The sequence below is a fragment of the Pontibacter litorisediminis genome, from assembly GCF_029360645.1.
In the GTDB taxonomy this organism is placed as follows: Bacteria; Bacteroidota; Bacteroidia; order Cytophagales; family Hymenobacteraceae; genus Pontibacter; species Pontibacter litorisediminis.
In genome coordinates, this window is record NZ_JARDUA010000003.1 from 1 (window position 1) to 57437 (window position 57437).

The following is a 57437-nucleotide window of genomic DNA, read 5'->3' on the forward strand; positions in this document are numbered from 1 at the left end:
ATGGCCCCGGTGAGCACCTCTTCCCATTCCGAACAGAGCAGTTAAGCCCGGGAGCGCCGATGGTACTGGGGTCACACCCGGGAGAGTAGGTGGCCGCCAACCCCAACAAGAGGGCCCCTCGCGCAAGTGAAGGGCCCTTCTTCTTTTTCCCACCACCACCACAAGCAAAGGCCATGGGAGGCCCAGCACCTACGAACGTAACTGTTGATTGCCTCTGAGCACGTTGGGAACGCGTTGAAAAAAGCAGGCAGGTTTTACAGAAGATATTTTCTACACCTGGTACCAGGAAAGAACAGATGATAACATACAAGAAAGGCGTCACGGTACATACCATGACGCCTTTTGCCTTTTAACCTTACCTATAAATGCTAGAGTAGATTACTGTTCTGAATTTATCTACACATTAGCTGTTGATAAATTTTGGATGGATCAGGTTCTCGATAGAAAAAACCTCCTCCCATTTCTCCTGCGTAATTCGCTTACGCTCTACAACGGTAATATCATGTATAGACTTGCCTGTGGCTAAGGCTTCTTTGGCAATAGAAGCAGACTCTTCATAACCCAGGATCGGGTTAAGGGCTGTTATAATGCCGACACTGTTCATCACCATGTTAGCACAAATCTCCTCATTAGCGGTTATACCTTTCACACACTTGTTGGTTAAAGTATAGCAGGCGTTCTCCATGTATGACAGAGAACTGAAAAGGCTGAAAGCAATGACAGGCTCCATGACGTTTAACTGCAGCTGGCCCGCCTCGGCCGCCATTGTCACAGTCATGTCCGTTCCAATCACATAATAAGCTGTTTGGTTTACCACCTCCGGAATGACAGGGTTCACCTTGCCTGGCATAATAGATGATCCTGGCTGCATGCGCGGCAGGTTGATTTCGTTTATCCCTGCTCTAGGGCCAGAAGACAATAGGCGAAGGTCGTTGCAGATTTTGGAGATCTTGATGGCTGAACGTTTCAAGACACCTGAAACCTGCACATAGGCACCAGTGTCGCATGTGGCTTCTATAAGATCTTCTGCCAGCACAACCGGTATGCCTGTCAAATCGCGGAGGTGCTCCGTTACCCGCTGGGGGTAGCCTTCAGGCGCGTTGATGGAAGTGCCGATGGCCGTGGCGCCCATGTTGATCTCAGAGATAAGCATCTTGGCCTCATTCAGGCGCTGAATATCTTCTTTGATAGTAGTGGAAAAGCCGTGGAATTCTGCTCCCAAAGTCATTGGTACAGCATCCTGCAGTTGCGTACGGCCCATTTTCAGCACATTCTTAAACTCCTCTCCCTTGTGGGCAAAAGCCTCCTGAAGCGCCTCTAAGCTCTCTATGAAACTTTCGATCTTGCGATACAGGGCCAAGCGGAAGGCAGTAGGATAGGCATCGTTTGTGGATTGGGAGAAATTTACGTGGTTGTTAGGGTGCACGTACTGGTATTCTCCTTTCTTATGCCCTAGGGCCTCCAGCGCCAGGTTTGCCACTACCTCGTTCACGTTCATATTTACAGAGGTGCCAGCGCCGCCTTGTATCATGTCGGTCACAAACTGGTCCATGTACTCACCCGCGATCAGTTTGTCGCAAGCTTTGCAGATGGCATCTGCTATTTCTGGCTTTAGTACACCACAATCGCGGTTGGCGAGTGCGGCTGCTTTTTTAACATAGCCAAAGGCTTGTATAAAGAGGGGCTCTCTGGAAACTGGGATGCCGGTAATATAGAAATTATCTAAAGCACGGGCTGTCTGGATACCGTAATAGGCGGAATCCGGGATTTCCATTTCACCAAGGAAGTCGTGCTCTGTTCTGAACTCGCTCATGTTAAGGGGATTATTATAGAATGCTTGTTAACTACTCGGTTCTTCTTTCTGGACCGGAGCCGGCAACTTAACGCCGAGCTCTTCGGCCGTTTCCATGACAATGGCCGTAGCGTACTGCTTGGTGCAGCGCAGCTCACCGCTGAAGCTGTAGTCGTTGATCACGCTTTGGGTGATAACCATCCGCGCAGCGTACTCGCCATACTTGGCAACAATCTGCTTCTGTACCTTTGTTAGCTCCTCTTTGCGTTGCTCTGTCTCGGGCGTCCGCAGAGGGCGTTGCCACCGGCTTTCCGGGTAGTCGTGGCTAATGTTGTGCTCTTTGGCGGCCTCCTTGGCATCACGCAGAGTATCTTTCAACAGTTTTTCGTTTCGGGAGCGTTTTAAGCCGCCATGTATGCCGCGCGTGTGGTTCAGCCATTCATGTATATCCGTGTCCGGATGGTTTGCCAGATCTACAAGGGCATCGTTAGAGATAACGAACGGGGCAGGCTTGTTAAACTGCTTTCCCATCTGCTCCCTAAAAGTGAACAGGTTCTTGAGGATGTACTGCTGGTAGAAGTTAAGCCTGTTGGCGTTCCGCAGCCTCAGGTGCGGGTTGTCAGGCTCGGAGTAGGTAAGGGTTTCCAGCAGGTGGTTTTCCTCCTGCAGCCAGTGCGAACGCCCCAGTTGCTCTACCTCCTGAAGCAGCTTTGCTTTGATCCGGTGCAGGTAGATCACATCTATCGCTGCATACTGTAACTGGGCCTCCGTTAGCGGCCGCTTGTTCCAGTTGCTGGATTGCTGCGACTTGTCTATTTCTATGTTGAACTCCTCCTTCAGCACCGTAGCCAACGAGGATCGTTCGTAGTTCAGGATTTTAGCGGCCACATCGGTATCCATTACTCCTTTGATACGGCACCCCAGTTTATCCAGCAAAAGAATATCGTTGTTGGAATGATGGATAATCTTGGTGATAGAGCCATTCTCCAGTAACTCAAACAATGGCTGCAGGTTAGTTACTGTAAAGGGATCGATGATATAGCAGACTCCGCTCTCGTCAGCGATCTGCACGAGGCAAAGGTTAAAACCGTAAGTAAAGCGATTCTGATCGAACTCCAGGTCCAGGGCCAGCTCTTTGTTCTGGCTCAGTAGGTTAACCACCTCTTGCAACTGCTCCTGCTGGTCGATCAGTTTTATCGTTACGCCATCGAAACTCAGCGTTGTATTTTCCATTCCTAAAGATAAAAAGGTTAGAGCAGATTCTGATTTCCAGCGCCTTCTTTTTATACGCCTTCCATCAGGGGGTAAAGGCATAAAAAAAGTCCCTACCGGCAAGGGAGGGACTTTTGAGTATAATGTATAAGAACCGTTACTGTACGGGAGGCTGCTCTTCCTCGATCTCGTCTGCAACACCATCGTTCACGGTAGTGTCTTCTACCATAATGGTAGTGTCTTCCTCCATACCGGTATCAGCATCCATGTTCATATCGGTTTCTACCTCGTCCGTCGTTTCCATTGTTTCAGACTCAGTAGTTGTATTATTATCGGAGCCGCAAGCCGTAAAAGCGAAAGCTGCAAAGGCGGCAAAGGCGAATTTCCAAATCTTTTTCATAATCGTTTAGTTATTGATTTTGTACTTATTTATACGAAACCGTTATAAAAGTAACCCTACTGGTGATATAAAGGGAGGTGTTTTAAAGTAAACGGCTTTAGAAGAACTGTAAACAATAATAAAATTAATGTGAGCAGCTCATTAGGTGAAGAAGGCAAAGGGGTGGAATTGTGATGTTTTATAGGTAAATTTTACTTTGGCAAATTCAGCTGTACCTGAATAGTTATATTCTCTGACGCGCCACCAGTAGATAGTAATAAGAAAGCCTGCTGCTCAGTGCAACAGGCTTTCTTATTACTATGCTGAATCCTTTACCTGGAGGAAGAAGCACGGGAGAGGGTCTCCTCTCGCTTCGCCTTAAACTCTGTGCCGTCCTTCCACTCCGGAAACTCCTCAGTATTCGCTACACGGTACCCAACGCGCAGGAACAGTTGCAGGTCTTCCACGGCGCCTTCCAGATTCCAGTCATCGCGCACCTCGTCCGAGAGCTTATGGTAGTCGTTGGCCGTATAGCGCTCCTTCCACTGCTTCACGTAATCGGCGGGCTGGTTACGGGCTTTAACGCCTGAGCCGGCATAGAGCGCGGGCACTCCCTGCTTGGCAAACTCAAAATGGTCGGAGCGGTAGAAGGAGCCTACCTCTGGCGTCGCCTCCGGCACAATGTGGCGGTTCTGCGACTTTGCTTCCTGCGCCAGCACATCATCCAGGGTGGAGTTGCCAAAACCAACCACCACCACGTCCTCTGTTGGGCCATAGGCGTTCAGAACATCCATGTTGATAACGGCCACTGTTTTTTCCAGCGGGTACAGCGGGTTACTGCTGGCGTAGTATTTGGAGCCGAGCAGGCCCTTCTCCTCAGCTGTTACCGCCAGGAAAAGTATAGAACGTTTGGGCTTGGTCTCCATTTGACTAAAGGCTTTTGCCAGCTCCAGCAGGCCGGCCGTGCCGGTGGCGTTATCCAGGGCGCCGTTATAGATCTGGTCTCCCTGCAGGCTCGTGTCCTTGCCCAGGTGGTCCCAATGTGCTGTGTAAATAACGTACTCATCCTTCAGTTCCGGGTCAGAGCCCTCTAGCTTGGCTATCACGTTCTTCGACTGCACCTCGCGGAGCTTATTCTTGATGTCAAAGCTAGCCGTGGCCTTGAGAGGAACGGGCTTAAAGTCTTTCTTCTTGGCAGCCTCCTTTAGCTCTTCGAAGCTGCGGCCAAGGGCGGTGAACAACTCACGGGCCTTTGGCTCCGTGATCCACGCCTCCACTTCTGCACGGTTCATGTTTTTGTCTGGGGTGATAATTTCTACCCCCTCACGACTGTGGCTGCCTGAGATAACTTCATAAGGATAGCCTGCCGGGCCAGTCTCATGTATGATGATGGCGGCGGCAGCCCCTTTCTCGGCGGCTATTTCATACTTATAGGTCCAGCGGCCATAATAGGTCATGGCCTTTCCGCCAAACATGGTGCTGTCCAGCTGCTGCGGGTTTTGCGGGTCCGGCACTGGCGGGTCGTTCACCAGCATCACTATGGTCTTGCCTTTCACATCAAGGCCTTTGTAATCATCCCAGCCATACTCGGGTGCTACCACGCCATAGCCAACAAACACCAAGTCCGAGTTATTTACCTCCACATTCTCCACATAGCGGCGGGTAAGGGCCACATAATCCTCCGGAAAGCTAAGGGAGATCTGCTTGCCGTTGGCAGTGATGGTGGCCTTGGGCGTTGGGGTATAGCCGAACATCGGCACCTCCTGTACATATGTGCCGTTCGGGTTACCCGGCTGCAGGCCAAGCTGCTTAAACTGGCGGGTAAGGTAGGCAACCGTGGAGTCTTCGCCTACAGAGCCAGGGGCGCGGCCTTCAAAGGCATCAGAGGCGAGGGTGGTGGTATGGGCCAGCAGGCTTTCTGCGGTAATGCTTTGCAGGGCGGGTTGCAGGTTCGTGCTGTCTGCGGCAGCGGCTTCCTGCTCAGCTTCGCTTACCTGCCGTGAGTTTTCGTTGCAGCCCATGGCCAGCAAACCGAGCAGGCCCAGCAGCGGAATATGTTTCTTCATAGGGCAAAGTATAGGTTAGTGTCCCCTCAAGATAACGAAAAATCTATACTTTGTACTTATTTATCAAGCCTAAGCTGCTAATTCCCAGCTCTCAGGCACGCCATGGTGCAGCACCCGGATCAGGGCCACTATGCTTGGTTGGCTCTGCTTTAGCTGGCACTCCCACACCACCAGGCGCTTCCAGCCAGCCTCGCGGTACATGTACCTGTACTTTGCATCGCGAGCCTTGTTGTTCTCAAACTTTTGATGCCAGAAGTCGGCATTGGTTTTGGGGTGGCTAGGTATGCAATAGGGGCAGCGGTGCCAGAAGCAGCCGTGCACAAATATGGCCAGGCGGCGGGAGGGGTAGCAGATATCCGGCTTTCCGGGAGCCTTGGGCCAGTGCACCCGGTAGCCGCGCAAACCCGCCTGCCAAAGCGCCCTACGCAGCCTCAGCTCCGGCTGCGTGTTCTTGGCCTTGTTGCCCCGCATGTAGCGGCTTACCTTCTCCTGTGCAGTGAGAGGCGCCTGGGGCTTGTTATACTTTCTTTTCCTGGGCAATGCTGTACCTGTACTTTTTGCACAGGCATAACATTAATTACCAGGGCATAGTTTAACCCACGCTGCAATTGTGCTTGAGCACAGGCAGGCGGTCTTCATAACTTGGAGAGGCGTACGCGAAGTAGAAAGTCTGTTTCAGATGCGGTAGTAAATGCGGGTCATCGAGCTGTCATAAGGATCGTAGCCGGGGCGCTTCTTGCTGAAGCGCTCCTCCAGGATCTTTGTGTGCTGCATGTGGCTCAGCAGGTAACAGTTCCATCCAGGCTTCTGCTGCCCATCTTTGCCCGTGTTCCAAGCAAGGAGGCACGACTCGTTCTGCTTGTTTTGCCCAAGCAGGTGCGGTTCGACGGTATGGCGCCCGTTCTCATACTCGAAGCTTACCAAGAGCCTGGCTCCGATTGCCTTCGATAGTTCTTCCAGCAAATAGCTATACATGGTTTCCTATAGTTTAGGATGAAAATGTCTGCATTGCTGCTTGCCAACAGCCTCACTCTTTTAGCTCAGGTAGCATACACTACTTTACCACTATAAAGATGACATCATTCCTGCTCTTATAATAGGAAATAACAGAAGACAAAGTAACTATAATAAATCATGGTTTTTGTTGGCCTGTGTATGTGTAAGTATGCAGAGCATGTGCAGTCAGCTAGCCAGAAAGGTATAACGGAGTGGTATTTTAATCTGTAGACAGCCACCAAATGCACCTGAAAGAGGATAATTCTTTTCTTTGCCGGGGCAGCTGGCCCTGTTGCCGCACAATGCCTCGGGCGATAGTATAAACTCCGTTTGTGGCGGCGCCTGGCGAATAATCTATAGGATTAAGAGTTTAGAAGGCATAAAAAGTAACCGTAACGGGGAATACTCGGTATGATAAAGGAAGTTTTGTTCTTGATAATAAGGCATATTTGTTAATGCGAATACGTGTTATTTGATTTTTCAATAATACCTCTAACTTTGCCTTTATCACATGCAGTAGTTTATACTATGGATAAATATACCTACATCGCCAATGCACACGGCGATTACATTGATGAGCTGTACAAGGCTTATCAGCAGGACCCGGAATCGGTAGATGCCGGATGGCGCAAGTTCTTCGAAGGCTTTGAGTTTGCCACCGCCTACGGCGAGAATGGCCATGAAGCCGCCGAAGGTACCATCGTCGCCCCTGCCAAAGGTGCCGCCGTTGCCGGCGAATCGGAGAAAGAGGTTGCCGTGCGCAACCTGATCCACGCTTACCGCACACGCGGCCACCTGCGCTCCAAAACCAACCCGGTGCGTGCCCGCAAAGACCGCAAGGCAAGGTTGGACCTGGCTGACTTCGGTTTAACAGAGGCTGACCTGGACACTGTGTTCCAGGTCGGGGAGATTATCGGCATCGGGCCGGCCACACTCCGCGATATCGAAGCAGCGCTGAAGAAGATCTACGAAGGCTCGATCGGCTTTGAGTACATGTACATCCGCGACCCGGAGGTGCTGGAGTGGTTTAAGCAGAAGGTAGAGCGCGACTCCCTGAATTTTAACCCAGGCATCGAGTATAAAAAGCGCATCCTGTCTAAACTGAACGAGGCGGTGGTGTTCGAGAACTTCCTGCACACGAAGTTCTTGGGCCAGAAGCGCTTTTCCCTGGAGGGCGGTGAAACCACGATCCCTGCCCTGGATGCCGCGATAGACAAGGCATCGGAGCTCGGCGTGGAGGAAGTAGTGATAGGCATGGCGCACCGCGGCCGCCTGAACGTGCTGGCCAACATCATGGGCAAAACCTATGAGCAGATCTTCTCTGAGTTTGAGGGTACTGCCGTGCCAGACCTGACCATGGGCGACGGAGACGTGAAGTACCACATGGGCTACTCGTCTGAGGTTACCACGCCATCCGGTAAGAAAGTAAACCTGAAGCTGGCTCCCAACCCATCGCACCTGGAGGCGGTGAACCCGGTAGTGGAAGGCTTTGTGCGCGCTAAAATTGACTGCATGTACGGCAAAGATGCCGATAAGGTACTGCCTATACTGATCCATGGGGACGCTGCCGTTGCAGGCCAAGGCATCGTGTACGAGGTGACGCAGATGGCAAACCTGGAAGGCTACAATACTGGCGGCACCATCCATTTCGTGATCAACAACCAGGTTGGTTTCACCACCGATTTTGAAGACGCCCGCTCGTCGATCTACTCTACCGATGTAGCCAAGATAATAGATGCGCCGGTGCTGCACGTAAACGGTGACGACCCGGAGTCGGTGGTGTTTGCCATGCGCATGGCCATGGAGTACCGCCAGCGCTACAACAACGACATCTTTGTAGACATGGTGTGCTACCGCCGCCATGGCCACAACGAGTCTGACGAGCCGAAATTCACGCAGCCACAACTGTACAACCTGATCTCGAAGCACGCCAACCCACGCGAAGTATACAACAAACAGTTGATCTCGCGCGGCGAGGTGGATGCAGAGCTGGCCAAGAATATGGACAAGGAGTTCCGCAGCCTGCTGCAGGACCGCCTGGACATGGTAAAGCAGAAGCCGCTGCCTTATAACTACCAGCAGATGGAGAAGGAGTGGCAGTCGCTGCGCCGCTCTAAGCCTGAGGACTTCAATCAGTCTCCTGAAACTGGCGTTTCTGCAGAAGCTGTGGAGGCGGTAGGTAAAGCTTTGACTACTTTGCCGCAGGGCTTCAAGCCGCTGAAGCAGATCGAGAAGCTGCTTAAGGAGCGTAAGGAAATGTTCTTTGAGACCAAGCAGCTGAACTGGGCAGCCGGTGAGTTGCTGGCTTACGGGTCTGTGCTGCTGGATGGAAAGGTGGTGCGTTTCTCTGGCCAGGATGTGCAGCGCGGAACGTTCTCGCACCGCCATGCGGTGCTGCACGATGCCGTGACAAGCGCCCCGTACAACAACCTGAACCACATGACAGACAACCAGGGCTCTTTCGAGATCTACAACTCCCTGCTGTCTGAGTATGGCGTGCTGGGCTTTGAGTTCGGCTATGCCATGGCGAACCCGAATGCATTGGTGATCTGGGAGGCGCAGTTCGGCGACTTTGCCAACGGTGCCCAGGTTATGATCGACCAGTTCATCTCTGCTACAGAATCGAAGTGGCAGCGCATGAACGGCCTGGTGATGCTGTTGCCGCACGGCTACGAAGGCCAGGGGCCAGAGCACTCCAACGCACGCCCTGAACGCTTCCTGCAGCTGGCAGCCGAGAACAACATGTTCGTGACTTACATCACCACACCTGCCAACCTGTTCCACTTTATGCGCCGCCAGTTGGCCTTGCCGTTCCGCAAGCCTGCCGTAAACATGTCGCCCAAGTCGTTGCTGCGCCATCCGGCCGTGGTTTCCCCGGTAGAGGACTTCACAAGCGGCAGCTTCAGAGAAGTGATCGGCGATACCTACGCACCGGCTAAGTCAGTGAAGAAAGTGCTGCTGTGCTGGGGCAAAGTATACTTCGACCTGCTGGAAGAGCAGCAGAAGAACAACCGCAAGGACGTGGCCATTATCCGCATGGAGCAGTTGGCGCCGTTCCCGAAGGTGCAGCTGGAGGCAGAGCTTGGCAAGTATAAAAACGCTAAAGTATACTGGGTACAGGAAGAGCCTGAGAACATGGGTGCCTGGACCTACATCCTGCGTATCATGCGCAATGGCGTGGAAGACGTAGTAGCCCGCAAGGCAAGTGCGTCGCCGGCAACCGGCTACCTGAAGGTGCATGCCAAAGAGCAGCAGGAGCTAATCGAAAGAGCGTTTGCTGTATAGAATTAAGAATTAGGAATTTGAAATTAAGAATGTGAAAGCAGAGAATGTGTTACTTACTAAGAGTTATGCCTTTGCTATTCGCATCGTTAATTTATATAAATTCCTATATCAGGAGAAGAAGGATGTTGTTATGTCAAGGCAGGTTCTTCGAAGTGGTACATCTATAGGGGCAAATGCTGAGGAAGCGATAGGTGCCCAGAGCAAGAGGGATTTTATATCAAAGGTGTCTATTGTGTATAAGGAAGCCAGAGAAACAAACTATTGGCTAAGGCTATTAAGAGACACTGGCTTTATGAACCAAGAGCAGGCGACTTCGTTGCTTATAGATTGTGAAGAACTGTTGAAGATTACTGGCTCAATACTGAAAACAACAAAACAGAATACCGGTACTTAATTCTGCATAAATAATTCTTAATTATTAATTCGTAATTCCTAATTGAATAAAATATGAGCTTAGAAGTTAAAGTGCCTGCCGTAGGTGAGTCGATCACTGAGGTAACCATAGCCCAATGGCTAAAGAAAGATGGCGACCGAGTGGAGATGGATGAGGTGATTGCGGAGCTGGAATCTGACAAAGCCACATTCGAACTGCCAGCCGAAGCCGCAGGCATTTTACGCATTGTAGCACAGGAGGGCGACACCATAGACGTGGGTGCTGTCATCTGCCGAATCGATCAGGACGGTGCTGCTGCATCTGCCCCTTCGGCCCCTGCTGCTGAGCAGGCGGCTGCCCCTGCCGCCCAGGAACCTGCCCCGGCTGCTACTACTGGCGGCGCCGGCGAGGCCGTGGAGATGAGAGTGCCAACCGTAGGCGAGTCTATCTCGGAGGTAACCATTGCCAGCTGGCTGAAAAACGAAGGCGACCGGGTGGAGATGGACGAGGTGATTGCGGAGCTGGAATCTGACAAGGCGACGTTTGAGCTGCCGGCTGAGGCTGCAGGAACGCTGCAGATCATCGCGCAGCAGGGCGACACCGTAGAGATTGGCGGGCTGCTTTGCAAGATCGTGCCAGGCGCCGGCGCCGCGAAAGCCAACGCACAGGCCAACGCCAAGCAGGAGGCAGCCAACCAAACTGTTGCCTCTCAGCCAGCCGCTGCCGCTACTTCAGGCGCGCAAACGTACGCTTCTGGTACGCCGTCTCCGGCTGCCGGCAAAATCCTGGCAGAGAAAGGTATAAACCCAGCGGATGTGCAGGGTTCTGGCCGCGATGGCCGCATCACGAAAGAGGATGCGCAAAACGCGCAGAAAGCTGCCGCTAAGCCCGCCGCTGCTGCGCCGGCCGCCAAGCAAGAGGCTGCTGCCCCTGCCGCCACTGGCGACCGTAACCAGCGCCGCGAGAAAATGAGCTCGCTGCGCAAAACGGTGTCTCGCCGCCTGGTGCAGGTAAAGAACGAAACGGCCATGCTTACTACCTTTAACGAGGTAGACATGAAGCCAATCATGGATATCCGCGCCAAGTATAAGGAGAAGTTCAAGGAGAAGCACGACGTAGGCCTGGGCTTTATGTCCTTCTTCACGAAGGCCTGTACGGTAGCCCTGCAGGAGTGGCCGGCAGTAAACGCCCAGATCGATGGCAACGACATGATCTTCAATGATTTTGTGGATGTGTCAATCGCAGTTTCCTCTCCGAAAGGCCTCGTGGTGCCGGTTATCCGTAACGCTGAGCAACTGACACTGGACGGTATCGAGAAAGAAGTGATTCGACTGGCGAAGAAAGCCCGCGACGGTAAACTTTCTATCGAAGAGATGACAGGCGGTACCTTCACAATAACCAACGGTGGTGTGTTCGGCTCCATGATGTCTACGCCAATCATCAACGCGCCGCAGTCAGCTATATTGGGTATGCACAACATTGTGCAGCGCCCGGTAGCCGTGGACGGACAAGTGGAAATTCGCCCGATGATGTACCTGGCGCTGTCTTACGACCACCGCATCATCGACGGCCGCGAGTCGGTAAGCTTCCTGGTACGCGTGAAAGAGCTGCTGGAAGACCCGATGCGCTTATTGCTGGGCGTCTAACGCCGCTTGCGCACTAAGCGCAGTTAAGAGTTAAAAGTTATGAGTTAAGAGTGATTTTGGATTTAAAGTATAGAATCTGCGTAATCAACTTTTAACTCATAACTCTAGACTTTTAACTATAAAAGCATGGCTGATAGCATTGTAGCGCAGAAATCATTTCAGTTTGCATTAAGGATTACCAAACTCTATCTGTACCTGAAAGATCAAAAGCAGGAGTTTATACTCGCAAAGCAACTGGTTAGAAGCGGTACATCTATCGGTGCCAATACTGAAGAGGCTGTAGCGGCACAATCCAAGCCTGATTTTATTCATAAGCTGCAGATTGCTTTAAAAGAAGCACGGGAAACCAGCTATTGGCTAAGGCTGTTACATGCGGTTAATTTAATTGAAACAGCAGCCTTTGAAAGTATCCACAAAGACTGCGTTGAGTTGCAAAAGATGTTAAGCAGCATCATTCTTACTTCAAAAAAGAACAACTCTTAACTCATAACTTTTAACTCTTAACTTGAACGAAGTGAAATACGATGTAACTGTAATCGGTTCTGGTCCTGGCGGCTATGTGGCAGCGATCCGTTGCGCGCAGCTGGGCCTGAAAACCGCGATCATAGAGAAGTATAACGTGCTGGGCGGTACTTGCCTTAACGTGGGCTGTATTCCTTCCAAGGCGCTCCTGGATTCATCCGAGCACTTCCACAACGCCGCGCATACCTTCTCCACGCACGGCATCGAGCTGGAAAACCTGAAGGTGAACATCCAGCAGATGATCAAGCGCAAGGGCGAGGTGGTGAAGTCGAACAACGACGGCATCGCCTTCCTGATGAAGAAGAACAAGATCGATACCTACTATGGCCTGGGCTCTTTCGTGAACAAGAACACGATCAAGATCACAGACGCAGAAGGAAAAGAGCAGCAGATCGAGACAGACAAGACGATCATCGCGACAGGCTCTAAGCCGACTGCCCTGCCGTTCCTGCCAATCGATAAGAAGCGCATCATCACATCTACAGAAGCCTTAACACTGACAGAGGTTCCGAAGAACCTGATCGTGATCGGTGGCGGTGTGATCGGCCTGGAGCTGGGTTCGGTTTATGCCCGCCTGGGAGCGAAGGTGCAGGTGATCGAGTACATGGACGCCATCATCCCGACCATGGACCGCGCGCTGGGCAAAGAGCTGCAGCGTGTGCTGAAGAAAACGCTGGGCTTCGAGTTCTTCATGAGCCATAAAGTAACCGGTGCCACCAACGAGGGCGAAACGGTGAAAGTAACGGCCGAGAATCCAAAAGGCGAGGCGGTAACGTTTGAAGGCGATTACGTGCTGGTATCTGTTGGGCGCAGACCTTATACAGAAGGTCTCGGCCTGGAGAACGCCGGTGTGCAAATGGGCGAGCGCGGTATGATTGCCGTAAACGACCACCTGGAGACAAACGTGCCGGGCATTTTCGCGATTGGCGACGTGGTGCGTGGCGCTATGCTGGCGCACAAAGCCGAGGAAGAAGGCGTGCTGGTGGCAGAGTACATGGTAGGCCAGAAGCCGCACATCAACTACAACCTGATACCTGGGGTAGTTTATACTTGGCCTGAGGTGGCAGGCGTAGGCTTTACCGAAGAGCAGCTGAAGGAGCAGGGACGCGCCTACAAGTCCGGTTCATTCCCGTTCAAAGCATCTGGCCGCGCCAAAGCATCCGGCGACACAGACGGTTTCGTGAAGGTGTTGGCTGATAAGGAAACTGACGAGATCCTGGGCGTGCACATGATCGGCCCGCGCATTGCTGATTTGATTGCCGAGGCGGTAACCGCCATGGAATTCCGCGCCTCTGCCGAGGATGTGGCCCGCATGAGCCACGCGCACCCAACCTTTGCCGAAGCCATGAAAGAAGCGTGTCTGGCCGCTACGGAGAACCGTGCCATTCATATCTAAGCGAAGCTAAAAAGTACAAAACGGATAAGCGCCGCCCTGTTAAGGGTGGCGCTTATTGTTTTAGAAGCGAAGTGTAAGCAGGTAAGCATAAATATTTTAGGAGCCCAGGCAACCTCTCTTATACTTCCTGCATCTTTACTACCGAACACCACTTGTAAAGTATAACCTTAACCATACACGATGATGAGAAAAGTATCTTTACTACTCGTACTGCTTATGCTGCCACTGCTGACCTGGGCGCAAACCAAAGTAAACGCTTCGGAAGTTCTGGCCAAAATAAACCGTGGCGAGGCTGTGAGCTACAAGAACGCCGAGATTGTGGGCGACCTGGACATGACGAAGCTGCAGAACATGAAGCTGGAGAAAGGCGGCGACAGCAAGAACACCACCAAGGAGTATGTGAGTACGGTAACAGCCCCACTTACTTTTGTGAACTGCACTTTTACAGGCGACGTGCTGGCGTACTTCAACCCGGATAACGAGCTGAATCTGAAAAAACCGAACAACGAGGTGTACAACACCAACTTTGAGGAAGATGTACTGTTTGAGAACTGCAACTTCAAACAGAAGGCTGCCTTCAAGTACAGCGAGTTCGAAGGGAAAGCATCGTTTCTGAGCAGCCGCTTTGCAGAGGAGGCTAACTTTAAGTATGCCGATTTTGAGCAAAGCGTAAACTTCAGCAACGTGCGCTTCGGCGGGGAGGCTAATTTCAAGTATGTGGAGTTTCCGGAACGTGCCAGCTTTGCCGGGGCCACCTACAAGGGAGAGGCGAACTACAAGTATGCTAAGTTCGAGCGCGGCGCCAACTTCGAAAAGGCCTTGTTTGATGGCACTGCCAACTTCAAGTACACCAAAGTGTCAGGCGATTTCAACATCAAAGGCGCTGATTTCCGTGGCGGCAACGATTTTAAGTATACCGAGGTCAATAGCAGAAAGGTAACGCTGGCATCCTTGCAGAGCATGAACCGATAGTTACATTATACTTGTGCGGGCAGAGCCACCTCCTAACAGGGGTGGCTCTGTTATTTTATACTTCCCCCACTACCAGCTCCAGCACCCTCCCCAGGCCTTCGTCAGCAGTATAGGCAGGCACCGGCGACAGCCCCAGCCACTCCGCCCGCACCTGGTTCAGCAGCTGCAGGTTTATACTGTGGCCGTACTTTATACTTGCCACGGCAACAGCCAGAGCCGTTTTGAGGTGGTTTGCCTTTACCCGCAGCGTGTGCAGTGCGTAGCGGCCGGGGTGCAGGTGCACGTGCCGGCCTTGGTGCACGCCCCAGCGCAGCGTCCAGGCGGAGCCGTCGGAGAGGGTGCAGAGGCGGTAGCCACCGGGGGAAAGGTGCTGGCGGTAAGTTTTGGGAGGCAGCAGGAGGTGTTGGGTCAAGTATGCTATCACTTCCTCCGAGATCTGCAGCGGCGAGAGCGGTCCGACGTAGAGGTCCAGCTGGGAGCCGCCTATTCTTTTCAGCGCCTGCCGGAGTTCCTGCTCCGGCACTGCTACGCTGCGCGCTGTAAAGGCCTTTACATAGCCCAGGTGGTGCTTGAGCGGGTGAAACAGGATAGGTTTAGGTAACGGCAGCTCCATCATTATGTATATTCATACCTTATAGGCTTGTGCCTGAGTTACAATAAGTTTTGTTACTTATATTAAAAATGCTATATTCAACAAACTAATCCTGAAAGACTATGGCAAGTTTAGGCTTCTTATTTATTGGGGGGATAGGGCTGATGGAATTACTCATCCTGCTGATCCCGCTGGTAATTTGGGGCCATGCCATTTTAGAAGTAGCTACGGGTACGTTCAAAGACAGCACCGATAAGATTGTGTGGCTGCTGGTGGTGCTCATGGTTCCGCTCGTTGGCGTTGTCCTGTACTACCTTATCGGCAGGAGAAAGTTGGCTAACTAAACCGGCTTTACAGAAAGCACAAGCCCATCAGGAGCAACCTGAGGGGCTTTTTTGTTTATTTTCTGAGGTGCAGGCAACTAAGGCGCTACCTGCTGCATCTATATCCTACCAAGCCGCAACAACGGTATCTTCCTGCTTTACACTTACCACCCTTACCCGCTCACTAAAATGCCACCGCTGTTTAGCCGCGTTGGTAGATCAGGACATAAGGTAGGTCGATACAAAAGCGTTGTAAGTATAATTTAAAGAATTATTTGTTTACAGTCGGTACCTTGCATAACATACTACCGTAAAACCTAAAGAGTAGTTACCGCTAAAGCCATTGCCTATGATACAGCTCCAGGACATACACAAGTACTACGCCGTAGGGCACAACAGGCTGCATGTGCTCAAGGGCATCGACCTGCACATCCAGGAGGGGGAGTTCGTGTCGATCATGGGCTCTTCGGGCTCCGGAAAGTCTACGCTGCTCAACATCCTGGGCATTCTGGATGACTATGACCAAGGAGATTATACTTTGGCAGGCACTCCCATTAAGAACCTGAGCGCGGCCAAGGCAGCCTATTACCGAAACCGCTTCCTGGGTTTTGTGTTTCAGTCGTTTAACCTGCTCTCTTTTAAAAACGCGATGGAGAACGTGGCCCTGCCGCTGTATTACCAGAAAGTAGGCCGCCGGGAGCGCAACAAACTGGCGCTGCAGTACCTGGAGATGGTGGGCCTGAAGGAGTGGGCCGAGCACTCGCCCAACGAAATGTCGGGTGGGCAGCGGCAGCGGGTGGCCATTGCGCGGGCGCTTATCTCGCAGCCCAAGCTTATCCTGGCCGACGAGCCGACGGGCGCGTTGGATACCCAAACCTCCTACGAGGTGATGGACATCTTTAAAGAAGTGAACCGCAAAGGCATGACGGTGGTGATTGTGACGCACGAGAACGACATAGCCGCCCAGACGCAGCGCGTGATTCGCCTAAAAGACGGCCTGATCGTCAACGACGACCATGGCCTGCTGGAAACCGCCGCTGGGGAGCATGGAATTTTGAATGAGCGAGTTAAGTAATTTTGAATGAGCGGATGAGTGAATTTATACTTTGTGTGCCATGGTCTCCGCCTTAAGAGAGTCCAGGAAGTATGAAAAGTCCCAACAATTAACAATCACTCATTAACGATTCAGTCATTCAACAACAAAACATTCGCTCATCCGCTCAGTCACTCATTCAAAATTAGATTCCATCCGCTCATTCACTCATTCACTCACTCAAAACTAACCAGACATGTTCGACATAGATAAATGGCAGGAGATACTGGGTACGATGCGCAAAAACAAGCTGCGCACCTTCCTTACGGCCTTTGGGGTGTTCTGGGGCATCTTTATGCTGGTGCTGTTGCTGGGAGCGGGCAAGGGCCTGGAGAATGGCGTGATCAACCGCTTCGGCGACGGGGCCAAGAACAGCATTTTTGTGTGGAGCGGCAAGACAGCCGTGGCCCACAAAGGCATGAAGCCCGGCCGCGAGATCAAGTTCACCAACCAGGACCTAGGCGCCATTGAACGCGAGTTAGTTGACTTGAACATGCTGGCGCCGCGCAACCGCATCTGGGGCGAGTACACGATCAACTACAAAGACCAGAACGGCTCCTACCAATTGCTCGGTGCCGGCCCGGACTTTATGGAGATGAACGGCGAGCGCGCTTTCCGGGGCCGCATCCTCAACGAGCTGGACGAGCGGGAGAAACGCAAGGTGATCGTGCTGGGGGAGCAGGCGGCGCAGGTGTTGTTCAAAGGTCAGGATCCGGTAGGCGAGTATGTGAACATCCGGGGCATTTATTTTAAGGTGGTGGGCACTTTCAGGGTGCGAGGCAACAACAGCGGTCGTCGTGAAGAGCGCGCCTATATCCCGTTCTCCACGCTGCAAACAGCCTTTAACCAGCCTAACCAGGTGCAGATGATGCTGCTTACTGCTCGGGAGGGCGTGCCAGCCAAGGAAATGGAAGACAAACTGCGCACCCTGCTGGCCCAGCGCCATAAGTTCTCTGAGACCGACGACATGGCCATCGGGGTGGAGAATACCGAGGCAGAGTACCTGAAAGTGCAGGGCTTGTTCAGCGGCATCCGCATTTTCGTCTGGATCGTGGGCGTCGGCACCCTGATCGCCGGTATCGTGGGCGTGAGCAACATCATGCTGATCATTGTGAAGGAGCGTACGCGGGAGATCGGGGTGCGCAAAGCGCTGGGTGCAACGCCATTTTCCATTGTGAGCCTGATCCTGCAGGAGTCGGTGGTGATCACGGCTTTTTCGGGGTACATGGGGCTGCTGTTCGGCACAGCTATACTGGCGCTGCTGGAGTACCTGCTGGTGTCGTCGGGGGCGGAGCTGCCGTTCTTTGCGAACCCGGAGGTGGATCTGGGGGTGGCGGTGGCGGCTACGGTGGTGCTGGTGCTATCCGGTGCCATTGCCGGCCTGATGCCTGCCCTGAAGGCCGCCAACATCAAACCCATCGAGGCGCTGCGGGCGGATTAGTTTAGAATTTTGAATGAGTGTTTGAGTGAATGAGTGAATTTATACTTTGTGTACCAGGACCTCCACTACAGAAGCATTCAGGAAGTGTAAAAGCATCAACAATCAACAATTAACAATTAACAACCATTTAACCATTCAGCAATAAACATTCACTCATTCACTCAAACACTCATTCAAAATTAGCTACCAATCACTCATTCGCTCATTCAAAACTGAAAAGTATGATCGACATCGATAAATGGACCGAGATCTACAACACCGTCAAGAAGCACAAGCTGCGGACGGCGCTGACAGCTTTTGGCGTGTTCTGGGGCATCTTTATGCTGGTGGTGTTGCTGGGCGCGGGCAAAGGATTGGAGAACGGCATCACCAGCGAGTTCAACATCGCCAAAAACGCCGTGTTCATCTGGACACAGCGCACCAGTGTGCCTTACATGGGCATGAACGCCGGACGGATCGTGCAGATGACGAATGATGATGTGACAGCCATCGGGAGGAGCATTCCGGAGGTGGCGGTGGTGGCGCCGAGCAGCCAGCTGTGGGGCGACTTTACCGTGAACTACAAAGACAAAAGCTCCGCCTTCACCGTGAATGGCGAAACCCCGGACATGCTGTTCGTGAAGCCGCTGACCCTGAAGACCGGCCGTTTTGTGAATGATATTGACCTGCAGGAGAAGCGAAAAGTGGCGGTAGTGGGGCCGCGGGTACTGGAGGTGCTTTTCCCGAACGAAAAGAACCCGATAGGCAAGTACATCAGCATCAAAGGCAGCTATTTTCAGATAGTAGGCACTTTTGAGCCAGTGGGCAAGGGCGAAGACGTGGTGGAGGATGCCAAGGTGATTTACATCCCGCTAACGGCCCTGCAGCAGACTTACAACCAAGCGAATAAAATTGGCTTTATGGCCATGGTGCCCAAGCCGGGTGTGCCCGCCGCCGTGATAGAGGAGAAGACCAAAACCCTGCTGATGCAGCGCCACCGTGTAGCCCCCACCGACCTGAAGGCATTCGGCTCGGCCAACGTGGAGAAGGAGTTTCAGGAGGTGCAGGGGCTGTTTGCCGGCATTGCCGGCTTTAGCTGGCTGGTAAGCATTGGCACCATCGTGGCGGGCATTATCGGGGTAGGCAACATCATGCTGATCGTGGTAAAGGAGCGCACCAAAGAGATTGGCATCCGCAAGGCACTCGGGGCCACGCCGCTTTCCATCATCAGCCTGATCATTCAGGAATCAATCGTGATAACCGGGCTGGCAGGTTATGTGGGCCTGCTGGCCGGTACCGGCATCATCGCCCTGATAGAATACTTCATGCGCAAGTATGATGTGCAGGCGGGCTTCTTCGGCATTCCGGAAGTGAACCCAAGTATAGCCGTTACGGCCACCGTGCTGCTGGTGGTAACGGGCGCACTGGCCGGTCTGATTCCGGCCACCAAGGCTGCCCGGGTAAATCCGGTGGTGGCGCTGAAAGACGAGTAATTATATACAGCAAAGTATAAACAAACACAAAATCAATCATCAACTATGAAAAAGGTATTATTAGGCGTATTCATCCTGATTTTCCTGGGCCTGTCGGGCTGGCTGGGCTACTACTTCTACAACAAGGCCAACACCGATCCTGTGGTGTATAAAACCGAGGCTCCCTTTGAGACCCAGATCGTGAAGAAGACGGTGGCCACGGGCGCCATCGTGCCGCGAAAAGAAGTGGAGGTAAAGTCGCAGGTGTCGGGGATTGTGGAGGAGCTGTACGTAGAGGCCGGCGAGTTGGTAAAAAAAGGGCAGCTGCTGGCCAAGATCCGCATCGTGCCCAACATGGTGAGCGTGAACAACGCCGAAACGCAGCTGCAGACGGCCAAGTTGAATTTTGAGGAAGCCAAGCGGGAGCTGGCAAGGTATGAGCAGCTGTATGCCGACAAGGTGATTCCGGAGCAGGAGTTCCGCAAGTATAAGGCTGATTTTGAACTGAAGCGCGAGAACCTCTCCGCCGCTGAAAGCAACCTGCAACTGGTGCGCGAGGGCTCCTCGCGCAAACGCGGACAGCAATCCAACATGGTATACTCCACCATCGACGGCATGCTGCTGGATGTGCCGGTGAAAGTGGGTTCCTCCATCATCGAGCGCAACAACTTTAATGAGGGCACCACCATTGCCTCGGTGGCCGACATGCGCAGCCTCATCTTTGAGGGTAAGATCGATGAGTCGGAGGTGGGCAAGCTCAAAGAGAACATGGACCTGCTGCTGACCATCGGGGCCATCGAGGGCCGTGTGTTTAACGCCAAGCTAGAGTTCATCGCCCCGAAAGGCGTGGACGAGGAGGGCTCCATCAAGTTCCCGATACGGGCGCGGGTGCTGCTGGATGAGAGCGACTTTATCCGTGCCGGCTACAGCGCCAACGCCGACATTGTGCTCGACAAGCGCGACAAGACCCTGGCCATAAAGGAGAGCATGCTCAAGTTTGAAAAGGAGCAGCCGTACGTGGAAGTGGAAACGGCGCCGCAGCGCTTTGAGAAACGCAAGATCAAAACCGGCCTGTCAGACGGCATCAACATAGAGGTGGTGTCGGGGCTGCAGAAAAACGAGAAGGTAAAAGTGCCGGAGACCAACACGGTGCAGAGCTAACGTAAAAATGTGTTTGTTGTTTGTTTAAGGGAAGAGAGCGGGCTTTTTAGGCCCGCTTTTTTTATGCCGTTTGGCAGGAGCTAGCCCCTAGAAACATATTTGTGGCCTAAGTGCCTGCCAAGGCTCACGGAATAGTAGTTTTCTGTATAAACAACTGATGATGAGTGAAGTATACTATAAATATATCCTGTTAAAAGTTATAGCGCTATGAAAAACAAGTATACAAACTATGTGATTTGCCTGCTGCTGTTACTCAGTGGCTTGCTAACAGCCTGCGACGACGATGATGATGAGGCTGGCCTGGATACAGAGCTTGAATTTAACGGTGTAGGCTTGTTGGGTACCAACGAGCGGCCGGTGGTGATGAGTGAGGGGGCAGGTGAGATGGATGCTGTGTTCAATGAGCTGAACAACACGCTGAGCTACACGATTACCTGGCAGCTAGGCAACCCAAATGATGCTACGACGGCCATGCACTTCCACGGCCCGGCAAACCGGGACTCCAGTGCGCCGCCCATCATCGACATTGAGGAAGGGTTTAACCAAGGCGCCAGCGGCACCATTTCCGGCACTACCCGCCCTCTTACCCAGGCCGAGGAAAAGGACCTGAAGGCAGGTCTCTGGTATGTGAACATCCACAGCACCTCTCACCCAACTGGCGAACTGCGCGGCAACCTGATACCGTAGAGCTACATTGTAGAGGGTTAGTTGAAAATCCACTGCAGCAGGAAGTGGGAGGGGAGGTACACGCCTATCGGGAAGATCAGCATCATCAAAGCAAAGTATAAGGGGGCAGGTATCCTATGCTGGGGACTGTTGCCCGGGCCAAACACCCAGTTGATGTTCTCCTTTGGATTGGTGAGGAGGTAGGTGAGCGGCAGCACCACCCAGGCTAAGGCCGTTTGCCAGTAAAGCGCCTCCGGCTGATAGCCCCATTCTGTCAGCAGCCAAATCACCAGCACCGGCAGCACCACATGGAACAGGGATAGCCCCCGCAGAAACAGGCTTTTGCTCTCGTCAAACATGTACGCGCTTAGGCCCAGCAACTGATGCCCCGTCAGTAGCCTGCCGAAGTAGTCCAGGTTCCAGATTAGCTCCAGGGCCAGTACGCCCACGGCCATCATACTTAGTAGCAGCTTACTGCCGGTCCAGAGCACGATGCCCACCGAGAATAGCGCGATATCGGAGAACCACAGGAAATTACCTGGGCCATACTTTTTCCAGTACACCGGTACCAGCACCAGCAAAAACGCGGTGTACGCCAGTTGCAGCCATAGCGGAATAATAGACGCGTCGGAGTCCATAGTTTGTGGGAGTGGGTTGCAGCATAGTATACCGTAACCGTAAGTATAAAGTATAAGCCCGGCAGTCGGGGCGATTTTTTACCTTTGCAGCAATTACACATTTAGCATACCATGGCACAGCATTACAACACACCTTCTGCAATCCAGATCGTCGACTTTAACCTTTTCTACGCCAAGGCCTTCTACGACCTCAACCACGAGTGGATCTCCAAGTACTTTGTGATGGAGGAGGCTGATAACAAATCCCTCAGCGATCCGCAGGGCTATATCATCAACAAAGGCGGCCATATCCTGATGGCGCTCTTTAACGGGGAGCCGGTGGGTACCTGCGCGCTGCTAAACGAAGGCGATGGTGTATTTGAGTTGGCCAAAATGGCTGTGGCCCCTAAAATGCAGGGCATGAAGATTGGCAAGATGCTCGGAGAGGCCGCCATCGACAGGGCCCGCCGTGTAGGTGCGCGTAAAGTATACCTGCAGTCGAACCGCCGCCTGCAAACGGCGCTTAACCTGTACCAACGATTGGGCTTTGTGGAAGTGCCGCTGCCTCCAAGTGTTTATGAGCGGGCGGATATACAGATGGAGTTGGTGTTGAAGGAGGAAGTATAGGGTGTGCTATTACTGGCGCAAGCGTCCGCTTGTGCCGTTGCCTAATTTATGGCGCAAGTCTCCAGACTTGTGTCCGGCTGTGGTGTTGGGTTTGTAACCCAACTGACTTGAAAAGCCATACTTTGTACTTGGGCTATACTTTCATAGCTACTGCTTCCTTCCATTTGAACCAAGCTATCCTTTCTAGCTCCCGCTCATCCTCTAGTTCCCACCAACCTATCGTTTCATCTCTGGCTTTGGCTCCCTCAAGGCCGGGAGGCCTCGCCTTTGGGCATCGCGCGGTGTACATTTCCTGCCCTCGTACCTCGGGCTGCCTACGGCACCGGAAATCTACAAGGCGCTCAACCCAAAGGCTGGGAACAGGTTCGGTAGCCGCTTGCTATGCAAGGTGAATCAAAGTGTCCCCTTGAGGACAAGTGAGAACGTGAGTTCGAAACTTGCGAGCGCAGCTCAAAAGGGTGTTAAAGCAGAACCTATGTAACTTATACTTCAGCACCAGTAACTACAGGCTCCCCTCCTTAGACAAGGAGGGGTAGGGGTGGTTGGACCCGGTAAGTATAAACAGTCCTCCATACTTCAGGAAAGGACTTAAAACTCATCCTCTTCCCCGCCGCCATTCTGCTCGCGTTGCTCGTTGCGGCGGTTACGGCGGTCGTTGTCGTCGCTGTGGAGGCGGTAGGTGAAGCCCAGGTACACGATGCGGCTCTGCCGGCGGTTCTCAAGCTCAGAGCGGAACTTAGGCCCATAGCTTAGGAAGTTAAATTGGCGGGTGTTAAACAGATCGGAGATACGCAGCGAAACAGTGCCTTTCTTCTTGAGTACATCTTTTTTCATGCCCAGGTCGGTACTGAACATCTCCTCCATGCGCCCTTGTATATCGTTTCTGGGGGCGCGGTAGAAGCCGGAGAGCTGTATGTCCAGGTCTTTCCATACTGTCATGTTAGAGTTGAGCTTGGCGTTCCAGCTAAACTGCGCATTGCTGAGCTCGGTGTCGCCCTGGGTGGTGCTGAGTTCCGTTCTGAAGCCGGACCAGCTTGCATTCAGTCGCCACCAATTAGTAACAGGGTAATTGGTGCCAAACTCAAAGCCATACGCCCTGTTGTCCGACAGGTTGATGAAGGACGTTAGTGTGCCCGGCTCTCCTTCTCCGCTTTCGATAATCTGCCCGTCACTATCAATCAGGATAGCCTCCCGAAAGCGCTCAATCTCGTCGGTGGTGTGGCGGTAGAAGACGGTGGCGTTAAACGAGGCCTGCCCCCAGTAGCGCAGGTAGCCCAGCTCCAGCGAGTTTACGAACTCCGGGTTTAAGTAGGGGTTGCCCTTCCTGCGGTTATAAGCATCTGAGATGTCCACAAAAGGATTCAGGAAACGGCTGCGCGGCCGGTTGATGCGGCGGCTGTAGCTAAACTGCAGTTTGTTGTCCTCATTAAAATCGTTGGTGATGAAGAGCGTGGGGAAAAGGCTGAAATAATTATTGCGGTATACCTCGTCCTGGTTACGCAGGTCCGACTTGGTGATCGTGTGCTCGGCCCGCACGCCTACCTGGTAAGTGATACTTTTATACTTGTTGCTGAAGTTGGTGTACAGGGAGTATACCTGCTGATCAAACACAAAGTGGTTGCTTTGGGTCGTGTCGTAGGCCATAAGTCCCGTCTCAGCGTCTTGGTTAAAAAACCGGGAGTCCTCGTCCAGCCGCTCAAAGGAGGTGCGGAAGCCTGCCTCCAGCCTGCTCTCCTCCGAGAAAGGATGCACGTAGTCGGCCTTGGTCACAAACTCATAGTTCTGGTCGTCCACCAGCGTCTCCTGCAGCTCTGCTCGCGTTTCGGAGCCAGTTACTCGCCGCTCATCAAACACAGCTACCTCGTCGTCCACGTTGGCATTATAGACCACGTCAGCCGTCAGTTCTTGGCCTTTGCGCTCAAAGGTCTGGCGGTAGCCGATGGTTGCATCAAAGGCCTTTTCGTCCTCTACCTCGCGGGTGTTGCGGGTGCGGGTGCTTTGCAGCAGGCGGTTTTCGTCCAGGAAGCGGTAAAAGAGATCGTTGCTGCTCTCGTCCTGTCCAAAGCGGTACAAAGCCGAGGCCGACAAGGTATGCCTGTCGGTGAGGTAGTAATCAGCTCCCAGGCGGAAGTTGTGGGAGAGGTCGGTGCTGTTGCGCTCCCCTTCCAGCAGGTTATAGCTGGTGCTGTCTACCTGGCCGGCGTCGTTGAGGTAAAAATTGGTAGTGTTGTTCTTTTGCGTGCCGGGCCGTGTGCGCTGCCGAAAGTCATAGCCGCCATTCAACGACCACTTGTTGTAGCGGTAGTTCAGGTTGAGTGCGGCGTTGTAGTTATCGTAGGTGCCGGCCGTGATAGAAGCCGAGCCGTTAAAGCCGGGCTTCTTCTCCTTTTTGAGCACCAGGTTGATGATGCCCGAGGTCCCTTCCGGATTATACTTGGAGGAGGGGTTGGTGATGAGTTCAATGCTCTCGATCATGTTGGCCGGGATCTGGTCCAGCGGAATCTCGGAGAGGGCCGAGCGCTTGCCGTCTATCAGAATAGTGACGTTGGAGCTGCCGCGCATGGCCACATTGCCGTCGATATCCACGTCCACCGAAGGCAGGTTTTGCATTACCTCGGCCACCGTGCCGCTCTGGGCGTTCAGATCCTGGCTCACGTTGACCACCCGCTTGTCCAGCTCAAAGTCCACCAGTTGCCGCTGCGCCACCACCTCCACCTCGCCCAATTGGGTGGCAGAGGCCTTCATGCTGATGTTGCCCAGGGCAGCTTCGGGCTTGTTGGCGGAGATGCTGATGCCCGGCACATACTTAGTGGGATAGCCCACCATGGAAGCCCGCAGCACAAAGCGGCCTGTAGGTACCTTATCAAGTATAAACACGCCTTCTACATCGGTGGTGGCCCCGGTAACGAGGCTGGAGTCGGGGAGGGCCAGGAGCACCACGTTGGCAAAGCCGAGCGGCTTGCCAGTGCCGGCCTCCACCAGCTTACCGCTCACCTTGCCGCCGGCTTGGTCTTGCGCCGAAAGCGCCAGGGGAGCAAGTATAAACAGGAAATAAAGTAGCAAGTGTAAGTGCGTTTTCATCATAGTTTTACAGGATCTCTTGCCTCGGAGGCAGTAAGCAAAGTATAAAAGCAGCCTGCGGAGCGGCGGGTGAAGGCTCCGTTTATATATAGTGCGACAAAAAAGGCGGGTGAAGGTTTAAAGCCAGTGCAAGAATTTCTGTGATAAAGCGTGCTTTATACATGAATGGCACTGGTTGGCGCTGTGGCGGAGAGGCAAAAAAGAGCACCAGCCGTGGCCAGCGCTCCGGTACAGTTACTTACGGCGATTTATACTTGCTGTGACAGCGTTTTGCTCAGGAAATCCCATACCACCACGCCGGTGGCCACCGAGATGTTAAGCGAGTGCTTGGTGCCAAACTGCGGAATCTCCAGCACAAAATCAGAATGGTTGATAACTTCCTGCTCCACCCCGAATACCTCGTTGCCCAGCACCAGCGCATACTTCTGACCCGGTTCTGGTGCAAATTCATTCAGCTTTATACTTCGCTCGGCTTGCTCCACCGAGCCTACCTGATAGCCCTGCGCCTTCAACTCCTTTACCAGCGCCAGCGTGTCCGGCACATGCTCCCAGGCCACCGATTCGGTCGCGCCCAGAGCGGTTTTCTCGATGTCGCGGTGCGGCGGCTTGCCCGTAATGCCGCACAGGTATACTTTTTCGGCCATAAAGGCGTCGGCCGTACGGAAAACGGAGCCCACGTTGTTGAGGCTGCGCACATTGTCGAGCACCAAGACTAACGGTATTTTTTTCTTATTTTTGAATTCTTCAACCGAGTCGCGGTTGAGGTCGTCCATTGAGAGTTTGCGCATGTTTTGTTGACAAAGGACTGTTTGACAAAAGACAAAGGACCCAATGTGCTTTGCCGCTGCAAAGGTCCGGCGTAATGAGCAGAAATCAAACCGCAGCTAAATTGTTTGATGGCTGCAGGGTGATATTGTTGGGGGAAGTACAAAGCATAAGTGGAGTACAAAGTATAAAAGTACTGCTGTTTCAATCGCTCTACCTACCCGCTCCCCGCTCTTTTGGATTTGCAATTCGAAAGTAGAATAGCCGCGGATTTGTAATCCGCAATAGCAAAGGCAGTGGCTACGGGCAGGAAAGCGGATTACAAATCCGCAGGAAACAAAGCTCTGGATTACAAATCCGGAACAGCATAACCAACAAAGTATAAATTCCCCTCCTCGGAGGGGTAGGGGTGGGTTAAGTCCATTCCCAAACATCAACTACAAAGTATAACTCGTGATGCACCAGCATCCGCCAAAGTATAAAGTATAAAAGGAAGTATGAAAGGAGGAAACAAAGGCACAGTAACCCCACTGATGAAGCAATACAACGCCATCAAGGCGAAGCATCCGGGGGCGCTGCTGCTGTTCAGGGTAGGGGATTTTTACGAGACTTTTGGCGAGGACGCCATCAAGGCAAGTAAGATTCTGGATATCGTACTGACCAAACGCGGCAACGGCTCGGCCTCCGAAACGGCGCTGGCCGGTTTCCCGCATCACTCTTTAGACACGTACCTGCCCAAGCTGGTGCGGGCCGGCGAGCGCGTGGCCATCTGCGACCAGCTCGAAGACCCCAAAACGGTAAAGGGCATCGTGAAGCGCGGCGTGACGGAGCTCGTGACGCCCGGCGTGTCATTCAATGACCAGGTGCTCGAGCGCCGCAGCAACAATTACCTGGCCGCCGTGCACTTTGGCAAAACCGAGACGGGTGTTTCCTTTCTGGATGTTTCCACCGGCGAGTTCATCACAGCACAGGGTGATAAAAACTACATCGGCAAGCTGTTGCAGAGCCTGGCGCCAGCAGAGGTGCTCTTCTGCAAGCGCGAGAAAGAAACGTTTACAGAGCGCTACGGCCCCGACTTCCGCTATTATGCGCTGGAGGAGTGGGTGTTCAAGTATGATTTCGCCTATGAATCGCTGACGCGGCAGTTCGGAACCGCCTCGCTGAAGGGCTTTGGCATCGAGGGCATGCAGGAGGCGATCATCTCGGCCGGGTGCATCCTGCATTACCTTTCCGAGACACAGCACCACGAGATCAGCCACATCGCCACCATTTCCCGCCTGGAAGAGGACAAGTATGTGTGGCTCGACCGCTTTACGGTGCGCAACCTGGAGCTGGTGTACCTGCAGCACCCGGAGGGCGTGCCCCTGATTCAGGTACTCGACCAGACGGTAACGCCGATGGGCGCCCGCCTGCTGAAGAAGTGGGTGGTGCTGCCGCTAAAGGATGTGGTCCAGATCCGCCGTCGCCTCGACACGGTAGAGGCCCTTACCAAGCACCGCGAGTTGCTGGATGAGCTGGTGGGGCACCTGAAGCAGATCAACGACCTGGAGCGCCTGATCTCGAAGGTGGCCGTGCGCCGCGTGAACCCGCGCGAGCTGGTGCAGCTGGCCAAGGCGCTGGAGGCTATACTTCCGATTCAGAAAATTTTAGCTTTAAGTGATATTCCGGCGCTGCAAAAGCTGGCGGCACAGCTGGCGCCCTGCGACGGGCTGCGCGAAGAGATCCGCACCATCCTCAAGCCGGAGCCGCCGATGCTCACCAACCAGGGCAACATGATCAACGAGGGGGTGAACGCAGAGCTGGACGAGCTGCGCGCCATCGCCTTCTCAGGCAAGGATTACCTGGCGCAGGTGCAGCAGCGCGAGATCAAGAACACAGGCATCAGCTCCCTCAAAATTGCCTACAACAAGGTGTTTGGCTATTACCTGGAGGTAAGCAACGCGCATAAAGACAAGGTGCCAAGCTCCTGGATACGCAAGCAGACGCTGGTGAACGCCGAGCGCTACATCACCGAGGAGCTGAAGACCTACGAGGAGAAGATCCTGAACGCCGAGGAGCGCATTTTTACGATAGAGTACAGTTTGTACAACGAGCTGGTGCTGCAGGCGCTGGACTATGTGGCGCAGGTGCAGCAGAACGCCAAGGTGATCGGGGTGATCGACTGCCTGAGTGCCTTTGCGGGCATCGCTGTGGCAAGTAATTATGTGAAGCCGGAGGTAAGCGACAGCCACGCGCTCGACATCAAAAAAGGCCGCCACCCGGTGATTGAAAAGCAGCTGCCGCTGGGAGAGACCTACGTGCCAAACGATATCTTCCTGGACAACGAGGAGCAGCAGGTCATCATCATCACGGGGCCTAACATGGCCGGTAAGAGCGCCCTGCTGCGCCAGACGGCCCTGATCGTGCTCATGGCTCAGATCGGGTGCTTTGTGCCCGCAGAGGCCGCCAAAATCGGCATCATCGATAAGATCTTTACCCGCGTGGGGGCATCGGATAATTTATCTCGGGGCGAGTCTACCTTCATGGTGGAGATGACCGAAACGGCCAGCATCCTCAATAACCTCTCAGACCGCAGCCTGGTGCTCATGGACGAGATTGGCCGCGGCACCAGCACCTACGACGGTATCTCCATTGCCTGGGCCATTGTGGAGCACCTGCACAACCACCCGAAGTATAAAGCCAAGACGCTCTTTGCCACGCACTACCACGAGCTGAACCAGCTGGCCGAGGAACTGCCCCGTGTAAAGAACTATAACGTATCGGTGCGCGAGGCGGGCGGTAAAATCCTGTTCATGCGCAAACTGGTGCCGGGCGGCAGCGAGCATAGCTTTGGTATACACGTGGCGCAGATGGCGGGTATGCCTAACAACGTGGTGCTGCGCGCCGATGAGATCATGCACCACCTGGAGAAGGAGAAGGTGTCGGAGCAGGCCCCGCAGCAGAAGATGAAGTCGGCACCGAAGAGCAATTACCAGCTCAGTATGTTCGAGCTGCACGACCCGCAGCTGGCGCGCGTGAAGGAGCTGATGGAGCAGCTGGACATTAACACCATTACACCCGTGGAGGCGCTGCTGAAGCTAAACGAGCTGAAGCTACTCCTGCAGGACAAGCAAAAGGCAGGGGCGCGGTAGCATACCTGTATGCGGGGAGTTTATACTTGCTCTAGCGGTTAGATGCCGATTTAAAGTATAAATTTCCTTGCTTTCCGGTTGCTGAAGTATAAATTTACAGGAGCAAACAAGCAGAGCGGCTGGCTCGGTATGCATGACAGGAAAAAGTATGAAAATTTTCTTGCTGATAATCAGCAGGGAAGCGTGTTGGGGCTGATTTTTTTTACAGCAGCTATTGACATCTCAGATTTTGTCTCTATCTTTGCATCACTAAATCACTACGGCGGTTTAGGAAAAACAAAAAGCGGGAGTAGCTCAGTTGGTAGAGCGCGACCTTGCCAAGGTCGAGGCCGCGGGTTCGAATCCCGTCTCCCGCTCTCGAAAAGCAAGACAGAAGACGTTGTGATAAGCAACGTCTTTGTTTTTTACACTCATTTCTTCGGGAATAGCCCGGAGGTTGCCGGGATGGTGGAATTGGTAGACACGCAAGACTTAAAATCTTGTGGCCGCAAGGCCGTGCGGGTTCGATTCCCGCTCCTGGTACGATTTTTTTATATAAAGCCCTGTAAATCAAGCATTTGCAGGGCTTTTTTGCTGACGCAAATCCCTGCGTCAGTAGGCGTCAGTGCGCCACTTTTCTCCTCCAAAAAGCCCCTTGTAGTACCCGTTAAGCCACTTTTTAAGCAAAAGGAGCGGGGTAGGTGTTCCCGCTCCTTTTGAAATAAATATTTCCTATAAATATTTCTGTTCTTATATTAATACAATATTATATATACCTTAAGGTAGCAATTGGAATAAGTGAAAAAACTTTATGAAAAGATAATTATATATCTAAACTATGAAACAAGCACAAACTAGTAAGAGTCATATCAGTAAATCAAGTCTTGATAAGCTAAAAGAGTTTTACCTTGCTGTTCGGATCATGTATGATTTGGAGAAGCTAATTAAAGAAGGCAAGTCTTACCATATACCAACTGTCTATGGCCAGCTTAGAGCTTTGTTAACTGACAAGACAAAAGAAAAGAGTAAGGAAAAGAAGCCCCTCTTTGATATAGCAAGCATATTAGGAGAAGAGATAAAGATCTACTATATGCCTAAAAGATCAGAAGAGCACTCTAACTTTGGCAATCCCTTCTTAGATATTTCTTCTTTGCCAATTTCTATAGAAAGGCAACTTGTAAATCAAATTGAGATTTCCCTAGAAGATTATTTGAATGTAGAGGTAGTACAGTATCAAGGAGAGAGCTATACTGCCTCCGATATAATAAATCTACTATCAAATAAGTACGGAGGTTCCCACTATGATACCAAAGTGCCACAGTATATTGCGGAGTTGATGTCAATTGGTTTTGGTAGGCAACCTGTTTTGGATAACCTCATTATTCAAATCGCTAACTTGTTTTTGAAGGTTGGGCTAAAGCTTTTAAAGAAGGTGACGGATTTCGAACTTTTTGTCGCATTGAAGCCAAGTACATTTAGCGTTGAAGAGAACTTTTTCTTCGATTATGTCCTGCCAAATTTACCTGCAAGAATCTCATTATTAACTTACCAAGGGAAGTTAAGGCTCTTCTTGGCCGATATTTTAGGTAATGCTGCTAGTATAGGTATAGAGAAAGTACTTGAGCCAAATCAGAACTACATAGTTCATATAACTCATAGAATCACTCCAGATCTAAGATCAGAGGTCAAGGTCAACCTTAATGGGGAAAATGTATTTGAAGAATTATATTTTGAACCCTTGTTGGTTTTAAATGAGATTAGGAGCTATCAAGGGTACATCAATAGGTCTCAAGAAAAGGAGTTTCAAAAGTTTGAATTCGGATTAGGTAGGTTAATGATGTTCTCTTCTGTTTTAGGGGAGTTAGAGAGATATAGGATGTACTCAGACTTTCTCGGGAAAGATAGCTCTGTAATGCTTTGGTTTAATGAGTCTAGCTATGGACACTCAGCACCAGGTACAGGAGATATAAGTATGGAAGGGCATGTTGAGCAAAAGGATAATGAGGAAGTATTTTTAAAAGATTGGAGGTAATAAAATATAATTTTGCGTCAGTTTTTGCGTCACTGGATTCTGCGTCAGAATCTGCGTCAGTAGCAGGTAAATAACCTCTAATTTCAGTTTAAACAAACATCAAATAAACGCAGTATAGGCTATTTTTAGGTGCGGGGCATTCGGGTAATCGCGTTCGATTCCCGCTCCTGGTACTAAACTTGCTATATTTGCAGAAGCAGATATACTGAAAAACCCGCTTAAAAGTAGTTTTAAGCGGGTTTTCGCTTTTATAGCCTTTCCTGAATATACCCCGCTTTTCCCCTTGTTTTGATGTTCGAGCGGTCAGTCTATTGTTTATTCTAGAGGCAGAAGCAAAGCCGGGATGGACTACACCGCCTGCACCAACCCCATAGGCTACTCAGGTTAGACAGGTTTTGTCAATTCCAAAGGATAAATGTACCTGTTCAGGATTCCTGCAAGGGAGTTTGTAAAGGCAAACAGAAAGCGGCTGGCAGAACGGGCTTTGTGCAATGGCAGTTGAACCTTTCCAGCATCTATTTTTAGGGTACAGATTTCCCTCAGTATGGCTATGGCTACCCCAACGCTAACAGGCTCCTTGTAAGGCAGCTTAACATTATAATTGTTGTTAAATGTATTATCCCTTCTGCCTTGGCTTCTTGGTGATCATCGCTTCATATTCGGCCATAGTATTATCCGGAATAGCCTGTAAGTAAACATCCCGCTTATACAGGAACCACTTTCTTTTCAACAAAGTATAGGGATAGTATCCACAGCTTTTGCAGCCTTTCAGAGAGGCTGTGTTATCAATTTGAACAAAGGTGATTGTCTCACTTGCACCAATGTCTTTAGCCTTCTCAGATATCTGATACATGGCATCAGGCATAACACCTAAACCGCGGTAAGATGGGTGCATGTATGCTCCCTCAAGGAGAGCCTCATGCTCTTTCAACTTAGGGAATAGGCCCCTGAAGGATTTAAGGATGTTTTTATTTTCTGCAGGGCCAATTAACCACTGCATGTAGCATGGTGTATCATCATTGGTTACAGCTACATAGCAGTTTTGAAAATTGGCATTCAGCAACTTGCGCTGCCAGCCAACAACCTTCGCCTCTTCTGCAGTCATGCCATCAGTGCTCAAAAGATAACTCAGGTCACGCTGTTCGATTAGGCGGACAGCTATATCTATCTTAGCTTTAGGTTTCTGAAACACCTCTTCTAAGTTTCTTCTCATCCCAAACCAGGTATCCTCAGAATAAAGCTGTTTTTGTGCAGCCATCCATGCCTTTGAAAGTTGTCTATCTAACAGTAAGTTGGCCGTCCTGTTCAGCCTCATGGAAAGGCTATTCTCTCTGAGTTGTGACAAATTCATACCTCTATACTTATATCCTATGATATTACGATAATCATATTAAAAATGTTAAATCTTATATTTATTTAGAAAAAATGCTGTGCGTGTTAAGTGGGTTTACTCCTATGTACTTTCAGGTAGTTTGCTGTTTGGCGGTAGGATGCACTTGGTAAATTTAGGAAAGCATTTGCAGGTGCTCTTGCTTTCACAGCCTTCCTTAATATACCCCGCTTTTTTCCTTGTTTTGATGTTTAAGAGACCAATTATTCTTTCCTCTGGAACTAAGAAGAAAGCTCAAACAAACTGCCGCGCCTGCACCATCCCCACAGGTTTGACAAAACTCGCTAATACCAAAGAGCAGGTGTACTTGTTCGAGATTCTTACATGGGAGTTTGTAAAGGCAAGCAGAAAGCGGCTGGCAAGATGGGCCATAGCTAATTGGTTACGCAATCTTTATATTCTTGAGCTCCAGGGCTTCTTTATCTGGTTCTTACAAGAAGAAGCGAGGCAGAAAGGTAATGTGGTAAAGTATCCGCAGAGCTGAAACAAAAGGCGAAGGGGAACAACCAGACACTCCTCAGTAGTAGAAACAAACACATATACAGAGCAAACTTGCAGCAGGTAAATGATTTTGCAAACTTTAAACTGCTTGAGGAGTTAAAGCTTTAATTTGCTTACTAAATATATACCTTTGAAATGTAGAACCTGCTTAGTAAGCTTTGATAAAATGCAGCAACTAATTAGAAATGCTTTTGGGAGGGTCTTCTATCGGATAGAGTACAGAAAGGACCTGAATATTGTGGAGGCTGTTTGGGAAGGCACTGCTTCCCAGAGCGACTTAAAGCATGCGGTAACTGCAGGTCTGCAGTTGCATGAGCACACGCGTTGCCCCTACAGATTGAATGACAACACAAATTTTTTTGGCCCTTGGGCAGATGCTGTATCTTGGCTTGAGAAAGAGTGGCTGCCACGCGCCTACACTTCTGGCATAAGATATTTGGCGCATGTAGCGCATCCGAGTTCCTTTGGAGAGCTGGCAGGGGAAGAGCTACTGAAAGGAAAGATTGGCGCCATTATACAAGTGCGCCTCTTCACAAACAGGAATGATGCCCTGCAGTGGCTCAAAACAAAACAGGAAGCCAACCTGATAGCCTAACCCACACTGCCTAAAACAACCTTTACTCGTTGTGGAGCCTCCTTTATAAAGTTTGATCGTCCTGCTCCCACTCCTGGAGGCTGGCTAACAAAGGTACAACGGCGCACTTCTGCAGCTAGGTACAACTGAGGAAGAAAGCAGAAAGCTATCATCAGTCCCGCAACGCTCCTCCCTACTTATAGTGTGCAGTCCTTTCTGCCATCAGTTCATAGCCCAGGTATAGCACCGAACCGGCTAGCATGATAGAAACCATTATGCCTGGTGTCATAGCTTAGAAATTTAAGGTAAAACAAATTCTGAAGCACATGAGCTTCACCCCTTTAAGAACACCCTTGCAATGGTATTGTTTTGAGCAGCAACAGGTTTTGCTCTAATGTAAGCTGCAGTAGTGCGTAAATAGGAAAAAGGGAAGAATGGGGCATGAATGCCTGCTACCTTGCCAAATCCTTTGCGCGATTCGCATCTATCGCTATAAGTATAAACAGCAGGATGGTGAATGACCACAAGGAGGAGCCGCCGTAGCTGAAGAATGGTAGCGGAATTCCCACCACAGGTGCCAAGCCTATCGTCATGCCTACGTTCACCAGAAAATGGAAAAAGATAATGGAGGCCACACAGTAGCCGTAGGTGCGCGCAAACACCGACTTCTGCCGCTCGGCAATGTTTACGATCCGGACGAGCAGCAGGAGGAATAAGCCGATAAGAATGGTGCTGCCTACCCAGCCATGCTCCTCACCAATGGTGCAGAAGATGAAGTCCGTACTTTGCTCTGGCACAAAGTCAAATTTAGTTTGGGTGCCTTCCAAAAAGCCCTTGCCCCAGAAGCCGCCAGAGCCAATAGCGATCTTCGACTGCGTAACGTTCCAGCCGTAGCCCAGGGGGTCTGCTTCCGGGTTAATGAGTGCCTTGATACGGTTTTGCTGGTGTGGCTGCAGTACATCGTTCACAAAGAAGTCCACGCTGAAGATCATGCCTACCACCACAACCCAAAGCCCGATCATCACCTTAAAGCGACGCAGCAGGCGGTAATCGAGCCAGGTGGCCAGCGCCATGAGTATGGTGAGCCCGGCTATAAGGTAAAGCTTGGGCACCAGGAGTGTAAGTATGAAGATGGCAGCGGCGCTGCCTCCAATGATCAGAATAAGCGGCGACATCCCCTCGCGGAAGTAAGCCAGTATAAAGGCGGCAAACACCAGGGCCGAACCTGTCTCGTTCTGTAGGATAATGATAACAGGCGGCACAAAGGTGATGGCTGCCAGGATCATCTGGTCCTTGAAGTTCTGCTGGCGCAGGTTTATACTCCCCAGAAACCTGGAGGCGGCCAGCGCAGTGGCGAATTTGGCCAGCTCAGCAGGCTGCAGGCGTATGCCTCCCCCTAAATCAAGCCAGGAGCGGGAGCCGGCGATAGGCTTGGCCACCACCAATGTTACCAGCAGCAGCAGTATGATAAAGCCATAAATAGGGTAAGCCAGGTGCTCGTACACTTTATAATCCACCACCAGCAGCACGATGATCAGCAGAAAGGAGGCGCCTATCCAAGCCAGCTGTTTGCCCGAGTTAATGTCGAAGCTCAGGATGTTCACCACGTTGTCAGGGCTGTAAACAGCGGCGTAGATGTTCATCCAGCCCAGGGCCACCAACAGGAAGTATAGCAGAATGGTTACCCAGTCCAGGTGCGGGGCTATGGAGCCGGAGCTACGGCGGCTGCGGGGCGCGGTGCTTGCTAGTCTTTGTCCAAGTACTTTCTCCATCTCTTACTTCGATCTAATGTTCAGGTACTCACGGCTCAGCACCCATTTCTCCTGCTCTTTAATCGTCACCGTGTCCGTCAGGTACTTCTCAATCATCAGGCCGGCAATTGGAGCAGCCGACTGGCCTCCCCATTTGCCGTGCTCCACGTAAACTGCAATAGCAATTTTAGGGTTGTCCTTGGGGGCGAAGGCCACGAACACCGCGTGGTCTGCGCCCTGTGGGTTCTGGGCTGTACCGGTTTTGCCGCACACCTCTATGCCTACCTTTTGTAAGTTGGCGCGGCGCCCTGTACCGGCACGCACCACCTCCGCCATGCCTGCTATGATCGGCTCGAAGTGCTGCGGGCTCACCGAAGAATGATGTTTCTCCTGGTACTCCCTCAGCGGCTTGCCGTTGTCGCCCACCGAGCGGATGATGTGTGGTGTAACGTAAAACCCTCTGTTGGCAATAACAGCCATGAAATTAGCCATCTGCAGCGGCGTTACGCCCAGCTCTCCCTGGCCTATACTGAGGGAGTAAATGGTGGAGTACTTCCAGCGGTTCTTGCCGTACACGCGGTCGTAGAGGTCGGTTGAGGCAACAATGCCTTTTTTCTCGCCGGGTATGTCGATGCCCAGCTGCTGGCCGAAGCCAAAGGTGAGTACCTGTTCCCGCCACTCCTTCAGACCGATCGCAGTGTCTGTAAAGGTGTTTTTAGACTTGCCCTGGTTGATGAGGGCCTTGTAGGCCTGGTAAAACCAAGGGTTGCAGGAGTGCTGTACCGCACCATACAAGTTAAGCGGAGAAGGGTGGGCGTGGCAGTTCACCAACGCCTTGTTGCACGCAAACGTGGTATTCGGGGTAATGACTCCCTCCTCCAGGGCAATTAAGGCCTGGGTAAGCTTAAAGATAGAACCCGGTGGGTTCTGGTCGGCCATGATGGGGCGGTTGAACATGGTCTTGTTCGAGTCCTGCAGCAGCTCCATATAGTTCTTGCCGTAGTCTTTGCCGGTAAACAGGTTGGGGTCGTAGAACGGGGCCGATACATAGGCCAGCACCTCGCCAGTGGCAGGCTCAATGGCCACGATACTTCCCTTGGCGCCATTCATCAGGTACTCCCCGTAAGCCTGCAGGTCCAGGTCGATGGTGCTTACCAAATTCTCCCCAGCCACAGCCAGGGTATCGAAGGCACCGTCGCGGAAGGAGCCTTTCTCCACGCCGCGCACGTTCACCATTTTATACTTCACGCCGCGCTGGCCCATCAGGTACTTCTCGTACTCCAGCTCTATGCCGGCCTTGCCAATGTAGTCGCCGGGGCGGTAGCCGCGGTAGGTGCTGTCCTCCAGCTGTCGCGGGCTAATCTCGGCAATGTAGCCGAGGGCGTGCGCCAGGCTCTGGTGCGGGTAGCCACGGGCCGTGCGGGCGTTAATGTAGAAGCCCGGAAAGTCTATGAGGTTGTTCTGGATATAGGCGAACTCCTGTGTGCTGAGTTTTTGGTAGAAGGGGGAAGGCTGCACGTAGGAGAAGGAGCGGGCCTTCTTCAGGCGCTCGCGCACGTCCTCCAGTGGCAGCTTTACCAACTCGGCCAGGCGCAGGGTATCTAGGTTCTTCACGTCCTTCGGCACCACCATCAGGTCATAGACTGGCGTGTTCTGCACCAGCAGTTTGCCGTTGCGGTCGTAGATCAGGCCCCGGAAAGGGTACTGGACGATGGGCTTGATGGCGTTGGTCTCGGCAGCCTGCTTGTAGCTGCTGTCTACCACCTGAATATAGAAAAGCCTGATGGCGAACATGATCCCCACCAGCAGGAAGATACCCTGAATGACGTATTTTCTGTTTTCTAAGTAATTCATCGGTAATCTATTCGCTCTCGCTTAGGTGAGAAGAACAGAAGTTGTAAGATAACCACAACGATACCCGTAAAGAGTGTGCTGAGCAGCGTCTTCGCCAACGTGTACAGTGCCGTCTGGAAATTAATGGTCTCCAGGAAGAACACCGCCGTATGGTGAAACAGGATCAGCGTGAAGGCATAGGTCAGAAACCAGCTTGTGCCCATCACATGGATATTTATCGTATCGCTGCTGTCGTAACCATCGCGTGGTGTGAGAAGGTTCAAAACGTGCGGCCTCAAAAAAGCCAGCAGCACACTGGCAGCGGCATGTATGCCCATGGTGTCGTAGAAGACATCCACCGTGAAACCAACTATAAATCCGAGGAAGAGCAACCATACCCTGTTGATAGTCAAGGGTAAGTATAGCAGAAAGGCAACGTAAATAAAGCAGAAGCCCATGCTGTAGAGCACCAGGTTATCCATGAGCAGCACCTGCAGCGCCACAAACAAAAAAAACTGGGCGATATGGTTCAAGCCAAAGCTATTGTTCATCTGGTATGATGCCTGTGTTTTGTTCCAAGCTGTCGCGTTCTTGCTTGTAGGTGTTCTTGACTACGTACACGTAAGAGAGCTGCGCAAAATCCACGCTCAGCTGGACGCCAATCGTATAAAAGCTCTTGTCCGGCTCCTGCTCGATCGAACTGATGGTGCCCACCATGATGCCCTCCGGGAAAACGGTGTTGAAGCCGCTCGTTACCACCGTATCGCCCTCCTCGGGCTTCACGTGCAGCGGGATATAGTCGAGCAGGGCGGTACGGTAATCGCCTCCCTGCCACTTGATGGTCCCAAAGGTGTTATCCTTCTTGAGCTTGGCCGAGATCAGCATCTGCGAGTGCAGCAGCGAGGTAACCGTAGCGTAATGCTCTGACACGGTTTTAACGCGGCCCACTACGCCATCCGGTGACACCACCCCCATGCCTGGCTGCACCCCGTCTGCGGTGCCTTTCGCTATGGTCAGGTAATTGTTCATGCGGCGCACCGAGTTGTTGATGACGCGGCCGGCCTGCAGCTGGTATGGGTATGCCAGGCTGCTGTCGGTAGCGGCAAAGTAAGTGGTGTCCAGCGTGGCGGTGCTGTCTTTCAAGGCGGCCAAACGGTACTGCATCAACTCCTGGCGCAGGGTCGCGTTCTCGCTGGCCAGCGTCTGGTTGATGCCCGTTAGGCGGAAGTAGTCGGTAACGCCACTCTGAAACTCCAGTACCTGCCCCACATACCTGTTTGCCGAGTTAAAAAAAGCCGCACCCTGGTACGTGTTGTAGCGCACGATCAGGAACACGCACAGCGCCTCCAGCAGCAGGAACACGAGGAACGCACGGAACCGGTAAATAAATGCAAATAGATTCCGCATGCGGCCCTGTTAGGTTAGCAGGACATTCTTGAACCCATCTATGTTTTTGATGGCGGCACCCGTGCCACGCACTACCGCTCTCAATGGGTCCTCGGCGATGTGGATCGGGAGCTTTGTCTTGGCAGCCAGGCGCTTGTCGAAGCCCCGCAGCAGGGCGCCACCGCCCGTCAGGTGGATACCGTTGTCGTAGATATCGGCTGAGAGCTCCGGCGGCGCGATTTCCAGCGCCTTCAGTACCGCCTCCTCAATTTTAGACACCGACTTGTCCAGCGCAATGGCGATCTCCTGGTACGTTACCTTGATCACCTTCGGGATACCCGTCATCAGGTCGCGGCCACGGATCTCGTAGTCTGCCGGTGGGTTTTCCAGCTCTGTGAGCGCGGCACCTACCTCAATCTTGATCTTCTCGGCAGAGCGCTCGCCAATCAGCAGGTTGTGCTGGCGGCGCATGTAATCCAGAATGTCTTTCGTGAACACGTCACCGGCGATGCGGATAGACTGGTCGCACACGATGCCGGAAAGGGCCACCACGGCAATCTCCGTCGTGCCACCCCCGATATCCACGATCATAGAGCCGATCGGCTGCTCCACGTCAATGCCGATACCTATGGCCGCGGCCATAGGCTCCTGTATCATCCATACTTCTTTGGCGCCAGCGTGCTGTGCCGAGTCGCGCACGGCACGTTTCTCTACCTCGGTGATGCCCGATGGGATGCAGATAACCATGCGGTGCGAGGGCTGAAACAAGCGGCGGCCCGTGTCGATCATCTTGATCATGCCGCGAATCATCTCCTCGGCAGCGTGGAAGTCGGCGATCACCCCATCCTTTAGCGGACGGATGGTTTTGATGTTCTCGTGCGTCTTCTCGTGCATCTGCATGGCATTGCGGCCAATGGCTAGCACGCGGCCCGTCGTGCGGTCCACGGCGATGATAGAAGGCTCGTCTACTACAATTTTGTCGTTATGAATGATCAGGGTATTGGCGGTACCCAAGTCAATGGCTATATCGCTGGTTAAGAAGTTAAATAGTCCCATGGTGAAGTATGAAAGGCATGACGTTGCCTGTTATATTTTCAATATACAATATTTCTAGTCAAAAACTTGCGGCAAAATTAGTGAAATTCAGTGGAATTAATAATGCAAGTTGTCTTCTGTTAGCCGAATAAACATTTATTTGTTCCGGAAATCTGCTCCAAACACAACGGATTGCTTAGCTAACGCGGCTGATGCGCTAAAATTGAGCTTTACTTAGAAAACATAAAAATCCCCGGCCTCTCAGGAAACCGGGGATTTTTATGAAAAGTAATATTAAGCTTAAGCGATTAATGCTTAAAGTGGCGCACGCCTGTCATCACCATGGCCATGTTGTGGGCGTCGCAGTAATCGATGGAATCTTGGTCTTTGATGGAGCCTCCTGGCTGTACCACTGCCTTGATGCCTGCCTTGTCGGCGATCTCCACGCAGTCTGGGAACGGGAAGAAGGCATCAGAGGCCATCACAGTCTTGCTCACGTCGAACCCGAAGCTGTTAGCTTTCTCGATGGCCTGGCGCAGGGCATCCACGCGGGAAGTCTGGCCTACGCCGCTCGAGAACATCATTTTATCCGTAGCCAGCACAATGGTGTTGGACTTGGTGTGCTTGCATACTTTAGCCGCAAACACCAGCGCCTTTTTCTCCTCGGCGGTTGGCTGGCGTTTGGTGGCGGTTTTAAAGTCTGCCTCTGTCTCAGTGGCTAAATCCTTGTCCTGCTCAATCACCCCGTTCAGTAGAGTCTTGAACAGCTTGGTAGGTAGCTCCACCGGCTTCTGCTTCAGCAGGATGCGGTTTTTCTTCGTCTTCAGCAGCTCCAGCGCGTCTGTATCGAACTCCGGCGCGATCAGCACCTCGAAGAACAGCTTGTTCAGTTCCTCGGCCACGGCCATGTCGATGGTACGATTGGCGATGATTACGCCGCCAAAAGCAGACACCGGGTCAGAAGACAGGGCATTCAGGTAGGCCTCCTTCATGGTGTCGCCGGTGGCGCAACCGCAGGCGTTCGTATGCTTCAGGATAGCCACTACCGGCTCCTCGAACTCAGCGGCCAGGGCCACGGCAGCGTCCACGTCCACCAAGTTATTGTAAGAAAGCTGCTTGCCGTTCAGCTGCTCAAACAGGTCCTCCAGCTTGCCGTAGAAAGTGCCTTTCTGGTGCGGGTTTTCGCCGTAGCGCAGCGGCATGCTGTGCTGCACGCTCTGCTTAAACGCCTGAATCTCCTCACCGGCATTCATGTAGTTGAAGATATGGGTATCGTAGTGCGACGACACGTTGAAGGCCTTGGCGGCAAAGCGCTTGCGGTCTTCTAATTCTGTAGAACCGTTTTTCTCCCGCAGCAGCTCCACCACCTCATCGTACTGCTCACGCGAAGACACGATCAGCACGTCCTTGAAGTTCTTGGCCGCCGCACGGATCAGGGAGATACCGCCGATGTCGATCTTCTCGATCACGTCTGCTTCTGACGCGCCGGAAGCAACAGTTTCCTCAAATGGGTAGAGGTCCACCACCACCAGGTCGATGGGCGGGATTTCATACTTCTCGCGCTCCGACAGGTCGCTCTGGTTGTCGCGGCGGTGCAGGATGCCCCCGAACACCTTGGGGTGCAGGGTCTTTACGCGCCCCCCGAAGATAGAGGGGTAGTCGGTCAGGTCTTCCACGGCGACTACCTGAGCGCCTTGCTCCTCCAGAAATGTTTGCGTGCCTCCAGTGGAGTAAATAGTGACGCCGTGTTGCTTCAACAGCTCCACCAGCGGCTCCAGGCGGTCTTTATAGTACACTGATATCAGCGCGGATTTAATTTTAACGGGTTGCATGGGCATGAAGGTATTGGGTTGATGGTTGATTTCTATCGTTAATTCTGTTCTAGCAGCAGCCTCTCTACCACTTCGGGCAGGTGCTTGTGCTCCAGCTGGAGTACACGGGCGGCCAGTTCTTCGGGCGTATCGGTGGGTTGTACCGGGCAGCGCTCCTGAAGTATAAACTCGCCTTTATCATACTCTTCGTTTATGTAGTGTATCGTAATGCCTGATTCCGGCTCCTGCGCCTGGATAACGGCCGCATGCACATGGCTGCCATGCATGCCTTTGCCGCCATACTTGGGCAGCAGGGCAGGGTGTATGTTGATGATGCGGTTAGGGAAGGCGCGCAGCAGGTTCTGCGGCACCAGCCACAGGAAGCCGGCCAGCACGATCAGGTCGGGCTTAAACTCCTGCACCTGCTCCAACACCTGATCGGTGTTATAAAACGCATCGCGGGTAAACAAAAAAGCCGGGACGCGGAAGGTCTCGGCTCGTTGTAGGGCATACGCTTTCGGGTTGTTAGAGAACAGGGCGGCCACACGTATGGCAGGGTGGTGCTCGAAATGCTCCAGCAGGCGCTGCGCATTGCTCCCCGACCCCGAAGCGAAAATGACTATGTTTTTCTTGTCCTTAGGTTCCAAAATATGGGATTGCGTTGAAGCTGCAAATATAGCGGGTTTGGCGGGAGATGTAAATGGATAAGTATAAAATCATGGTTTATACTTTGTTTCTGCGGCAAGCGTCTGCTTGTGCCTCTTCTTAGCCGCTGCTTTCTGCAGTTGGAACCAAGCTATCCGCTAGCGCGAGCTTGAAGCTCGTGCTCTCCCTATTGCTACTGCTTTCTTCAGCTTGAGGCAAACTATCCTTTCTAGCTGCTGTTCATCCTCCAGACTCACTTACCTATCGTTGCATCTCCTGCTTTCTGCTCTCAAGCCCGAGAGGGCTCGTCCTCGGGCATCGCGCCTTCTACATTTCCTTTGCTCCTAACGTCGCAATGCCTCACTGGCGTTCGGCACCGGAAATCTAGAAGGCGCTCAACCCAAAGACTGGGTTCTAGTTCAATAGCCACGGCCTTTGCTATGGGGCAAGTATAGCTCCCCTCCTTGGACTACCGAGAACATGAATTCGAAGGTAGCGAGCGTAGCTCTGAGGGGTTAGGGGTGGTTGGGCCCTGTACTAGCTCCCTCTCCTGTTTTGAACCTTCTGACGTATAAACCTGCTTACTCCCCCTCGTAAAAATCAATCAGAGCGGCGAAGTAGGCATCGTCCCAGCCTTCGGTGATGTCTTCGTAGGCTTCGTCAGGAATGTTGGTGTGGCGCAGCTCAGCGGAGGTGCCATACTTGTGCGGGTGCAGTTTGATGGTCACGATAGATGGCTCCTCCTGCTCGCCGAAATACCACTGTTGCACCAGCTTCTTGCCTTCTTCAAACTCAAGGTTTTTGCCCGTTATGCTGCCTTCCCACAGTGAGAACTCCGACCCCGGCTCGGTAGACATCTCCGCAGGTTCGCCTGTCCAAAGCTGCAACGTGTAAGGGTTGGTCAGGGCCACGTATACTTCCTCGGGCTCTGCAGGTATGATGTAGTATTTCTTGTATTCTTTCATCTGTTTTATACTTTATGTCCAGTGCTTCTCTATGGCCACGGCCACGCCATCCTCTGTGCTTTTCAGGGTAACCTCGTTAGCCACGGCTTTGACTTCTTCGCGGGCGTTGGCCACGGCAATGCCCAGGCCTACTTCCTGCAGCATATGGATGTCGTTGTAGTTGTCGCCGAAGGCCATTACCTCCTGCATGCCAATACCGAACCGTGCCTTCAGCAGCAGCTCCAACGCAGTAGCCTTAGAGATAGCGCGCGGGGCAATCTCCAGGTACGTGTCCTTTGAGTGGTAGGCATGCACCTGGTCTGCATAGTTGCTGTGCAGCTCCTGCTGCAGCGCATCAATCTCATCGGCAGGGCCCATGCACATCACTTTGTGCGCGCCTGTTTCAGCTTGCTGCCACCTCTGCAGTATCGGTGCCAGCTCCGCTACCTGAGGCGATACTTTCGTGATGCGCTGCTCCCGCTGTGCCCAGTAGTCGAGGGTGGGGGCATACCAGTTGTCCTGCTCGTACAGGCTCACGTGTATAGCCGTATTTGCGGTAAAATCATGGATTATCTGGCAAAGGGCGGGTTGTATCTGTACCGAGTCCAGCTGCAGCGGCTCAGTTTTTCCGTCCTCAAAATAAAGAACATAGCCCCCATTAAAGCATATGAGCGGGTGGTGCAGGATGCCCAGCTCCTCTTGCAGGTGGCGCATGGCGCTCGGCATACGCGAGGAAGCCAATATCATGGGTACGTCTTTATCCAGACTGCGGAAGGTATCGATAGTACGCTGCGATAACTGGCGCTCGCTGTTCAGCAAGGTGCCGTCGATATCGGTGCATATGGCTCTGAATTTCATGGCTAGTGCTATGGTTTGGGCGCAAGTTACGAGTATAGCCAGCCAAAAGCGAATAGCAGCCGCGGGTTTAGCTGTCGCTGTGCCTATACTTGCAGCTTTGCCTTCAAAGACCAGGTAAAGCGAAAAGCGGCTACCTGATCCCCTGCCTCGTCTACGCCTATACTTGTAGCGACTACCGTCACACCCTCGCCAGTGGCTTTTGTTTGTTCGGCGGCCTGCTGGAACTGGTGCCCATCGTGGCAGGTAAACGTAATCTTACCTACTGCTTTTTTGGTGAAGTTTGCCTCCATGTGCACCACCAGCATCGACACGGCTGGCCTGGAGTTGTACACATGCATCATGCAGAGCACCCCGGTAGACAGCTCGGCGGCCATGCTCAGGCAGGCGAAATAAATGGAGTTGAAGGGGTTTTTGTTGACGTACTTGTAGGGGATGGTAACAGCAGCCTGATCCGGGGTAAGAGCAGCGATGCGGAGGCCGGCCAGGTATGCCATGGGCAGCTTGGAGAGCAGGAACAGCCGAAACTTAAGCGGTGAGGCAAGCAGTTTACGGAACGTTGCGGCGGTGTTTGGCTGGTGCTTCATGGGGTGGGGTTATAGACTTTGTACAGGTGTTGCGCAACGCCTAAATGCTGCTGTCCTGGCTGCAGCCTTTACACACGCCCTCTGCCGAAAAGTGCAGGCGGTCGGCGGTGTAGCCGTTAGGCAGCGTCAGGCGCGGAATGCCTACCTCGTTCAGGCAGAAGGTCTGCCCACATGTGTTGCAGTTGAAGTGAATGTGGTTCTCCTGGTGCTTGTCCTGCGAACAGGTATCGTCTTTACAGATGGCAAATTTTACCGCACCGCTCACATCGTTTATACTATGTATCAGCCCCTTTTCCTCAAAAGAGTACAGGGTGCGGTAAATGGTCACGCGGTCATAGGTATGCCCAAGCACCTTCTCCAGGTCAGCGTGTGAGAGTGCAAAGTCGTGCTCCAGGAACTGGTGTAGAACCTCTAGCCGGCATCCCGTTTTGCGTAAACCATAACCTTCCAGCAGCGCTTGTGCTTTGTCCATTTTAGTTATTGTACCCACTCCTAAAGATGTCAAATTTACTCAGTTACCTTGATAAGGCAATAAACGGACAAAAAGCATAAAGGATATATAGTAAAAAAAGTATCAAAAAAATGGAGCAAAAGCAACCGGCTGCCGTATGTATGCTAATAATTACTGCTTACACGCATATTATCATACCTCATATCAAAATTTTAAAGTTTTATCGCAAATGAAAAAAGCTCTACATGTTGTTGCTACTGTTTTGGCCTTTGTCCTGGCAACAGGCGTTAGCATAGCACAAACTCAGGAACCTACTGTTGACGGAACCCTTGACACCTATTCATCGCTTGCCGTTAACCAAGATATTCCGTGGCAGGCTCATATAAAAGGCTTTGACCGCCAGGGAGACAAAGTGAATTTGGAGATAAAGCTGCACAAACCGACTCAGAGCGAGAGCTTTACGCTTTTATACAACACTAACCGCCAAGCAGCTACCGAAGAGGAGGCAAATTATGTAGAGGTGAACTTCGATAACGGCGTGGCCACTGTTGGCGCTGAGGGAGGAGAGGAGCTGCCCGCCTCTTATAAGGAGTACTTCAAGATCAACTTTTCCCAGCCTGGTATCTATGTTTATGACCTGATCCTGCGCCGCGAAGACGGCAACCCGCTCGTTTCTGTAACCGAGACGATTACAGTAGGCACGGTGGCCGGCATCGATGACATGATCGGGGACACGCGTGTGGCAGTTTACCCAACTGTTTCGCAGGGCGCTGTGAAGCTAAGCCTGGGCAACATACGCAATGCCAACGTGGCCGTGGTAGACATGCTGGGCCGCAAGGTGATGGAGTTCCGCAACGCAAACGGCACGGTGGAGATAAACACGCAGAATTATGCCCGTGGAACCTATTTCGTAAAGGTAATGGCAGAGAATGACGTTGCCTCCAGCCGCCTGATCGTAAAGTAGACTCTTTACTTATTGGTTACTTAAAAAGCCTGAGGTTGCCGCCTCGGGCTTTTTTGCTTTATAGCAACAGCATGGAGAGGATGCCGGTGAGCATGATGAGCTTGTTCAGGTTACTGAGGGAGGCAAAGTCGCGCTTGCGGTCGGCGCGCGCAAGTTTCACCACCAGCCATATACTTGGCGCCAGCACCAGTGCCCCCATATAGAAATCAAATACAAGCCCTGAGGCAGGATGAAGTATAACTATGACTACAAAAGCCTGAAATATGGCCAGGAGCGGGTACAGTACCAGCTTGGCGCCGCGCATGCCGACCACAATGGGTAAGGTGCGGCAGTCAAAGGAGGCGTCGCCCTTCATGTCCTCTATGTCTTTGATAATCTCCCGGATAAGCGAGATGAGGAAGGCAAAAAAAGCATAGCCTAGCGTGATGCGGTTTAACTCATCGGCATACACCGCCACCACCAGTAACATGGATGCCGACAGCAGCGCAATCACCACATTGCCGACGAGCAGCATCTTTTTGAGCCTGGCCGAGTAACCCCACAGCAGCAACACCGCCCCCAGGTTGATGAGTGCCACAGGTATGGAAAGCAGCAGGCCCAGGAGCACACCCACGCCTGACAGGATAAGGTGGGCGAACATAGCCCTGCGCCTGCGAATGCGCCGCCCCACCAGCAACCGCTCCGGTTTGTTGATGGCATCGATTTTTACATCATAATAATCGTTGATGATGTAGCCGGCAGCGGCAATGCAGACGGTGGAGAGCACCAGTAGCCAGAAAAAACTCTCCTGCAGCCGTTGCCACTCCACCCCCGGCGCCAGCAGGCAAGCCTGCACCAGTACCTGGCTAAGCACAATCATCACCAGGTTGCGGGCACGAATCAGCGTCAGGATATACTTCACGTCGGTAAAGGGTGGAGGGTTAGTTAGTTTCTGTAAAAATACCTACGGGAGAGTTAGCGGACAATAAAAAAAGCCCCTGCAGTAGGGGCTTTTCCTGTGCGTGTAAAGTATGTTTGAACTAGTACTTCTTCACGTTTACAGCATTGATTCCTTTTTTGCCTTCTACTGTGTCAAACTCAACACGGTCGTTCTGCTGGATCTGCAGACCGTTCAAGCCAGTCACATGTACAAAGAAATCCTCATTTGTCTCGTCCTCAGTGATAAAGCCGAAACCTTTTGACTCAATAAAGAACTTTACTTTTCCTGTCTTCATAAAAATTGAACTGTTGATGGTAATTAAACTGATGGTAAACTAAAAATTATTTTCTATATATGCAATAATGTATTAAATAAAATCTTCAATTTATTTGCAGAAAAGTATAACGCTTCTGAATCACCAAGTGTCTTGTGCCTTCATGATGGTTTCTATCAACTCCCGTACGGCGCCCTTGCCGCCTTTTTTAGTGGAAACAAAGGTAGATAAGGCACGAATATCATCGGCGGCGTCAGCAGGGCAGGCACGCAGGCCGCAGCGCTGCATCACCTCAAAGTCAGGCATGTCGTCGCCCATGTAGGCCACGGTGGCAGGGTTTATCCCTTGCATGTACAGGTAGTCTTCCAGCGCCTCTACTTTATCGTCTATCCCCAGAAAGATATCCTCTATGCCCAGTTGCTCCAGGCGGCGGCGCACACCCGGCTCGTTTTTGCCGGAGATGATGGCCACCCTAAACCCCTGGCTGATGGCGTGCTTGATAGCAAAGCCGTCTTTGATGTTGAAGGCACGCACCTGCTCCCCGTCGGCAAAGCAGTAAAGCAGGCCATCGGTAAGCACACCATCCACATCAAAGATGAAGGTGTTGATACGGGTAAGATCTGTTTGGGTGATAGACATAGTATAGGCTGTGAAGAAACAGTATATGGTGGATAAAAAATGAAAGGCTCCTTCCGGGGAAAGAGCCTTTAAAAATATAGAAAATTCTGATTTTATGCTTTCAGGAGCGGCTAAGATTTAGTCTTGGTTGTCGCGCCACTCATAAACCCAGGCAGCCTGGATCTGCTCCAGGTGGCCTTCGTTGGCTTGTTCGCGGGTGCCTTCAAAATTGGGCAGCGACAACACCCACTCCAGCAGGTCGGTGAAGCGGATGCGGTAAATCTTAGACTCTGTGAAGTCATCGCCGAACTTCTCATAAAGCGCCATGGCAATGTCTTCGTAATCGTTCCAGTGTATTGGTGGCTCGTAGCTCATACTTTGTCAGTTATCAGTGGCTGATAATGTTACTTGTGAAATGATAATTGATTAATGGCCCAGGAAGTCCTGCTCCGGGATGGTTACCACGACGTCCTCATTGCCCTGCACCACGCATTGGCAGCCCAGGCGGGAGTTAATGCGCGGGTCAATGGCACGGTCAATGTAATCCTCCTCCTTGTCCGAAATCTCCGGAAGGTCGTCCATGCCGGCCTCAACATAGACGTGGCAGGTGCTGCAGCCGCACACGCCGCCGCAGTTGTGCTGCAGCTTTATGTTGTTGTTCAGGGCCACGTCCAGCACCGATTCACCTTCAACAGCCGGGTGTGTTTCATCCGGGGAGCCGTCGGCAAACTTAAAGGTTATATTTACAACTTTCATGTTCTGTGTCTTTATGCTAAAGTACAAAGTTACAAAGCTAGCATGCCGAATCAAAGTATACGTTCCGGCTTATGCATTGGCTTAGTGTAACAGGTACAAGGGGCAAATGGTTAGGGCTTAACCGCAATGGCTTGTATGCTTTGCGTGAGCAGCCGGTAAATCTCCTGCAGGTGGGGGTGCTGCTGCAGCAGGTGCAGGTGCTCTTCTATCACGTTTTGGTCGTGGCGGATGGCGGGGCCGGTTTGCACGGTATACGGGTTGTGCTGCATGGCCTTGGCAATCGTTTCCTGGATAAGGGGTTGCAGCAGATGGTGGGGTAAATTGGCCTCCTGCAGCAGTTGGCGGCTGATGCCCAGGAGGTGGTTGGTAAAGTTGCACGCAAATACGGCCGCCAGGTGCAGTTGCTTTCTTGCTCCAGACGTCACGGCCTCTACAGTATTACTTATACTTTGCGCGAGCCTTTGCAGCAACTGTAGCGTCTCTTCATCCGTGGCCTCCAACAGAATGGGCACCTGCCTAAGGTCTACGGCTTTGGTCTTGGAGAAAGTCTGCAGCGGGTAAAAAACGCCTGTTCGCGCACCTTGCACGGGCGCAAGTACGCTTAGCGGCTGCGAGCCCGATGTATGCGCCACCACAGTGCCCGGCTTTACCTGCAGTGCCCCGGCCACCGCGGCAAGAGCGGCATCAGGTACCGCCACTAAAACCACATCAGCGGCTATACTTAGCAGGTCAAGAGTGGCGATGGGCTGCGCCTGCGGCAGTAGCTGAGCCAGTTCCTCGCGTTGGGCGGCAGAGCGGCTATTGACAGTCGTAATCGTATGTCCGGCTGCCTGCAGCGCCTGCGCCAGGTGCCAGCCTACGTTTCCTGCTCCGATTAAGGCTATGTTCATCTTTAACTGTTAACGAATTTAGACTGCAGCCACTTTTCCACTGCCTCCACAGGCACCACAAAGTCCTCGTGCTGGTCGCCGTTTGATCCTATGATGGGGGTGTAGTCAAAGCCAAGCCCCTTAGCCAGCAGCATGTAATGTGGTTTGATGATGTGCGCAGGGTGCAGCTCTAAGATTTTACAACTTTCGGAAAACAGGATGTTCGTCAGGCCTGCTCCATGAGGTGATACAACCGCCTCCGCATCATAAAATAACTGGATTTGCTGCCCGTAATCTAATTCCTCAGCATAAATTGTTTTAAAGCCATGCTTCTTTAATAGTGTAATTAGCTCTACTTCGTTTATAATTCGGCGCGTTTTCGCTTTACCACGACTGACATAGACACGAGATTTAAAGCTGTTATAAGTTATTTTGTAGCTATCCCATAGGTTCTTTCGGAGCCATGAGCTTATCTCGCCTGGAAGATATCCGCTGTATGAATTATTAACAAAAGAAGGTAAGCGAAAAGAAGCTATGCTGATATTCAAGTATTTACTAACGTACTTTATCTTGATGTTCGGGTATGCCCTTATTAGTGACTCTAAAGTATAGATTTGGTACAACGGAGCATCTTTACGCATCAAGATTGTAACTTGTTCATTAACAAGCTGTGTTAATATGTAAAGCCTAGGAAGGCACTCTAGAAACCAGTGAGAGATATTATGATCGGCTAAGTGACCATGTTGTATTGTAGTATAAACTCCTTCTTTATATGTTTTAGGGATTAGAATAGAGAAGTCTCTATATGTTTTGGTGCCGGTTAGCCGGTCTATGCTCATACCTGACTCAACTATGGGTTTGCCATTCTTTATGATGGCGCCAGTACGACTCAGGTACTTAACATCTTTGATTTCAAAAAGCTGCAAGGGGCTTTGCCTGTGTCCCATTGAGAAATCTGGTACTAAGTAGTTATAGGAGGCTGAACAGGTTTTAAGGAATTCCTTCTCGGACTTGGAGAACTCTATGATATAATCTGGCGCAAGCTCTGTTCTTGGGTAACGGTTATGAAGGAACTGGTAGTATGGATAGTAGTTAAAGAACCGTAGCAACACATAAAATGCGTTACTAAGCCTCTTTAGCAGCCACTTGGTTGGTTTTCGTGTCATAGGGCAGGGGCGTTTGAACTGCTCTCCAAAGAGAATTCCCTTTCTTCTTACCGGTTGGTAAAACCTCTGTAGCAAAGCTAATAAAAAAGGCAGACGATGTCGTCTGCCTTTTTTATTATATGAATGCCAGCTTGCTTACGCAGCCTGTACTTCCCTCGTCTCTTTAGGAGCGGCTGCTTTGGCTTTAGGCCCGCTTTCCTTGCGGCGCACAATGGCCATCACAAAACCAATCGACATCACGATCGTGCCGATCCAGAGGATGTTCACGAATGGTTTCTCCACTGCCTTCAGGATGATGTAATCCTTCTGCGAGGCATTTACCCCAATCTTGAACGTGTTGTTTTCGGTGTCGATGCTCAGGAACGTGAGGCGTAAGCCAAGATCGGCAACTTCCTCCGGAACGCGGCCCACCATCTGGTCCTTGATCAGCATAACCGGGTGTGCGTGGTAATCCTTGCGCTCTCCGTAAATCTTCAGGTCGGCCTGTACGGCAACGTCGCCAGCTTTCAGCGCCACGCCCGGCACCTGGTTGATTTTCTCAACGCCATTGAACACCGCCACATAGTCGTTCAGGATAATGGTGTCGCCTACGGCCAAGTCATACTCCTGCAGCTCGCCCCAGTCTTTCTCCTCGTTCGGGTCCGGAATAGAAGACACGTGGGTATACAGGTCCATACTAGCGAAATGCTTGATGTCCGGCGAGGCCAGCAAGCCCATGTTCGGGTTCACTTGGGCACGTGGATAAAGCGTAAATGTCTTGTCGCCCTCACGCTCCTTGTACTGCACTTCATAGAAGGTGTTTTCCGGAGAGTACATATCCAAGGTATCACCTGTCTCAAAGTAGAGTTTGTCTCCTACTTTGATCTGGCCGCGGGCAATGGATTTATAAGGGTCTGGGGTAGGCCATAGTAGCTCACGGTTCACATAACCCGGCACACCAATTACCTCCTGGAACTGGCCATGGTAGCTTACAGTGTATCGGTCCATGTCTACAGGGGTATTGCGCCACAGCAGCACGTTATCGCGGTTAATTTCGTCCGAGAACTCACGGGAGTATACCATGCCAGAAGTATTCTGGGAGATGATGTTATCGTAACCCGAGGAGAACAGGATGCCTAGCAGCATCAGGGCGATGCCTATGTGAGCCACCGCACCGCCGGAAAGCGTGATCTTCTTGTGCAGCAGGCTCAGGATGATGCTCAGGTTAGCGAACACGGCAAACAGCGCCGATACCAGCAGGATGATGAAGACCGGGTTATCAATTGTCTCGTGCAGCATGCCCATTTTGGAAAGCACGATGATTAAGCTGGCAAACAGCAGCGTGAGCATGCCCGGCAGCGTGATGGCATCTATGAAGTTGCCCTTCTCGCCTTTGCGCCACCACAGCAGCTGCCCAATACCGGTAAGTATGGCCACGGCCACACCGCCCCATAGTTGGAACTTGGTATAGTGCGCGATCTGGTCGGCAGGCAGGGCGGCGTTAGACTCGATACCGATAAACCCTAAGAACGAGTTATAAACCGGGATAGAGGTCGTGAACAGCACTTGGAACGCCGCAAGGCACAGCACAATGGCCCCAATGAACACCCAGAACTCGCCGCTGTAAGTGGTAAGCTCTTTCTCCGTGGTTGGGATGCTCTTCCAGCGGTACACCAACAGGCCAACCGCCAGCACGGCAAAAGCCGCTAAGTAAGTAAATAGCTGCCCCGAAAGGCCCAGGTCTGTAAATGAGTGTACGGAGGCGTTGCCCAGGATGCCGCTTCGGGTAAGGAAAGTGGCATACAGGATAAGTATGAATGAGGTGATGACGAGGATAAAGGAGGCCTTCAGGCCCGACTTGCCACGGTTGTAGGCAATCATGGTATGGATAGCGCCCACCAGAACCAACCACGGAATATACACGGCGTTCTCCACCGGGTCCCAATTCCAGTAGCCACCAAAGTTCAATGTTTCATAGGCCCAGTAAGCACCCATCATGATGCCGATACCCAGTGACACCGCCGCAAAGTGCGACCATGGCAGCGCAGGCTTAATCCACTCGTGGAACTTGCCTTTCCACAGGCCGGCCATTGCGAAGGCAAAAGGCACCAGCGTGGCGGCAAAGCCCAGGAACAGCGTTGGCGGGTGAATCACCATCCAATAGTTCTGCAGCAGGGGGTTCAGGCCGGTACCGTCAGCAGGAACAAAGTTCGGGTCCATGGCAAACACCGGCGTGTCTGGCATGAAGTCGCGCATCAGGATGAAAGGAGAGGAGCCTATTTTAAGGTCGCCGATCACCACACCCAGGATCATGGAGGTCAGGAAGAGCTGCACGAATGAGAACATACCCATTACCGGGGCTTCCCAGGCCTTGTTCCTTTTGCCGCTGTTGATCAGCACCACACCCAGCACCACATGCCAGAAAACCCAAAGCAGGAAAGAACCCTCCTGGCCCTCCCAGAAGCTGGAAATCATGTAGTGCACCGGCAGGTGGTTGGAGGAGTGGCTCCAGGCGTAGTAGTACTCGTAGCGGTGCTCGTAGATGATGTTAAAGAGCGTGAAGATAATCATCATGACACCGGCGCTATGCACATAGAAAGCCCAGCGGCCCATCTTATGCCAGCTATCGTCGCCGGAAAGCTCTACCTTGGCACGGGATGCCATAAAGTATGCGTAAGAGGACACGATGGCCGCCACAAAAGCCACAATCACACTCGCATGGCCAATATCCCCAATCAGCGTATTAATCATTTTTGAAAGTTAGAGAGTTAAAGAGTTAGAGGGTTTGGGAGTAAGAGTAATTTGGAGCTAACACTTCTTTAACTCCTAAACTCATTGGCTCCAAAACTTAATTTACAGGCCTGCGGTTTTCCCGTCTTTTATCTCGGTCTCCACGTACTTAGACGGGCACTTGAGTAGGATCTTATCGGCCACAAACACATCATTTTGCATGTTACCCGTAATCACGACCTGCTCTGAGCGCTCAAAGTCCTGTGGCTTCGGGTTAAAGTACACTACCTTCTGCTCATAGCGGTTGGTGTCCACCAGCATAAACGAGAAGTAGTTCGGGTCCTGGAGCGGGTCATAGTTCATGCCCACGATATGGCCCTGCTCATCCTTCTTCAGGCGGCCCACTACGTGTACCTTGGTCATGTCGCCGTCATCGGCACGCTCGATGGCCTCGCCGAAAGATACGTAGGTGCTGGCATCGCCCACTGAAGACATAATGATAACGATAGCGACAGCGATCACTAAAATACCGATGATGTGTGTCTTTTTCATCTTAGTAAAAGTATGGATACTCTTTCGTTGTTAGCCTAACACACGACAGGTCATTTTAAATCCATCGTGCAAAAAACTATTTAAACTCTTTAAAGGGCTGGTTTTACCTGTTTACCAGGTCATCCTTCAGTTGCTTCTCCAGGCGGCTTACCTTGCGGTCTATAGTTACCAGGTAGGCGATAGTGCCCACCAGCACCGTTAGCAGCACGACCACCACCACATAGATCTTACCGTCCTGGCGCAGGGTGTCCGCCATCTCGATATCCGTCTGCGGGGCTGACGAGAACTCAACCTCCGTTGTTTGGCCAGGCTGGGCCTGTGCCGGTTGCAGGCCAGCGGCGGCGCCAAGTATAAAGCACCACAGAGCCAGAATTCTAAACAGTTTCATATAAGCGTTGTCTCAGTATTTCTAATCTTGATTTCACGTTCACGATCCAGATGCCCAGCAATGCCCAGCCGATAACGGCAGGGTAGAAGACCATGCGCAGGCGGCTGTCCAGGTCGTAGGTGTTAAAGCCGGGGTTACCGCCGTTGCCAGGGTGCAGCGAGTCGGTAAGGCGCGGCAGGATGAAGAGCAGCGGGATAAGGGCGGCAAACGCGAAGATGTTGTACACGGCGCTGATACGGGCGCGTTGCTGCTGCTCGTTAAAGGAACTACGCAGCACCAGGTAAGCAAAGTAGATGAGCAAACCAATGGCCGAGGCGTTCTGCTTCGGGTCGTTGCTCCAATACTCGCCCCAGGTAAACTTGGCCCACTCCATACCCGTTACAATACCCAGCACCCCAAACAGGATTCCCACTTTGGCCGCCTCGTAGGCAATCACATCGTTCTCTACAGAAGGGGAGCGAAGGTACCGGATGGAGTACACCACCGAGACAAGCAGGATCAGGATCATGCCGAACCACATCGGCACGTGGAAGTACAGGTTGCGGATGGTCTCGTTCAGGATAGCCAGCCGTGGCACTTCAGTAAGCATACCGGCCACTACGGTGTACACCAGTAGCACTATTGCCAGCACTTTCCACCAATTCTTTTTCATTTCCATAAGCTAAGTACACAGGGACTGCAGGTTTGGTGAACCTCCGTGCTGCACCCTACATACAAGAGACACTTAAATCTTTTAATTTGTTCTGTTTCTTGCCGATACAAGTATAACATAGCCTGTCTGTTACCCGGGCGCTTGTTTCCCGCATCTGCACCGTTACGAACGCCAAAGGTACGGGAATAAGATATAAGAAACAGTGACGACAATCATGTTTATGGCGAGCAGGGTGAGCAGTTCGTCGAGGCTGGCGCTACGCGCAAGGCCGTCCATGGCGTTTTTCGACATCTTAATAAGCATGAGCAGCATCGGCACGATCACCGGGAAACTGAGTATGGCCATGAGCGTGCTGCTGTTGGCGGCCTTGCTGGCGATGCTCGAGATCATGGTGAGCGAGGTGGAGAAGCCGATCGCGCCCAGCAGGATGGAGAGCAGGAACATGGGCACGTCCTCGACCGGGTTACCCAGCACAAAGCCATAAAACACAAAACAGATGATGGCCAGTAGCAGCATCAGCAGGGTGTTGTAGATGATCTTGGCCAGGATGATGCCCTGCGGACTGACAATGGAGTAAAAGTACAGCAACCGCCCGCGGTTCTCCTGCAGAAAGCTTTTGGCAATCGCGTTAACCGACACAAACAGCAGGATGATCCACAGCATCGCGTTCCAGACCGGTGCCACGAGTATGTTCGGGCGCATGCCAAAGCTGAGGTAGCACACAAACACCACGCTGCCCACGTACAGCAGCATGCCGTTCAGGGCGTACTTCTGCCGCCACTCCAGCACCAGGTCCTTCCGGATCAGGTATAAAATCTCTTTAAACAGCACGTCTCTTATATTTTACCGCAAAGGTAAGGCACAAATCATTAGAAAGTCGAAGAGATTGGGAAGTTAGAAGGCTAGAAAGTTAGAAAGTAAGGGCGCCGGTGCTTTATACTTTAAAGGTGTGGTGGTAAGCCTCCTCCCGCTCGCCCTCCCAGATCCTGAAAATCCGGGCAAATAAAAAAGCACGGACCGCTGTGGCCCGTGCTTCTTGCGTGCTTTATACTAGCGGGAGCAGCCTAGTCCTCCTTTTTCTTCTTTTTCTTGTCAGACCGGTGCTTCACCACCTTGGCATCGCGGTAGAAGATAATCTCCTCGGCAATATTGGTCACCTGGTCGCCTACGCGCTCCAGCTTTTTGATGATGGACAGCACAGCCAGCGCCTCGGAAATCTTGTCCGGGTTCTCGAACATGTATTGCGTTACGGTAACGTCAGACTTGCGGTAGATCTTGTTCAGTGTTTTGTCGTGCTTGATGATGGCCTTGGCTAGCTCGGTGTTGTTGTTCTGGAAGGCGGTGCGGCAGTCGGCAAACATCTTCAGGGCCTCGTCATACATGTGCACCACTTTGGTGAGCTCCAGCAGCTGCGGGTTCACGGGAGCCTCCAGCTTCTTCACAAAGCGGGCAATACCCTCGGCCGTGTCGCCGAGGCGCTCCAGGTTAGAGTTGATCTTGAGCACAGCCAGCACCAGGCGCAGGTCCACGGCCACCGGCGTGAACAGCGCGAAGAAGTTCTCGCACATGCGGTCTATCTTGATGTCGAACTGGTTTACCTTGCGGTCACGCTTGATCACTTGCTTGGCCAGCTCTACATCAGCCTTTAGCATGGCCTCCCTGCCAGCCTGCAGCTGGTACTCCACCAGGTCCCACATCTCCAGGAGCTTGGACTTGAGGCGGTTTAACTCGGTATCTAATTGTGGCATGTCGATTTGATTATTGAGGGTGAGAATCTACAAAATACAGGGCGCAAAGTATAACTAGATCAACCGAAACGGCCTGTGATGTAATTCTGCGTGCGGTCGTCTTTCGGGCTTGTGAACATGGTCTTGGTCTTGTTGTACTCTACCAGCTCACCCATGTAGAAAAAGGCAGTATAGTCGCTTACGCGGCCCGCTTGCTGCATGTTGTGCGTCACGATCACGATGGTGTAGTCGTTTTTCAGGTCATAGATCAGCTCCTCGATCTTGGCCGTGGAGATGGGGTCCAGGGCCGAGGCCGGTTCATCCATCAGCAGCACCGAAGGCGAGATGGCCAGCGCGCGCGCAATGCACAGGCGCTGCTGCTGCCCCCCCGACAAGGCCAGGGCCGACTTGTCGAGCTTGTCCTTTACCTCCTCCCAAAGGGCGGCGTGGCGCAGCGACTGCTCCGCAGCCTCCTCCAGCAC

54 protein-coding genes, 2 tRNA genes and 1 rRNA gene (1 of these 57 running past the window's edge) are annotated in these 57437 nt (G+C 52.2%); 21 read left to right on the forward strand and 36 right to left on the reverse strand.

Translation table 11 applies throughout. The features are described 5' to 3' along the window. Positions 1 to 102: ribosomal RNA gene (gene rrf, locus PXG97_RS09800) — 5S ribosomal RNA — on the forward strand; the annotation flags it as partial. A 301-nt stretch (positions 103 to 403) separates the two neighbouring features. On the opposite strand, the gene aspA is transcribed toward rrf, so the two are convergent. The 6 genes from aspA to PXG97_RS09830 all read right to left on the reverse strand — a co-directional run bounded on the left by aspA (position 404) and on the right by PXG97_RS09830 (position 6424). Continuing rightward, positions 404 to 1813, reverse strand: coding sequence for an aspartate ammonia-lyase (gene aspA / locus PXG97_RS09805; RefSeq protein WP_276497585.1), 1410 nt, complete (start codon positions 1811 to 1813; stop codon positions 404 to 406). Between the two features lie 27 nt (positions 1814 to 1840). Next, positions 1841 to 3025, reverse strand: coding sequence for a ribonuclease D (locus tag PXG97_RS09810; RefSeq protein WP_276497586.1), 1185 nt, complete (start codon positions 3023 to 3025; stop codon positions 1841 to 1843). A gap of 136 nt (positions 3026 to 3161) precedes the next feature. Next, entirely contained in the window at positions 3162 to 3404 is a 243-nt protein-coding gene (locus PXG97_RS09815) for a hypothetical protein (protein ID WP_276497587.1), read from the reverse strand. Positions 3405 to 3715: 311 nt separating this feature from the next. Beyond that, a complete protein-coding gene (locus PXG97_RS09820) occupies positions 3716 to 5449 on the reverse strand; it encodes a M28 family metallopeptidase (protein WP_276497588.1) in 1734 nt (577 codons plus the stop codon). A gap of 69 nt (positions 5450 to 5518) precedes the next feature. Further along, positions 5519 to 5989, reverse strand: coding sequence for a very short patch repair endonuclease (locus tag PXG97_RS09825; protein WP_276497589.1), 471 nt, complete (start codon positions 5987 to 5989; stop codon positions 5519 to 5521). 135 nt (positions 5990 to 6124) lie between these two features. Then, positions 6125 to 6424, reverse strand: a complete 300-nt coding sequence (locus PXG97_RS09830; protein ID WP_276497590.1) for a WYL domain-containing protein — start codon at positions 6422 to 6424, stop codon at positions 6125 to 6127. Positions 6425 to 6973: 549 nt separating this feature from the next. Here PXG97_RS09830 and PXG97_RS09835 point away from each other — a divergent pair. From PXG97_RS09835 to PXG97_RS09860, 6 genes are all read left to right on the forward strand, one after another. Further along, a complete protein-coding gene (locus PXG97_RS09835) occupies positions 6974 to 9730 on the forward strand; it encodes a 2-oxoglutarate dehydrogenase E1 component (RefSeq protein WP_276497591.1) in 2757 nt (918 codons plus the stop codon). Positions 9731 to 9761: 31 nt separating this feature from the next. Beyond that, on the forward strand, positions 9762 to 10124 hold the full coding sequence (locus tag PXG97_RS09840; protein WP_276497592.1) for a four helix bundle protein: 363 nt from the start codon (positions 9762 to 9764) through the stop codon (positions 10122 to 10124). A 53-nt stretch (positions 10125 to 10177) separates the two neighbouring features. Beyond that, entirely contained in the window at positions 10178 to 11749 is a 1572-nt protein-coding gene (gene odhB, locus PXG97_RS09845; protein WP_276497593.1) for a 2-oxoglutarate dehydrogenase complex dihydrolipoyllysine-residue succinyltransferase, read from the forward strand. Between the two features lie 126 nt (positions 11750 to 11875). Next, on the forward strand, positions 11876 to 12232 hold the full coding sequence (locus PXG97_RS09850) for a four helix bundle protein (RefSeq protein WP_276497594.1): 357 nt from the start codon (positions 11876 to 11878) through the stop codon (positions 12230 to 12232). A gap of 31 nt (positions 12233 to 12263) precedes the next feature. Beyond that, positions 12264 to 13667, forward strand: a complete 1404-nt coding sequence (gene lpdA, locus PXG97_RS09855) for a dihydrolipoyl dehydrogenase (protein WP_276498259.1) — start codon at positions 12264 to 12266, stop codon at positions 13665 to 13667. Between the two features lie 180 nt (positions 13668 to 13847). Beyond that, complete coding sequence (locus PXG97_RS09860; protein WP_276497595.1) at positions 13848 to 14639, forward strand: pentapeptide repeat-containing protein; 792 nt, start codon at positions 13848 to 13850, stop codon at positions 14637 to 14639. A gap of 55 nt (positions 14640 to 14694) precedes the next feature. Here PXG97_RS09860 and PXG97_RS09865 read toward each other — a convergent pair whose 3' ends face one another. After that, a complete protein-coding gene (locus PXG97_RS09865; protein WP_276497596.1) occupies positions 14695 to 15255 on the reverse strand; it encodes a hypothetical protein in 561 nt (186 codons plus the stop codon). A gap of 140 nt (positions 15256 to 15395) precedes the next feature. Between PXG97_RS09865 and PXG97_RS09870 the strand changes: the two genes are divergently transcribed. The 6 genes from PXG97_RS09870 to PXG97_RS09895 all read left to right on the forward strand — a co-directional run bounded on the left by PXG97_RS09870 (position 15396) and on the right by PXG97_RS09895 (position 21387). Continuing rightward, positions 15396 to 15575, forward strand: coding sequence for a PLDc N-terminal domain-containing protein (locus PXG97_RS09870; protein WP_276497597.1), 180 nt, complete (start codon positions 15396 to 15398; stop codon positions 15573 to 15575). A gap of 328 nt (positions 15576 to 15903) precedes the next feature. Continuing rightward, positions 15904 to 16629: an ABC transporter ATP-binding protein gene (locus PXG97_RS09875; RefSeq protein ID WP_276497598.1), complete on the forward strand. Its 726-nt coding sequence runs from the start codon at positions 15904 to 15906 to the stop codon at positions 16627 to 16629. A gap of 214 nt (positions 16630 to 16843) precedes the next feature. Then, positions 16844 to 18088: an ABC transporter permease gene (locus tag PXG97_RS09880; protein ID WP_276497599.1), complete on the forward strand. Its 1245-nt coding sequence runs from the start codon at positions 16844 to 16846 to the stop codon at positions 18086 to 18088. 221 nt (positions 18089 to 18309) lie between these two features. Then, positions 18310 to 19560: an ABC transporter permease gene (locus PXG97_RS09885; RefSeq protein WP_276497600.1), complete on the forward strand. Its 1251-nt coding sequence runs from the start codon at positions 18310 to 18312 to the stop codon at positions 19558 to 19560. Positions 19561 to 19605: 45 nt separating this feature from the next. Beyond that, the gene (locus PXG97_RS09890) at positions 19606 to 20700 is read left to right on the forward strand and encodes an efflux RND transporter periplasmic adaptor subunit (protein WP_276497601.1); all 1095 of its coding nucleotides are present in this window, start codon (positions 19606 to 19608) and stop codon (positions 20698 to 20700) included. Positions 20701 to 20907: 207 nt separating this feature from the next. Further along, positions 20908 to 21387 carry a CHRD domain-containing protein gene (locus PXG97_RS09895; RefSeq protein WP_276497602.1) on the forward strand — a complete coding sequence of 160 codons (480 nt, stop codon included), beginning with the start codon at positions 20908 to 20910 and terminating at the stop codon, positions 21385 to 21387. Positions 21388 to 21404: 17 nt separating this feature from the next. Here PXG97_RS09895 and PXG97_RS09900 read toward each other — a convergent pair whose 3' ends face one another. After that, positions 21405 to 22004, reverse strand: a complete 600-nt coding sequence (locus PXG97_RS09900) for a membrane-associated protein (RefSeq protein ID WP_276497603.1) — start codon at positions 22002 to 22004, stop codon at positions 21405 to 21407. A gap of 111 nt (positions 22005 to 22115) precedes the next feature. Here PXG97_RS09900 and PXG97_RS09905 point away from each other — a divergent pair, with 111 nt between their 5' ends. Further along, positions 22116 to 22610, forward strand: coding sequence for a GNAT family N-acetyltransferase (locus PXG97_RS09905; RefSeq protein WP_276497604.1), 495 nt, complete (start codon positions 22116 to 22118; stop codon positions 22608 to 22610). A 588-nt stretch (positions 22611 to 23198) separates the two neighbouring features. Here the strand turns inward: PXG97_RS09905 and PXG97_RS09910 are convergent. Next, a complete protein-coding gene (locus PXG97_RS09910) occupies positions 23199 to 25694 on the reverse strand; it encodes a TonB-dependent receptor (protein WP_276497605.1) in 2496 nt (831 codons plus the stop codon). A gap of 245 nt (positions 25695 to 25939) precedes the next feature. Further along, a complete protein-coding gene (locus PXG97_RS09915) occupies positions 25940 to 26479 on the reverse strand; it encodes an RNA methyltransferase (protein WP_276497606.1) in 540 nt (179 codons plus the stop codon). Between the two features lie 474 nt (positions 26480 to 26953). Here PXG97_RS09915 and mutS point away from each other — a divergent pair, with 474 nt between their 5' ends. From mutS to PXG97_RS09935, 4 genes are all read left to right on the forward strand, one after another. Beyond that, positions 26954 to 29587 carry a DNA mismatch repair protein MutS gene (gene mutS, locus PXG97_RS09920; RefSeq protein WP_276497607.1) on the forward strand — a complete coding sequence of 878 codons (2634 nt, stop codon included), beginning with the start codon at positions 26954 to 26956 and terminating at the stop codon, positions 29585 to 29587. Between the two features lie 283 nt (positions 29588 to 29870). Next, a tRNA-Gly gene (locus tag PXG97_RS09925) sits at positions 29871 to 29943 on the forward strand. A gap of 82 nt (positions 29944 to 30025) precedes the next feature. After that, a tRNA-Leu gene (locus tag PXG97_RS09930) sits at positions 30026 to 30109 on the forward strand. A gap of 295 nt (positions 30110 to 30404) precedes the next feature. Beyond that, entirely contained in the window at positions 30405 to 31598 is a 1194-nt protein-coding gene (locus tag PXG97_RS09935; protein WP_276497608.1) for a hypothetical protein, read from the forward strand. Between the two features lie 616 nt (positions 31599 to 32214). Here PXG97_RS09935 and PXG97_RS09940 read toward each other — a convergent pair. Beyond that, the gene (locus PXG97_RS09940) at positions 32215 to 32949 is read right to left on the reverse strand and encodes a GNAT family N-acetyltransferase (RefSeq protein WP_276497609.1); all 735 of its coding nucleotides are present in this window, start codon (positions 32947 to 32949) and stop codon (positions 32215 to 32217) included. A gap of 79 nt (positions 32950 to 33028) precedes the next feature. Between PXG97_RS09940 and PXG97_RS09945 the strand changes: the two genes are divergently transcribed. Beyond that, positions 33029 to 33472, forward strand: coding sequence for a hypothetical protein (locus PXG97_RS09945; RefSeq protein WP_276497610.1), 444 nt, complete (start codon positions 33029 to 33031; stop codon positions 33470 to 33472). A 126-nt stretch (positions 33473 to 33598) separates the two neighbouring features. After that, positions 33599 to 34084, forward strand: a complete 486-nt coding sequence (locus tag PXG97_RS09950) for a hypothetical protein (protein ID WP_276497611.1) — start codon at positions 33599 to 33601, stop codon at positions 34082 to 34084. A gap of 431 nt (positions 34085 to 34515) precedes the next feature. On the opposite strand, the gene rodA is transcribed toward PXG97_RS09950, so the two are convergent. The 11 genes from rodA to PXG97_RS10005 form a co-directional block, all read right to left on the reverse strand. Beyond that, positions 34516 to 35835, reverse strand: a complete 1320-nt coding sequence (rodA, locus tag PXG97_RS09955; protein ID WP_276497612.1) for a rod shape-determining protein RodA — start codon at positions 35833 to 35835, stop codon at positions 34516 to 34518. Between the two features lie 3 nt (positions 35836 to 35838). Then, positions 35839 to 37668, reverse strand: a complete 1830-nt coding sequence (gene mrdA / locus PXG97_RS09960) for a penicillin-binding protein 2 (RefSeq protein WP_276497613.1) — start codon at positions 37666 to 37668, stop codon at positions 35839 to 35841. Further along, on the reverse strand, positions 37665 to 38198 hold the full coding sequence (locus tag PXG97_RS09965) for a hypothetical protein (protein ID WP_276497614.1): 534 nt from the start codon (positions 38196 to 38198) through the stop codon (positions 37665 to 37667). Before PXG97_RS09965 ends, mrdA begins: the two co-directional genes overlap by 4 nt. Then, on the reverse strand, positions 38188 to 39054 hold the full coding sequence (gene mreC, locus PXG97_RS09970; protein ID WP_276497615.1) for a rod shape-determining protein MreC: 867 nt from the start codon (positions 39052 to 39054) through the stop codon (positions 38188 to 38190). The genes PXG97_RS09965 and mreC overlap by 11 nt, the downstream gene beginning before the upstream one ends. Positions 39055 to 39063: 9 nt before the next feature. After that, positions 39064 to 40089, reverse strand: a complete 1026-nt coding sequence (locus tag PXG97_RS09975) for a rod shape-determining protein (protein WP_266050418.1) — start codon at positions 40087 to 40089, stop codon at positions 39064 to 39066. Between the two features lie 287 nt (positions 40090 to 40376). After that, a complete protein-coding gene (gene purH / locus PXG97_RS09980) occupies positions 40377 to 41900 on the reverse strand; it encodes a bifunctional phosphoribosylaminoimidazolecarboxamide formyltransferase/IMP cyclohydrolase (RefSeq protein WP_276497616.1) in 1524 nt (507 codons plus the stop codon). Positions 41901 to 41938: 38 nt separating this feature from the next. Further along, on the reverse strand, positions 41939 to 42526 hold the full coding sequence (gene purN, locus PXG97_RS09985) for a phosphoribosylglycinamide formyltransferase (RefSeq protein WP_276497617.1): 588 nt from the start codon (positions 42524 to 42526) through the stop codon (positions 41939 to 41941). Positions 42527 to 43105: 579 nt separating this feature from the next. Then, positions 43106 to 43489 (reverse strand): SRPBCC domain-containing protein, encoded by a 384-nt coding sequence (locus PXG97_RS09990; RefSeq protein WP_276497618.1) that lies wholly within the window; start codon positions 43487 to 43489, stop codon positions 43106 to 43108. 12 nt (positions 43490 to 43501) lie between these two features. Then, positions 43502 to 44326 carry a Cof-type HAD-IIB family hydrolase gene (locus PXG97_RS09995; RefSeq protein WP_276497619.1) on the reverse strand — a complete coding sequence of 275 codons (825 nt, stop codon included), beginning with the start codon at positions 44324 to 44326 and terminating at the stop codon, positions 43502 to 43504. An 83-nt stretch (positions 44327 to 44409) separates the two neighbouring features. Next, positions 44410 to 44910, reverse strand: a complete 501-nt coding sequence (locus tag PXG97_RS10000) for a PaaI family thioesterase (protein ID WP_276497620.1) — start codon at positions 44908 to 44910, stop codon at positions 44410 to 44412. Positions 44911 to 44950: 40 nt separating this feature from the next. After that, entirely contained in the window at positions 44951 to 45382 is a 432-nt protein-coding gene (locus tag PXG97_RS10005; RefSeq protein ID WP_276497621.1) for a Fur family transcriptional regulator, read from the reverse strand. 208 nt (positions 45383 to 45590) lie between these two features. Between PXG97_RS10005 and PXG97_RS10010 the strand changes: the two genes are divergently transcribed. Further along, entirely contained in the window at positions 45591 to 46325 is a 735-nt protein-coding gene (locus tag PXG97_RS10010) for a T9SS type A sorting domain-containing protein (protein WP_276497622.1), read from the forward strand. A 58-nt stretch (positions 46326 to 46383) separates the two neighbouring features. On the opposite strand, the gene PXG97_RS10015 is transcribed toward PXG97_RS10010, so the two are convergent. The 14 genes from PXG97_RS10015 to pstB all read right to left on the reverse strand — a co-directional run. After that, a complete protein-coding gene (locus tag PXG97_RS10015) occupies positions 46384 to 47226 on the reverse strand; it encodes a geranylgeranylglycerol-phosphate geranylgeranyltransferase (RefSeq protein WP_276497623.1) in 843 nt (280 codons plus the stop codon). 118 nt (positions 47227 to 47344) lie between these two features. Then, positions 47345 to 47539, reverse strand: coding sequence for a cold-shock protein (locus PXG97_RS10020; protein WP_276497624.1), 195 nt, complete (start codon positions 47537 to 47539; stop codon positions 47345 to 47347). A 120-nt stretch (positions 47540 to 47659) separates the two neighbouring features. Then, positions 47660 to 48157 (reverse strand): KdsC family phosphatase, encoded by a 498-nt coding sequence (locus tag PXG97_RS10025; protein WP_276497625.1) that lies wholly within the window; start codon positions 48155 to 48157, stop codon positions 47660 to 47662. Positions 48158 to 48274: 117 nt separating this feature from the next. Next, on the reverse strand, positions 48275 to 48511 hold the full coding sequence (gene iscX / locus PXG97_RS10030; RefSeq protein ID WP_276497626.1) for a Fe-S cluster assembly protein IscX: 237 nt from the start codon (positions 48509 to 48511) through the stop codon (positions 48275 to 48277). A gap of 51 nt (positions 48512 to 48562) precedes the next feature. After that, entirely contained in the window at positions 48563 to 48892 is a 330-nt protein-coding gene (locus PXG97_RS10035; RefSeq protein ID WP_276497627.1) for a 2Fe-2S iron-sulfur cluster-binding protein, read from the reverse strand. A 110-nt stretch (positions 48893 to 49002) separates the two neighbouring features. Then, a complete protein-coding gene (locus PXG97_RS10040) occupies positions 49003 to 49782 on the reverse strand; it encodes a Rossmann-like and DUF2520 domain-containing protein (protein WP_276497628.1) in 780 nt (259 codons plus the stop codon). 2 nt (positions 49783 to 49784) lie between these two features. Then, positions 49785 to 50927 carry a glycosyltransferase family 61 protein gene (locus tag PXG97_RS10045; RefSeq protein WP_276497629.1) on the reverse strand — a complete coding sequence of 381 codons (1143 nt, stop codon included), beginning with the start codon at positions 50925 to 50927 and terminating at the stop codon, positions 49785 to 49787. 135 nt (positions 50928 to 51062) lie between these two features. Further along, entirely contained in the window at positions 51063 to 53657 is a 2595-nt protein-coding gene (gene ccsA, locus PXG97_RS10050; RefSeq protein WP_276497630.1) for a cytochrome c biogenesis protein CcsA, read from the reverse strand. 102 nt (positions 53658 to 53759) lie between these two features. Beyond that, entirely contained in the window at positions 53760 to 54188 is a 429-nt protein-coding gene (locus tag PXG97_RS10055) for a cytochrome c maturation protein CcmE domain-containing protein (protein ID WP_276497631.1), read from the reverse strand. Between the two features lie 103 nt (positions 54189 to 54291). Further along, positions 54292 to 54576, reverse strand: a complete 285-nt coding sequence (locus tag PXG97_RS10060; RefSeq protein WP_276497632.1) for a CcmD family protein — start codon at positions 54574 to 54576, stop codon at positions 54292 to 54294. Further along, complete coding sequence (ccsA, locus tag PXG97_RS10065) at positions 54563 to 55228, reverse strand: cytochrome c biogenesis protein CcsA (protein ID WP_276497633.1); 666 nt, start codon at positions 55226 to 55228, stop codon at positions 54563 to 54565. The genes PXG97_RS10060 and ccsA (PXG97_RS10065) overlap by 14 nt, the downstream gene beginning before the upstream one ends. Positions 55229 to 55390: 162 nt before the next feature. Continuing rightward, positions 55391 to 56056: a heme exporter protein CcmB gene (locus tag PXG97_RS10070; protein ID WP_276498260.1), complete on the reverse strand. Its 666-nt coding sequence runs from the start codon at positions 56054 to 56056 to the stop codon at positions 55391 to 55393. A 236-nt stretch (positions 56057 to 56292) separates the two neighbouring features. After that, complete coding sequence (gene phoU / locus PXG97_RS10075) at positions 56293 to 56976, reverse strand: phosphate signaling complex protein PhoU (protein ID WP_276497634.1); 684 nt, start codon at positions 56974 to 56976, stop codon at positions 56293 to 56295. Between the two features lie 59 nt (positions 56977 to 57035). Continuing rightward, positions 57036 to 57437, reverse strand: partial view of a phosphate ABC transporter ATP-binding protein PstB gene (pstB, locus tag PXG97_RS10080; protein ID WP_276498261.1) — the 3' portion only. Its footprint extends 348 nt past the window's final position; only the last 402 of its 750 coding nucleotides appear in the window; the start codon falls outside the window, past its right edge — the gene reads right to left on this strand; it ends in the stop codon at positions 57036 to 57038.

Bases quoted from the DNA above. Each gene is read 5' to 3' on its own strand.
- aspA (WP_276497585.1), bottom strand. From the start codon at position 1,813: ATGAGCGAGTTCAGAACAGAGCACGACTTCCTTGGTGAAATGGAAATC.
- PXG97_RS09810 (WP_276497586.1), bottom strand. From the start codon at position 3,025: ATGGAAAATACAACGCTGAGTTTCGATGGCGTAACGATAAAACTGATC.
- PXG97_RS09815 (WP_276497587.1), bottom strand. From the start codon at position 3,404: ATGAAAAAGATTTGGAAATTCGCCTTTGCCGCCTTTGCAGCTTTCGCT.
- PXG97_RS09820 (WP_276497588.1), bottom strand. From the start codon at position 5,449: ATGAAGAAACATATTCCGCTGCTGGGCCTGCTCGGTTTGCTGGCCATG.
- PXG97_RS09830 (WP_276497590.1), bottom strand. From the start codon at position 6,424: ATGTATAGCTATTTGCTGGAAGAACTATCGAAGGCAATCGGAGCCAGG.
- PXG97_RS09835 (WP_276497591.1), top strand. From the start codon at position 6,974: ATGGATAAATATACCTACATCGCCAATGCACACGGCGATTACATTGAT.
- odhB (WP_276497593.1), top strand. From the start codon at position 10,178: ATGAGCTTAGAAGTTAAAGTGCCTGCCGTAGGTGAGTCGATCACTGAG.
- PXG97_RS09850 (WP_276497594.1), top strand. From the start codon at position 11,876: ATGGCTGATAGCATTGTAGCGCAGAAATCATTTCAGTTTGCATTAAGG.
- PXG97_RS09860 (WP_276497595.1), top strand. From the start codon at position 13,848: ATGATGAGAAAAGTATCTTTACTACTCGTACTGCTTATGCTGCCACTG.
- PXG97_RS09865 (WP_276497596.1), bottom strand. From the start codon at position 15,255: ATGATGGAGCTGCCGTTACCTAAACCTATCCTGTTTCACCCGCTCAAG.
- PXG97_RS09870 (WP_276497597.1), top strand. From the start codon at position 15,396: ATGGAATTACTCATCCTGCTGATCCCGCTGGTAATTTGGGGCCATGCC.
- PXG97_RS09875 (WP_276497598.1), top strand. From the start codon at position 15,904: ATGATACAGCTCCAGGACATACACAAGTACTACGCCGTAGGGCACAAC.
- PXG97_RS09880 (WP_276497599.1), top strand. From the start codon at position 16,844: ATGTTCGACATAGATAAATGGCAGGAGATACTGGGTACGATGCGCAAA.
- PXG97_RS09885 (WP_276497600.1), top strand. From the start codon at position 18,310: ATGATCGACATCGATAAATGGACCGAGATCTACAACACCGTCAAGAAG.
- PXG97_RS09890 (WP_276497601.1), top strand. From the start codon at position 19,606: ATGAAAAAGGTATTATTAGGCGTATTCATCCTGATTTTCCTGGGCCTG.
- PXG97_RS09895 (WP_276497602.1), top strand. From the start codon at position 20,908: ATGAAAAACAAGTATACAAACTATGTGATTTGCCTGCTGCTGTTACTC.
- PXG97_RS09900 (WP_276497603.1), bottom strand. From the start codon at position 22,004: ATGGACTCCGACGCGTCTATTATTCCGCTATGGCTGCAACTGGCGTAC.
- PXG97_RS09905 (WP_276497604.1), top strand. From the start codon at position 22,116: ATGGCACAGCATTACAACACACCTTCTGCAATCCAGATCGTCGACTTT.
- PXG97_RS09910 (WP_276497605.1), bottom strand. From the start codon at position 25,694: ATGATGAAAACGCACTTACACTTGCTACTTTATTTCCTGTTTATACTT.
- PXG97_RS09915 (WP_276497606.1), bottom strand. From the start codon at position 26,479: ATGCGCAAACTCTCAATGGACGACCTCAACCGCGACTCGGTTGAAGAA.
- mutS (WP_276497607.1), top strand. From the start codon at position 26,954: ATGAAAGGAGGAAACAAAGGCACAGTAACCCCACTGATGAAGCAATAC.
- PXG97_RS09935 (WP_276497608.1), top strand. From the start codon at position 30,405: ATGAAACAAGCACAAACTAGTAAGAGTCATATCAGTAAATCAAGTCTT.
- PXG97_RS09940 (WP_276497609.1), bottom strand. From the start codon at position 32,949: ATGAATTTGTCACAACTCAGAGAGAATAGCCTTTCCATGAGGCTGAAC.
- rodA (WP_276497612.1), bottom strand. From the start codon at position 35,835: ATGGAGAAAGTACTTGGACAAAGACTAGCAAGCACCGCGCCCCGCAGC.
- mrdA (WP_276497613.1), bottom strand. From the start codon at position 37,668: ATGAATTACTTAGAAAACAGAAAATACGTCATTCAGGGTATCTTCCTG.
- PXG97_RS09965 (WP_276497614.1), bottom strand. From the start codon at position 38,198: ATGAACAATAGCTTTGGCTTGAACCATATCGCCCAGTTTTTTTTGTTT.
- mreC (WP_276497615.1), bottom strand. From the start codon at position 39,054: ATGCGGAATCTATTTGCATTTATTTACCGGTTCCGTGCGTTCCTCGTG.
- PXG97_RS09975 (WP_266050418.1), bottom strand. From the start codon at position 40,089: ATGGGACTATTTAACTTCTTAACCAGCGATATAGCCATTGACTTGGGT.
- purH (WP_276497616.1), bottom strand. From the start codon at position 41,900: ATGCAACCCGTTAAAATTAAATCCGCGCTGATATCAGTGTACTATAAA.
- PXG97_RS09990 (WP_276497618.1), bottom strand. From the start codon at position 43,489: ATGAAAGAATACAAGAAATACTACATCATACCTGCAGAGCCCGAGGAA.
- PXG97_RS09995 (WP_276497619.1), bottom strand. From the start codon at position 44,326: ATGAAATTCAGAGCCATATGCACCGATATCGACGGCACCTTGCTGAAC.
- PXG97_RS10000 (WP_276497620.1), bottom strand. From the start codon at position 44,910: ATGAAGCACCAGCCAAACACCGCCGCAACGTTCCGTAAACTGCTTGCC.
- PXG97_RS10005 (WP_276497621.1), bottom strand. From the start codon at position 45,382: ATGGACAAAGCACAAGCGCTGCTGGAAGGTTATGGTTTACGCAAAACG.
- PXG97_RS10010 (WP_276497622.1), top strand. From the start codon at position 45,591: ATGAAAAAAGCTCTACATGTTGTTGCTACTGTTTTGGCCTTTGTCCTG.
- PXG97_RS10020 (WP_276497624.1), bottom strand. From the start codon at position 47,539: ATGAAGACAGGAAAAGTAAAGTTCTTTATTGAGTCAAAAGGTTTCGGC.
- PXG97_RS10025 (WP_276497625.1), bottom strand. From the start codon at position 48,157: ATGTCTATCACCCAAACAGATCTTACCCGTATCAACACCTTCATCTTT.
- iscX (WP_276497626.1), bottom strand. From the start codon at position 48,511: ATGAGCTACGAGCCACCAATACACTGGAACGATTACGAAGACATTGCC.
- PXG97_RS10035 (WP_276497627.1), bottom strand. From the start codon at position 48,892: ATGAAAGTTGTAAATATAACCTTTAAGTTTGCCGACGGCTCCCCGGAT.
- PXG97_RS10040 (WP_276497628.1), bottom strand. From the start codon at position 49,782: ATGAACATAGCCTTAATCGGAGCAGGAAACGTAGGCTGGCACCTGGCG.
- PXG97_RS10045 (WP_276497629.1), bottom strand. From the start codon at position 50,927: ATGACACGAAAACCAACCAAGTGGCTGCTAAAGAGGCTTAGTAACGCA.
- ccsA (WP_276497630.1), bottom strand. From the start codon at position 53,657: ATGATTAATACGCTGATTGGGGATATTGGCCATGCGAGTGTGATTGTG.
- PXG97_RS10055 (WP_276497631.1), bottom strand. From the start codon at position 54,188: ATGAAAAAGACACACATCATCGGTATTTTAGTGATCGCTGTCGCTATC.
- PXG97_RS10060 (WP_276497632.1), bottom strand. From the start codon at position 54,576: ATGAAACTGTTTAGAATTCTGGCTCTGTGGTGCTTTATACTTGGCGCC.
- ccsA (WP_276497633.1), bottom strand. From the start codon at position 55,228: ATGAAAAAGAATTGGTGGAAAGTGCTGGCAATAGTGCTACTGGTGTAC.
- phoU (WP_276497634.1), bottom strand. From the start codon at position 56,976: ATGCCACAATTAGATACCGAGTTAAACCGCCTCAAGTCCAAGCTCCTG.